This is a genomic window from Companilactobacillus keshanensis (genome assembly GCF_003946205.1).
Lineage (GTDB): Bacteria > Bacillota > Bacilli > Lactobacillales > Lactobacillaceae > Companilactobacillus > Companilactobacillus keshanensis.
In genome coordinates this window covers 1-57,671 of the sequence record NZ_RHOS01000013.1, presented here as the reverse complement: position 1 = coordinate 57,671, position 57,671 = coordinate 1, and the positions used below count along the sequence as shown (strand labels likewise).

At 36.6% G+C, this 57,671-nt stretch carries 46 protein-coding genes (1 of these 46 running past the window's edge); 38 read left to right on the top strand and 8 right to left on the bottom strand.

Annotation, left to right across the window (positions count from 1 at the left end):
• A protein-coding gene (locus EKM64_RS08050) for an MIP/aquaporin family protein (protein WP_125677429.1) crosses the window boundary here: on the bottom strand, positions 1 to 660 show its 5' portion. 60 nt of this gene lie to the left of the window's left edge; 660 of the gene's 720 nt are visible here — the first part of the coding sequence; the start codon lies at positions 658 to 660; its stop codon lies beyond the left edge, outside the window.
• 326 nt (positions 661 to 986) lie between these two features.
• Here EKM64_RS08050 and EKM64_RS08045 point away from each other — a divergent pair, with 326 nt between their 5' ends.
• Both EKM64_RS08045 and EKM64_RS08040 read left to right on the top strand, forming a co-directional pair.
• Positions 987 to 1,931 carry a D-2-hydroxyacid dehydrogenase gene (locus tag EKM64_RS08045; protein WP_125677427.1) on the top strand — a complete coding sequence of 315 codons (945 nt, stop codon included), beginning with the start codon at positions 987 to 989 and terminating at the stop codon, positions 1,929 to 1,931.
• Between the two features lie 377 nt (positions 1,932 to 2,308).
• Positions 2,309 to 2,713 carry a hypothetical protein gene (locus EKM64_RS08040; protein ID WP_125677425.1) on the top strand — a complete coding sequence of 135 codons (405 nt, stop codon included), beginning with the start codon at positions 2,309 to 2,311 and terminating at the stop codon, positions 2,711 to 2,713.
• Positions 2,714 to 2,754: 41 nt separating this feature from the next.
• Here EKM64_RS08040 and EKM64_RS08035 read toward each other — a convergent pair whose 3' ends face one another.
• On the bottom strand, positions 2,755 to 3,009 hold the full coding sequence (locus EKM64_RS08035) for a hypothetical protein (protein WP_125677423.1): 255 nt from the start codon (positions 3,007 to 3,009) through the stop codon (positions 2,755 to 2,757).
• 8 nt (positions 3,010 to 3,017) lie between these two features.
• Positions 3,018 to 3,638: a histidine phosphatase family protein gene (locus EKM64_RS08030; RefSeq protein ID WP_125677420.1), complete on the bottom strand. Its 621-nt coding sequence runs from the start codon at positions 3,636 to 3,638 to the stop codon at positions 3,018 to 3,020.
• A 274-nt stretch (positions 3,639 to 3,912) separates the two neighbouring features.
• On the opposite strand from EKM64_RS08030, the gene serC reads away from it, so the two are divergent.
• From serC to EKM64_RS07995, 7 genes are all read left to right on the top strand, one after another.
• Positions 3,913 to 4,983, top strand: a complete 1,071-nt coding sequence (gene serC / locus EKM64_RS08025) for a 3-phosphoserine/phosphohydroxythreonine transaminase (protein ID WP_125677418.1) — start codon at positions 3,913 to 3,915, stop codon at positions 4,981 to 4,983.
• Positions 4,983 to 6,143, top strand: coding sequence for a 3-phosphoglycerate dehydrogenase family protein (locus EKM64_RS08020; RefSeq protein WP_125677416.1), 1,161 nt, complete (start codon positions 4,983 to 4,985; stop codon positions 6,141 to 6,143). Before serC ends, EKM64_RS08020 begins: the two co-directional genes overlap by 1 nt.
• Before the next feature lie 54 nt (positions 6,144 to 6,197).
• A complete protein-coding gene (locus EKM64_RS08015; RefSeq protein WP_125677414.1) occupies positions 6,198 to 6,479 on the top strand; it encodes a LysR family transcriptional regulator in 282 nt (93 codons plus the stop codon).
• A 201-nt stretch (positions 6,480 to 6,680) separates the two neighbouring features.
• Positions 6,681 to 7,769: a carbamoyl phosphate synthase small subunit gene (locus tag EKM64_RS08010; protein ID WP_125677412.1), complete on the top strand. Its 1,089-nt coding sequence runs from the start codon at positions 6,681 to 6,683 to the stop codon at positions 7,767 to 7,769.
• The gene (gene carB / locus EKM64_RS08005; protein ID WP_125677410.1) at positions 7,762 to 10,914 is read left to right on the top strand and encodes a carbamoyl-phosphate synthase large subunit; all 3,153 of its coding nucleotides are present in this window, start codon (positions 7,762 to 7,764) and stop codon (positions 10,912 to 10,914) included. The genes EKM64_RS08010 and carB overlap by 8 nt, the downstream gene beginning before the upstream one ends.
• Before the next feature lie 607 nt (positions 10,915 to 11,521).
• Complete coding sequence (locus tag EKM64_RS08000) at positions 11,522 to 11,794, top strand: hypothetical protein (protein ID WP_125677408.1); 273 nt, start codon at positions 11,522 to 11,524, stop codon at positions 11,792 to 11,794.
• A gap of 85 nt (positions 11,795 to 11,879) precedes the next feature.
• Complete coding sequence (locus EKM64_RS07995; RefSeq protein WP_125677406.1) at positions 11,880 to 12,632, top strand: alpha/beta fold hydrolase; 753 nt, start codon at positions 11,880 to 11,882, stop codon at positions 12,630 to 12,632.
• 490 nt (positions 12,633 to 13,122) lie between these two features.
• Here EKM64_RS07995 and EKM64_RS07990 read toward each other — a convergent pair whose 3' ends face one another.
• Both EKM64_RS07990 and menB read right to left on the bottom strand, forming a co-directional pair.
• The gene (locus EKM64_RS07990) at positions 13,123 to 14,580 is read right to left on the bottom strand and encodes an o-succinylbenzoate--CoA ligase (RefSeq protein ID WP_125677404.1); all 1,458 of its coding nucleotides are present in this window, start codon (positions 14,578 to 14,580) and stop codon (positions 13,123 to 13,125) included.
• 15 nt (positions 14,581 to 14,595) lie between these two features.
• Complete coding sequence (gene menB, locus EKM64_RS07985) at positions 14,596 to 15,411, bottom strand: 1,4-dihydroxy-2-naphthoyl-CoA synthase (RefSeq protein WP_377769668.1); 816 nt, start codon at positions 15,409 to 15,411, stop codon at positions 14,596 to 14,598.
• 26 nt (positions 15,412 to 15,437) lie between these two features.
• Here menB and EKM64_RS07980 point away from each other — a divergent pair, with 26 nt between their 5' ends.
• Positions 15,438 to 15,812, top strand: coding sequence for a PaaI family thioesterase (locus tag EKM64_RS07980; protein ID WP_125677400.1), 375 nt, complete (start codon positions 15,438 to 15,440; stop codon positions 15,810 to 15,812).
• On the opposite strand, the gene EKM64_RS07975 is transcribed toward EKM64_RS07980, so the two are convergent.
• Entirely contained in the window at positions 15,809 to 16,330 is a 522-nt protein-coding gene (locus EKM64_RS07975; protein WP_125677398.1) for a DUF308 domain-containing protein, read from the bottom strand. The genes EKM64_RS07980 and EKM64_RS07975 overlap by 4 nt on opposite strands.
• Before the next feature lie 259 nt (positions 16,331 to 16,589).
• On the opposite strand from EKM64_RS07975, the gene EKM64_RS07970 reads away from it, so the two are divergent.
• Complete coding sequence (locus tag EKM64_RS07970) at positions 16,590 to 18,053, top strand: APC family permease (protein ID WP_125677396.1); 1,464 nt, start codon at positions 16,590 to 16,592, stop codon at positions 18,051 to 18,053.
• Positions 18,054 to 18,307: 254 nt separating this feature from the next.
• The gene (locus EKM64_RS07965; RefSeq protein ID WP_125677394.1) at positions 18,308 to 18,556 is read left to right on the top strand and encodes a hypothetical protein; all 249 of its coding nucleotides are present in this window, start codon (positions 18,308 to 18,310) and stop codon (positions 18,554 to 18,556) included.
• A gap of 450 nt (positions 18,557 to 19,006) precedes the next feature.
• Here the strand turns inward: EKM64_RS07965 and EKM64_RS07960 are convergent, their stop codons facing one another.
• Positions 19,007 to 19,894: an outer membrane protein assembly factor BamD gene (locus EKM64_RS07960; protein ID WP_125677392.1), complete on the bottom strand. Its 888-nt coding sequence runs from the start codon at positions 19,892 to 19,894 to the stop codon at positions 19,007 to 19,009.
• Positions 19,895 to 20,054: 160 nt separating this feature from the next.
• On the opposite strand from EKM64_RS07960, the gene EKM64_RS07955 reads away from it, so the two are divergent.
• The 26 genes from EKM64_RS07955 (at position 20,055) to EKM64_RS07830 (ending at position 57,499) form a co-directional block, all read left to right on the top strand.
• Positions 20,055 to 20,261 (top strand): hypothetical protein, encoded by a 207-nt coding sequence (locus tag EKM64_RS07955; RefSeq protein ID WP_125677390.1) that lies wholly within the window; start codon positions 20,055 to 20,057, stop codon positions 20,259 to 20,261.
• A gap of 26 nt (positions 20,262 to 20,287) precedes the next feature.
• Positions 20,288 to 20,515 (top strand): DUF2922 domain-containing protein, encoded by a 228-nt coding sequence (locus tag EKM64_RS07950; RefSeq protein WP_125677388.1) that lies wholly within the window; start codon positions 20,288 to 20,290, stop codon positions 20,513 to 20,515.
• Positions 20,516 to 20,812: 297 nt separating this feature from the next.
• Positions 20,813 to 22,378 (top strand): hypothetical protein, encoded by a 1,566-nt coding sequence (locus EKM64_RS07945; protein ID WP_125677386.1) that lies wholly within the window; start codon positions 20,813 to 20,815, stop codon positions 22,376 to 22,378.
• Positions 22,379 to 22,519: 141 nt separating this feature from the next.
• A complete protein-coding gene (locus EKM64_RS07940; protein ID WP_125677384.1) occupies positions 22,520 to 24,790 on the top strand; it encodes a BspA family leucine-rich repeat surface protein in 2,271 nt (756 codons plus the stop codon).
• Positions 24,791 to 25,131: 341 nt separating this feature from the next.
• A complete protein-coding gene (locus tag EKM64_RS07935; protein ID WP_125677382.1) occupies positions 25,132 to 26,550 on the top strand; it encodes a hypothetical protein in 1,419 nt (472 codons plus the stop codon).
• 139 nt (positions 26,551 to 26,689) lie between these two features.
• Positions 26,690 to 28,117 (top strand): hypothetical protein, encoded by a 1,428-nt coding sequence (locus EKM64_RS07930; protein WP_125677380.1) that lies wholly within the window; start codon positions 26,690 to 26,692, stop codon positions 28,115 to 28,117.
• 195 nt (positions 28,118 to 28,312) lie between these two features.
• On the top strand, positions 28,313 to 30,391 hold the full coding sequence (locus EKM64_RS07925) for a hypothetical protein (RefSeq protein WP_125677378.1): 2,079 nt from the start codon (positions 28,313 to 28,315) through the stop codon (positions 30,389 to 30,391).
• A 108-nt stretch (positions 30,392 to 30,499) separates the two neighbouring features.
• A complete protein-coding gene (locus EKM64_RS07920; RefSeq protein ID WP_125677376.1) occupies positions 30,500 to 32,140 on the top strand; it encodes a hypothetical protein in 1,641 nt (546 codons plus the stop codon).
• An 86-nt stretch (positions 32,141 to 32,226) separates the two neighbouring features.
• On the top strand, positions 32,227 to 33,750 hold the full coding sequence (locus EKM64_RS07915) for a hypothetical protein (protein WP_125677374.1): 1,524 nt from the start codon (positions 32,227 to 32,229) through the stop codon (positions 33,748 to 33,750).
• 86 nt (positions 33,751 to 33,836) lie between these two features.
• On the top strand, positions 33,837 to 35,387 hold the full coding sequence (locus EKM64_RS07910) for a hypothetical protein (protein WP_125677372.1): 1,551 nt from the start codon (positions 33,837 to 33,839) through the stop codon (positions 35,385 to 35,387).
• 243 nt (positions 35,388 to 35,630) lie between these two features.
• Complete coding sequence (locus EKM64_RS07905) at positions 35,631 to 36,683, top strand: hypothetical protein (RefSeq protein WP_125677370.1); 1,053 nt, start codon at positions 35,631 to 35,633, stop codon at positions 36,681 to 36,683.
• A 173-nt stretch (positions 36,684 to 36,856) separates the two neighbouring features.
• Entirely contained in the window at positions 36,857 to 38,359 is a 1,503-nt protein-coding gene (locus tag EKM64_RS07900; protein ID WP_125677368.1) for a hypothetical protein, read from the top strand.
• A gap of 193 nt (positions 38,360 to 38,552) precedes the next feature.
• The gene (locus EKM64_RS07895) at positions 38,553 to 39,623 is read left to right on the top strand and encodes an SLAP domain-containing protein (protein ID WP_125677366.1); all 1,071 of its coding nucleotides are present in this window, start codon (positions 38,553 to 38,555) and stop codon (positions 39,621 to 39,623) included.
• A gap of 86 nt (positions 39,624 to 39,709) precedes the next feature.
• Entirely contained in the window at positions 39,710 to 39,949 is a 240-nt protein-coding gene (locus EKM64_RS07890) for a hypothetical protein (protein WP_125677364.1), read from the top strand.
• A gap of 291 nt (positions 39,950 to 40,240) precedes the next feature.
• Positions 40,241 to 42,013 carry a glycoside hydrolase family 73 protein gene (locus tag EKM64_RS07885; RefSeq protein WP_125677362.1) on the top strand — a complete coding sequence of 591 codons (1,773 nt, stop codon included), beginning with the start codon at positions 40,241 to 40,243 and terminating at the stop codon, positions 42,011 to 42,013.
• An 81-nt stretch (positions 42,014 to 42,094) separates the two neighbouring features.
• Entirely contained in the window at positions 42,095 to 42,865 is a 771-nt protein-coding gene (locus tag EKM64_RS07880; RefSeq protein WP_125677360.1) for a hypothetical protein, read from the top strand.
• Positions 42,866 to 43,029: 164 nt separating this feature from the next.
• Entirely contained in the window at positions 43,030 to 43,506 is a 477-nt protein-coding gene (locus EKM64_RS07875) for a sigma-70 RNA polymerase sigma factor region 4 domain-containing protein (RefSeq protein ID WP_125677358.1), read from the top strand.
• Positions 43,507 to 43,608: 102 nt separating this feature from the next.
• Positions 43,609 to 44,589, top strand: coding sequence for a peptidoglycan recognition protein family protein (locus tag EKM64_RS07870; RefSeq protein ID WP_125677357.1), 981 nt, complete (start codon positions 43,609 to 43,611; stop codon positions 44,587 to 44,589).
• Positions 44,590 to 44,690: 101 nt separating this feature from the next.
• Positions 44,691 to 46,106 (top strand): hypothetical protein, encoded by a 1,416-nt coding sequence (locus EKM64_RS07865; RefSeq protein WP_125677354.1) that lies wholly within the window; start codon positions 44,691 to 44,693, stop codon positions 46,104 to 46,106.
• 16 nt (positions 46,107 to 46,122) lie between these two features.
• Positions 46,123 to 46,920 (top strand): YdcF family protein, encoded by a 798-nt coding sequence (locus EKM64_RS07860; RefSeq protein ID WP_164505335.1) that lies wholly within the window; start codon positions 46,123 to 46,125, stop codon positions 46,918 to 46,920.
• Positions 46,921 to 46,930: 10 nt separating this feature from the next.
• A complete protein-coding gene (locus EKM64_RS07855; RefSeq protein ID WP_125677350.1) occupies positions 46,931 to 47,989 on the top strand; it encodes an AI-2E family transporter in 1,059 nt (352 codons plus the stop codon).
• Positions 47,990 to 48,042: 53 nt separating this feature from the next.
• Positions 48,043 to 49,434 (top strand): hypothetical protein, encoded by a 1,392-nt coding sequence (locus EKM64_RS07850; RefSeq protein ID WP_125677348.1) that lies wholly within the window; start codon positions 48,043 to 48,045, stop codon positions 49,432 to 49,434.
• Between the two features lie 269 nt (positions 49,435 to 49,703).
• On the top strand, positions 49,704 to 53,141 hold the full coding sequence (locus EKM64_RS07845; RefSeq protein ID WP_125677345.1) for a coiled-coil domain-containing protein: 3,438 nt from the start codon (positions 49,704 to 49,706) through the stop codon (positions 53,139 to 53,141).
• 121 nt (positions 53,142 to 53,262) lie between these two features.
• Positions 53,263 to 53,952, top strand: coding sequence for a 2,3-diphosphoglycerate-dependent phosphoglycerate mutase (locus tag EKM64_RS07840; RefSeq protein WP_125677343.1), 690 nt, complete (start codon positions 53,263 to 53,265; stop codon positions 53,950 to 53,952).
• Between the two features lie 307 nt (positions 53,953 to 54,259).
• Complete coding sequence (locus EKM64_RS07835) at positions 54,260 to 55,741, top strand: MFS transporter (protein WP_125677342.1); 1,482 nt, start codon at positions 54,260 to 54,262, stop codon at positions 55,739 to 55,741.
• Positions 55,742 to 55,894: 153 nt separating this feature from the next.
• Positions 55,895 to 57,499, top strand: a complete 1,605-nt coding sequence (locus EKM64_RS07830) for a cation:proton antiporter (RefSeq protein WP_125677340.1) — start codon at positions 55,895 to 55,897, stop codon at positions 57,497 to 57,499.
• Between the two features lie 78 nt (positions 57,500 to 57,577).
• Here the strand turns inward: EKM64_RS07830 and EKM64_RS11750 are convergent, their stop codons facing one another.
• Positions 57,578 to 57,661 (bottom strand): hypothetical protein, encoded by an 84-nt coding sequence (locus EKM64_RS11750; RefSeq protein ID WP_225420970.1) that lies wholly within the window; start codon positions 57,659 to 57,661, stop codon positions 57,578 to 57,580.
• Positions 57,662 to 57,671 lie beyond the last annotated feature (10 nt).

Below are 57,671 nucleotides of genomic sequence, written 5' to 3'. Positions count from 1 at the left end.
TGGTACCCAGCTGTATTTCCATTGCGATGATCCTTTATGCTTTAATGGCAAAATTGCATGTAAAATACGTGGTCCAAGATCACGAGCGGGGTTCAAAGCAGGTCCAGTTGGTCCACCAAATGAAACAACCAAACACATGACTAGAAATCCTAATCCAATAAAATCGGCACGTGGATCGAGCTTGTCAGAAGTTAACATAACAGCTCCGAAAACTAAAAGGAAGGTCCCGATAAATTCGTTGATAAATCCATTAATGCGACTATCAGCAGCATCGATCGTTGAGAATGTTCCCAGAACAGATTCGAGATTGTCAGTTCTGTCGTAATATGGTTTGTAGGCGGCAACGATCATAGCCTGACCAAATATTGCACCTAAGAATTGGGCAATAATATAGGGACCGACTTCGGCCCATGGAAATTCATTGTTGAAAGCTAATGCCAATGTCATCGCTGGATTAATTTGTCCGCCAGAGATTGGTCCAAACATCATGGCTGGGATCATAACACCGATACCATACCCGAATCCAATAAGGACCCAGCCACCGTGAAAACCTTTAGTTCCCTTTAATTCAACGTTGGCAACTGAACCATTACCTAAAGCAACCATGATTGCAGTACCAATAAATTCTGCAATTAGACGTGTTAATAATGAATAGTGCATATTTTTAATACCCCAATAAAATTATTTCTCAAAACAACCTTAATTATTCATTAGTTAAAAAAATATATCAGAAATGGGATTAGATAGGATAAATTCGTTAAAACATCTTGTCTTTAGTGATATAACATTACTTATACAATAAAAAATTGCTCCGTTAGGAGCAATCGATTTTAATAACATAACAAATGAAATAAAGCAAATATTTGAGTTACGCATTTTATTGTATCATACACCACCAAATGTTATAGACTGGTTATAGAAATAATCAATAAACACTATCGTGTGTTATTGTATAAAAAAATATTCCTAAGAAGTGGGGAAGCATAATGAAAGTTTTAAGTTTAGTAGATCTAACGGACAAGCAAAAACAAGAATTAGAGGAGATCAAAGGTGTAGACCTCAATGTGGTTTCTGCCAAAAGTGCTACCTCCGAAGACTTAAAAGGAGTAGAAGTTTTATTTGATTGGTCAAAGAGACTTCAAGAAGATATTTTAAATAGTGAAACTCTAAATTGGATCCAAACTATTCGTGCTGGAGTAGACGCACTACCTTTAAGAGCTTTAGATGAAAAAGGAATTATGCTATCAACTGGTTCAGGTGCTAATTCGATCAATATTGCTGAACAGGCTTTGGCTTACATGTTGATGTTTGAACGTAGTATGAATTTATCAACTTGGGATCAGACTAAAAAAGTTTGGCACCGTGAGAAAAAATACGATGAAGTTTATAACAAGACAGTTATGTTAGTTGGGGTTGGTCATATTGGAAGTCAATTGGCTCAGTATGCTAAGGCACTAGGAATGCGTACAATCGGAGTTAGACATTCTGATCAACCACTACCAAATATTGATAAGATGGTATCTATGAATGATATAGACAAACATCTGAAAGAAGCAGACTTTGTCGTAAATTCATTACCAGATACAACAGATACAGAAAAAATGTTTAATAAAGATTTCTTCAAAAAAATGGCTAAGACTTCATACTTTATTAGTATTGGCCGTGGCAAATCAACAAACACTAATGATTTAGTTGAAGCATTACAAACAAAAGAAATTGCCGGAGCTGGATTAGATGTCGTTGATCCAGAACCATTAAAAGAAGACAGTCCATTATGGGACATGAAGAACGTAATTTTGACACCACATAATGCGGGTAGAAGTGTTCATTATGAAGAAAGAGCTTTCAAGATTTTCAAGAAGAATTTGAAATCCTATATCGAAAACGGTGAAGTCGTTGAAAATTTAGTTAGTTATAGTAAAGGTTATTAGAGAGTAGAGAGTGGAGAAAGACGTTTAACTCCTGAGCATTACCTAGGGTAATGAGAATGGCGGTCTATGCCATACTCGTTATCCGTAGTAAGCGCAGGGAGTTGTCTTTCGGAACTCGTTTTAAATATGTGAATTAAAATTTTAAAGGCAGGACTTCAATATTTTGAGAAGTCCTGCCTTTAATTGTTATTTTATGTTTTTAAAATATAAAAAAGCATGAAGTATACAATTTCTTAATATTAAATCTGTATACTAAAAGAGTAGTAATTATATATTAAATGATAGTAACTAACCGTAGGAGCTGTGTAACAGGTGTGTAATAACTTGATTCCGCAGCGGCCATTTTTAGAAACTATAAAATAATCTAAGAGGGAATAATGGATCAAATACTAGTTATTATGACACTTATTTGGCTACTTATAACGGCAGTATTTCTAGGACTTAGCCTGATTCAAAGTGTATTGGAGCTTAAATATAATTTAACATCAGGTAAAGACGGCCGTTCTGATCTAGTGGAATTGAAAGAAAATTTTGTTAATGTTCATCAAATGGCGGGAATAGTCGTTTCAATTTTGATAATGATTATTTTTTCAGTTCAAATAGGACAAACGTGGAATATTTCAGTAACTCAATCTTTGAAGATGCTTCTGACGACAAATTTTACTAGTAAAATAACTTGGATGATTGTTTTTAGCTTGTATAATTTATATGCCATTGTTAGTTCATTTTATTTATTCGTTCAAAATGATCATCTTAATAAAATTCTAAAAAGTAGTAAATAAGCAACACGCTAATTAGTGATTTCACTGATCAGCGTGTTATTTTATTTCACTTCAACAAAAATTGCTCGTTCGTCGTAACCATTAACATTGTCATTTAAAATAATATTAGGGGCGATGCTGACGGCCTTTTTATTCCCAAGGATTGTGATCCTGTTTAGTCGAAAAACATGATAAAGGATCGGTAAATAATCTGCCGCAATATCAACATTAAGAATGATTTTCTCAAGTTCTGGTTTCAAAATAAGTTCTTTTGCATCTTCTAAGGTCGTTGAATTATCGATCTTTATTTCTGACATAATATTTCCTACGCTCTCTGCCGATTATAGTATTTCAAATAATACTTGCGACTCTTTCCCAAAACAATCAGTTTGGTTACGCTGGCATTATCTGGTTCAGGAATCATCATAGGATCATCTGGGTGAAATAAGCCTAACATAGCAGCCTTTATAGAAAATCCATGTGTTACAAGTAATATTTTTTGATCTGGAAATTTCTGGGCCGTTTCGACTAAAAATTCTTTAATACGATCAGCAACTCCGTCAAATGTTTCGCCACGAGTTGCTTTTTGAACATAGTCTGGTAAAACATCCTGGATATATGGATCGAATAGTTCAGGATAGGCGGCCTTTAAGTCGGCATTTTTCAGTCCGTCCCACTGTCCATAGGAAATTTCGATCAGTCTTTTGTCGGTTGAAATGGGTAAATTATAGCCATCATTTAAAATATTGGTTGTTTCTAAAGTTCTAAAAAGCGGACTGCTAATAATTTGATCCAAATTAGAAATGTCGAAAGTTTTGTGTAATTTTTCAACTTGCGTTTTTCCGACTTCAGTTAAATGCGTCATCTCATTATTAATGCTTCCTTGCTTGATACCAGTAGCATTAGCAGTAGTCTGACCATGCCTTACTAGATAAAATTCTGTCATTTAAATTCCTCGTTTTCTGTATACTGATATTGACACTTTAAGCATTCATTGTTAGAATATCTCTAAATTAATTGGAGGATTACTAATTATGTTAGAACAATTTCATTTTATCTTAATAAGCTCCTCCTTGTCTACATGGTTATCCGTGTAGGCTTATTTACGATTAGCCACATGGATTTCAAGCGATTGAAAACTGTGGGGCAATAAATGTACTAACGTAGTCCCCACAGCTGTCTGTGGGGACTTTTTTTATAATTTTGAAAGGGATGAAGATATGTCAGTATATAATTTTGCAGCTGGGCCAGCCATGTTGCCTACAAGTGTTATTAACCAAATCAAACGTGATCTGCCATCATTTAACGATTCAGGAATGAGTGTAATGGAGATTTCTCATCGTTCTGATCTTTTTGAAAACATAATTAATGGGGCCAAAACAAATTTACGAGATCTATTAAATTTAACTGATGATTACGAAATATTATTTCTACAAGGTGGTGCCACGACACAATTTGCGACGATACCATTAAATATTGCAAAAACAAAACACATTGGATTAGTTGATACAGGCCATTGGGCCATTCGTGCACAAGAAGAGGCAAAAAAAGCCGGAATAACGGTCGATACGATTGCTTCATCAAAGGACAACCAATATCACAATATTCCTAAAATCAGTCAACCGCAACAGTCTTTAGATTATATTCATTTGACGACTAATAATACGATCGAAGGTACAGCGTATGACCAATTACCAGACCTTAAACATCTGGTATTAGATGTATCTTCAAATTTCTTGGCGCAAGATTATCGACTTGAAAATGTTGATCTGATCTACGGCGGGGCACAAAAGAATCTTGGTATTGCCGGATTGACTATCGTAATAATTCGAAAGGATCTAATTGTTGATACCGATCTTCCAAGTATGTGGAATTATAAAATTCTTGCTAAAAAGAATTCGATGTTGAACACTCCACCCGTATTTGCGATTTATGCTGCTGATCTAGTTTTAAAGTGGCTCAAGGATCTTGGTGGTGTGCCTGAAATTGAGAATCGTAATCGTCAAAAATCAAGCTTAGTATACGACTTTTTAGACAATTCTAAACTATTCAATAATACAGTTGAAAAAAAATCACGTTCACTGACAAACCTAGTCTTTAGTACTGGTGATCCCAAACTAGATAAAAAGTTCATTGAAAAAGCTCAAGAAAATAATTTAGTTAATTTGAAAGGGCATCGTCTAGTTGGCGGTATGCGTGCCAGTTTATATAATGCGATGCCATACGAGGGGGCCGAGGCCTTAGTAGATTTCTTAGAAAAATTTGAGTCAGAAAACAGGAGGATACGCTAATGTATCAAATTAAAACTTTCAATGCCATTGCCGATAAAGGATTAAACACCTTTACGCCAGAATATACGATCAACCAACCAGATAATCCCGATGCTTATCTGATCCGTTCCGTCAACCTACTTAAAGCACAATTTCCAGCAACTTTAAAAGTTATCGCCCGGGCCGGAGCTGGAGTAAATAATATTCCTATAAAAGACGCGACTAATCATGGTATAGCCGTCTTTAATACTCCTGGAAGTAATGCTAATGCGGTTAAGGAATTGGTTATATCAATGATGATCGCCACAGCCAGAAAAGTATTTGCGGCCTACGATTATTCTCATCAGAATATTAATGCTGATATATCTAAACAAGTTGAATACGACAAAGCTAAATTCAATGGGACCGAATTATTTGGGAAAAACCTCCTTGTGGTAGGACTTGGCAATGTAGGCTCACTAGTCGCGAATGAAGCCGTTAATTTGGGGATGAATGTCAGTGGATACGATCCTTATTTATCGGCTGATTCGGCTTGGAAAATCAATAATCGAGTTCATCGTCTAACTGATCTGAAACAAGCTTTAAAAAATGCCGATTATGTAACGATACATGTACCAAAAAACAAAGAGACGATGGGACTTATTTCAAACGCAGAGATCAAGGCTATGAAAGATCAAGTTGTTTTATTCAATTACGCCCGTGGTGGGATCGTTGATAATAAAGCAGTTGTCGACAACTTAGGTATAAAAATCCAGTTCTACTGTACTGACTTTGGGGATGATATTATTGCTGATAACCCTCGTGTGATCACTACTCCTCATATTGGTGGATCAACTCTGGAGGCCGAAGATAATGGGGCAATCAAAGCGGCCAATACGATCATGAATTTCTTGGAAAATGGCGATACTGTTAACTCGATAAATCTCCCTGGAATGAAGTTACCATTCAATGCCCCTTATAGATTTACCGTGATGCATCAGAATGTTCCAAACATGGTAGGACAGATAACAACTCATTTAGCCCAAGCTCATGTCAATATAAATAATATGGCTAATGCTGCTAAGGCAGAAACGGCCTATACAGTTATAGATGTTGATAATTTAAATTATAAAAATCAGTTATTAAAACAAATTCAAGAAATACCTGAAGTACGTAGAGTCAGATTGATTGCTCATAGGTAAAAAATTATTGTTTTTTCGTTAATTATGGTAGAACAATCTCAAAGAGGCGAGCTTATGTATAAAGTTTTAATCGTGTTACACGAAGGTGACGAATATATTCGTATGAATAAGGTTTACGTAGAAAATATGCCAGTTGCCGGTCAGTATATTATTCATTCTGATGGATTGGCATATTATGTTGAAGAAGTAACGTCCTTTGTGGGCTATGTCAGCAGTAAAGGGGCCACAACGATCCTAGTTGTGCATCCTGCTCCAAAAGATTCTGCGGTAAATCATTTGTACGGTATGGATATTGAGAAAGATCTAGATGATCCTGAGTATAATAAACGTAATTAAATTTTTGTTGTTTAATTAAAAAGACTTTATTGCCTGACAATAAAGCCTTTTTTTATTATAATAAAATTATAAAATTTAATTTTATTATAAAAAAACTGTTTGAATTCTAAGCAAGTAGTTGTACAATCTTAACAATCACGGTTTAAATTAAAAGTGTGATAAATCATTTTAAGGTCAATTTATTCAAGAAAGGGTGAAATAATGAAACGTTACTTGGTATTAGAAGATGGAAATATTTATTCCGGCCAAGCATTTGGTGCCGATGCTAACGCATTTGGCGAATTAGTATTCAGCACGGGGATGTCTGGATATCAAGAATCAATTACAGATCAATCTTATAATGGGGAGATCTTAATGTTTACCTTCCCACTAATTGGAAATTACGGTATCAACCGCGATGACCATGAATCAATAACCCCAACTTGCAAAGGTATAGTAGTACATGAATTGGCCCGACGATCCAGTAATTGGAGAATGGATCTGTCATTAGATGATTATTTGAAACAAAACAATATCCCTGGTATCAGTGGAATCGATACTCGGGCAGTCACACGACACATCCGTTCTAAAGGAGCTTTGAAAGCTGTTTTAGTAGACGAAATAACCGATACAACTGTTAGTGATCTCAAAGAAGCTAGCTTGCCTCGAGATGAAGTCGCTACAAGTACGACCAGCAAAGCATATTCAGTTCCAGCTATTGGTAAAAAAATTGTCCTAGTAGATTTTGGATTAAAACTTTCTATTTTAAGAGAACTTTCTGCTAGAAAATGTAATATCGTTGTCCTACCATCAAATTCCAGTGCCGAAGATGTCTTGAGTCATGACCCTGATGGCGTTATGTTGTCGAATGGACCTGGCGATCCCAAAGATGTTCCAACTGCTTTGGAAATGATCCGTGGCGTTGAAAAGAAAGTGCCACTATTTGGAATTTGTTTAGGGCATCAACTATTTGCTTTAGCTAATGGAGCCAATACATTCAAAATGAAGTTTGGACATCGTGGATTCAACCACCCTGTTCGTGAACTTGCCACTGGTCGAATAGATTTTACTTCCCAAAATCATGGATATGCAGTTGATCGTGAATCACTGAAAGATACTGATCTAGAAGTTACTCACGAAGAAATCAATGATCAAACCGTTGAAGGGATCAAACATAAAATCTACCCGGCCTTTTCTGTACAATATCATCCAGATGCAGCTCCTGGCCCACATGATGCTGACTATTTATTTGATAGATTTATAGAAATAATCGACGAGAATAAGGAAAAGGGGAAAGTTTCGCATGACTAAAAGAACTGATATACACAAAATCATGGTAATTGGCTCCGGTCCGATTATTGTTGGTCAAGCAGCTGAGTTTGATTATTCAGGTACTCAAGCCTGTATGGCTCTGAAGGAACTTGGTTATGAAGTTGTTTTGGTCAACTCCAATCCAGCTACGATCATGACTGATAAAGAAATTGCCGATCAGGTTTATATTGAACCGATTACTTATCAATTCGTTTCGCAGATTTTAAGAAAAGAACTTCCAGATGCAATTTTGCCAACATTAGGTGGTCAACAAGGCCTAAATATGGCGATGGAACTTGCTAAATCAGGTATTTTGGAAGAATTAAAGATCGAATTATTAGGAACAAAACTTGATGCGATCGATCAAGCTGAAGACCGTGAGAAATTTCGGAGTTTAATGAATACTTTGAAAGAACCTGTTCCTGAATCAGCTATCGTTAATGAGATGCAAGAAGCTGTTGAGGCAGGTAACAAAATTGGTTATCCATTGATCGTCCGTCCTGCATTCACTATGGGTGGTACAGGTGGTGGAATTGCTGATAATGAACAGGAATTACGTCAAATTGTTGATCGTGGTCTAGCACTTTCACCGGTTACTCAAGTAATGCTTGAACAAAGTATTGCTGGATTCAAAGAAATTGAATTTGAAGTTATGCGTGACGCCAATGACAATGCGATGGTCGTCTGTGGGATGGAGAACTTTGATCCCGTAGGCATACATACTGGTGATTCTATCGTTTATGCACCGATTCAAACTTTGAGTGATCGTGAATTTCAAATGCTTAGAGATGTAGCTTTGGAAATTATTCGAGCTCTAAAAATCGAAGGTGGTTGTAACGTTCAGTTGGCCCTTGACCCCAAGAGTTTCAAGTATTTTGTGATCGAAGTTAATCCTAGAGTTAGCCGTTCGAGTGCTTTGGCTTCTAAAGCAACTGGTTATCCAATTGCTAAAGTGGCCGCTAAAATTGCTGTTGGTCTGGCTTTGGATGAAATTATCAATCCAGTTACTGGAACAACTTATGCTGAATTTGAGCCGGCACTAGATTATGTTGTCTGTAAGATTCCTAGATGGCCGTTTGATAAATTCACTAAAGCCGACCGTCTATTGGGTACACAAATGAAAGCAACCGGTGAAGTTATGGCTATCGGACGCAATATTGAAGAAGCCACCCTTAAGGCAGTGCGTTCTCTTGAGATCGGGTTGAACTATATTGATGAGCCTAAATTGCATCAGATTTCAGATGAAGACCTGGAGGAAGGTCTCGTTCATGCTAAAGATGATCGACTATTCTATCTTGCTGAAGCAATTCGCCGTGGTATGACGATCGATGAGTTAGCAGATAAAACAAAAATCAATTTATTTTTCCTCGATAAATTACTTCATATCATTGAAATCGAAGACGATTTAAAGAAAAATATTAATGATTCAGAAATTTTATTAACTGCTAAGAAAAATGGCTTTTCTGATAAAACTGTTGCCAAAATGTGGGGTCAATCAGAGGATCAAGTCCGCCAATTTAGAACTGATAATAAATTATTGCCAGTTTACAAGATGGTTGATACTTGTGCAGGTGAGTTTGATTCTGAAACACCATATTTTTATGGAACATATGAAACAGAGAACGAGAGTATCGTCAGCGACAAACCGTCAATTTTAGTTATCGGTTCTGGTCCGATCAGAATTGGTCAAGGTGTTGAATTTGACTATGCGACGGTTCATTCCGTTAAAGCAATTCAAAAGGCCGGATATGAGGCCATCATTATGAATAGTAATCCGGAAACAGTTTCGACTGATTTTTCTGTTTCTGATAAATTGTACTTTGAGCCGTTAACTTTGGAAGATGCCTTGAATGTTATTGATCTAGAAAAGCCAGAAGGTGTTATCTTACAATTTGGTGGTCAAACAGCTATCAATTTAGCTGAGCCACTACTTGCACATGGCGTAAAGGTTCTCGGTACTAGTGTTGAAGATATTAACCGTGCTGAGGATCGTGATGAGTTTGAAAAGGTCATAAATAATGCCAATATTGCTCACCCAAGTGGTGATACGGCGGATAATGCTGAAGATGCTTTAGTGATCGCTGAAAAAGTTGGATATCCAGTTCTAGTCCGTCCTAGTTATGTTTTAGGCGGTCGGGCAATGGAAATCATTCATCACAAAGGGGATCTTGACTACTACATGCACAATGCCGTAAAGGCCTCGCACGACCATCCGGTTTTAGTTGATCACTATCTGATCGGTAAAGAGTGTGAAGTAGATGCGATCTGTGATGGTAACGATGTCTTGATCCCAGGTATCATGGAACATATCGAACGTGCTGGAGTCCATTCAGGAGATTCAATGTCTGTGTATCCGACTCAAAGCTTTTCACAGGATATTTGTGATCAGATCGTTCACTATACAAAGTTATTGGCTAAGGATCTTAACTGTATTGGAATGATGAATATTCAATTCGTCATCCACGAAGAAAAAGTCTACGTTATCGAAGTTAATCCTCGTGCCAGTCGGACAGTGCCATTTTTGAGTAAGGTAACCGATATTCCAATGGCTCAAGTGGCAACCAATGTTATTCTGGGAAAGACTTTACATGAACAAGGATATCAAGATGGATTAAGGCCTGTTGGTGAATTAGTTCACGTGAAAGCACCGGTCTTTTCCTTCTCAAAATTGAATGGTGTAGACCCATTATTAGGACCAGAAATGAAGTCAACTGGTGAAGTTATGGGGACCGATAAGACATTTGAAAAGGCACTTTATAAGGCCTTTGAAGGTGCCAAATTACATGTTCCAGATCATGGTAAAGTTCTGATTACAACTAGGGAATCAGACTTTGTTGAGAGTTATCAAGTTGCAAAACGTTTCCGTGACTTAGGATTCTTAGTGTTGGCTACAGGCAATACCGCTGATTACTTGTCCTCTAAAGGTTTAAAAATTAAAAAACTTGAACCTAAAGAATTGCACCAGATGATGCTAGATAAAAAAATCAACGTTGTTATCAATACAGTGATCGACGATAAGGATCATGGCGAATATGTCAGGACCTTGGCTGTTGCTCATGGAGTAACACTGTTCACTGCTATTGATACAGTCTATGGAATGTTGGATGTTCTTGAATCACAGTCATTTTATACGAAGGCTCTTTAAAGATTAAATTAGTTCAAAATAAAAAGCCCGAAATCATTTCAGATTTTGGACTTTTTTTGCTTTATTTTTTTAAATATTTTTCTAGTAAAATATCTAGACCAATTTTAAAAAGTTCTTTAAACAGCAAGTTCGAATTTTGGTTCAAAATTGATTAATTTATTTTAGAATAAAAAAATAAAGGCCTACCACTAGCCTTTATTGCGAGAGATCCAGAGCCTACCACAAACTCTGTTTACAAGCAGTTGAGAAGGAGTACTACGTGTAACAATAACAAGAAGTTAAGTTCATATTTCCCGCCTATATAAACCATCTTCATTATAAAGCTTTACTTATGATATTTCCACACTTTGTGAAAAAACATTTTAATTCTAGTCAGCAACAGAATATTATAAGCATTAGTAATTGAAGCGCCATCAATATATAATATTATGCCTTTAACGATAAGATTTTTCTGAACGAAAATGCTCTAAATGCCGATATTGTTGGTCTATGTCAATTTTAAACAATCCAATTTTATAATTATGGTTATAAATAGTCGGAATAATGTTAGATAATCATATCAGATAGAAGTTTTAGTTTTGATTATGGATTGAAGGCGGTATGAGTCTTGGAAGAAGTTAAAGGAACGTCTATAAAGAGCGACGAAGTAGTTCGCGAATTAGAAGAATCTGTTGGGACTTTTAACATCAATTCTGAAGAAGTCTTGATTGAACTTGTGATGAGTTATATTTTTAAAATGAATAAGCAAGTCGATTGGCAAATGCCACTCGCAAATTTGCGCAGTGATTTAGTTTATTATTCTCTACAAACTGACGATCTTAATAGACGTGATGTTGAAGAGTTGTTATTCAAAATCAATTATCTTTTGAATTGTCGATAGATTTCGCAATTATTCCCGAGGTACCAGAGTAATATTTGGTGCCTCTTTTTTTGTCCAATGATATAGTAAAAAAGAGGTGAATTTGATGGTTAAGATTTATCAGAGAAATTTTCAAGACGTGCCGGTACTCGAAGTAGTTGAGGAAGAGAATCGTTACAAAGAGGTGCCATTGGTTGTGTTCTATCATGGATGGCGTTCGGAAAAAGAATTGGTTTTGACACAGGCAAGAAAGCTTGCTGCTAAAAATATCCGAGTAGTCATGCCCGATGCAATGCACCACGGTAAAAGATTAGAGGATGTTTCGTCAATTCCTTCATTTACATTTTGGAACAGTATTCAAGGCAATTTGGCCGAATTTGAAATGATAATGAGCTTTTATCGAAAGAGAAATTTGATCAAAGATGGAAAAATTGGTGTTGGAGGATATTCAATGGGTGGAATGACAACAGGGGCCTTATTGGCTCAACACCCAGAGATAACAGCCGGAACGATCATTATGGGGACACCGAATTTGAATGCTTATGCAGAGCTTGTTAGATATCACGCCAAAAATCATGGTATTTACGTACCAAATGATCTAAAAATGCTGACAAGCTGGATCGATAATTATGATTTGAATTTACATCCAGAAAAAATCAATAAACGTCCACTTTTATTTTGGCATGGAACTGAGGATGAGCGCATTCCTTATGAAGAATCTAAGGATTTCTTTGATATGATTCAAGGTCATGATTACGCTGAACAAGTAGCTTTTATTACTGGCTATAAGGCAGGACATTTGGTTGAGCCACCATTGATGGACAAAATCGCTAACTTTTTTGAGTATTATTTAAATTAGGTGGATTCCGCTGAAGATTTTGAGTAATTCCACCTGTTGTGCGAGCGACTCGAGCCAAGGTCTCTCGTCTCGATTATGAGCTTTGCATTCGCAAATCTCGTAATCGTCAGTGGAGTAAAACTCCACTTTCACAACTGGTTCCATTACTCAAAATCTTCAGCTTTTATTGTGTGAGTATAGGATAGTATAAAGGGTAATAAAACAGGAGTTCTATGCCGCCTCTGGAAGCAAGAAAATTTGGTGCTCCCAAAGACTAGTGTATTCGTTGTTTCTAGTATTATTATCGAAATGGAATGATTTTAAAAAGCTAAGATAAATTTTCATTATGAAATTTTACGTCTGATCACTTAAATGTGATTAGGCGTTTTTTGACATAAAAAACCCCTTGCTTGGATTTCTCCAATACAAGGGGTCCTTACATTAAAAATTTATCTTGGCTCTTATTTTTTTAACTAGTTGAATTGAATCGGAAGGGATGATACTTAGATACCTATAGCAACTTATATACCATTCCATGCATCTTACGCCGCAAGATTTTTCCACTGGATGTTTGTGGAAAATGATCGACTTGGCGAAATTCCTTTGGAACTTTGTAATGTGCCATGTGATCACGACCATATTCCAATAGATCTACGCCGGTAAGATAAGCATTTTCATCTAGAATTACGTAGGCAATGGGAATCTGTCCCCAGGTTTCGTCACGTTTTCCTAAAATAGTAATTCCTAGGATACCTTTAATTTTGCTATAAAGGTTTTCGACTTCTTCGGGGTAAATATTTTCTCCACCAGAAATGATCATATCATCTTTTCGACCTTTGACAAATAAAAATCCTTCGTCATCTAAATAACCGATGTCACCGGTTTTGAAGTATTGGTCACTTGTCATTCGTTGCTTAAATAGTTCGGGCATATTCAAATAGCTTTTGGCAACGTTGGGTGCTTTGACCTCGATCTCACCGATCCCATCATTATTTTGCTGTGTGATCCTTAACTGAACGGGAAAGAGTGCCTGTCCTGAAGATCCGACTTTTCTCTCGGCGTCACGATTGGTCAATGCGACTACATTTGAGGCAGTCTCGGTCATACCGTAACTTTGAATGACAGGGATAGCTAACATATTACAACGTAACAAAGTCCAATTGTCGATCGGGCCACCGCCTAATAAAACACAGCGGAAGTTGCTATTGTATTTTTGCTTAGGGGTCAGATTGTTTAGCAATCTTTTTAACATTGTTGGTACTAAAGATATAATCGAAGCACGTTCATTGATCAAAATCTTGTTGATATACGCTTCGTCAAATTTAGGTATCAAATAAACGCCGATACCGTAAATCAAAGAGCGCATTGCAATTGAAAATCCAGAAATATGGAATAGTGGGACGGCAATTATCCAAGAATCACGATAAGAGATCCCGAGATTCAAAGAAGTTCCAATGGCAGAATAGAAGTGATTGCCAAATGTTTGCAAGACTCCTTTAGGGCGTCCAGAAGTTCCAGAAGTATACATGATCGAAGTTATGTCGTCATTATTGAATTCTTCCACAGGTTGATAACTTTTAGCAGAGTGTAATGATAATGTCTCAGAGATCTTAACTTGTGGAAAACTTGTTTGAGTTATCTCTGATAAATCGGCACCGTCATCTAGCAAGCAAAATTTGGCATTTGAATCTCGTAACTGAAAACCTAATTCGTCTTTTGACAATCGAGTGTTTAAAAAAACAATTTCAGCGCCGAGTTGTTGCAAGGCCAAAATGGCAATATAACCGTTGAAACTATTAGTGATAAAAATTGCGATCCGGTCATGTGATTTTACACCATAGGTTGCAAGTTTGCTGGCATATAACTGTACACTCTCGTCTAATTCAGAAAAAGTGAAGTCAGAGTGTTCGAGGATCAAGGCTGTTTTATTGGGATTAAGCTGAGTTTGTTTTTTTAACCAATTTTCCAAAGTTCATCTTCCTTTCTAGGGGAATTTGGGGAACTTGTCGAAATCCGGATCACGTTTCTCTAAAAAGGCGTCGCGACCTTCTTTACCTTCGTCAGTCGTATAGAATAGCATGGTTGAATCTCCAGCCATCTGTTGTAATCCGGCGATTCCATCAGTGTCGGCATTCATAGCGGCTTTAATGAAGCGAATAGCAGTAGGGGACTTTTGCAAGATCTCATTGCACCATTCGATAGTTTCTGTTTCGATATCATCTAAAGGAACAACTTTATTGATCCAGCCCATTTGAAAGGCTTCATCGGCTGAGTAATCTTTGCACAAGAACCAAACTTCTTTAGCACGTTTGTGTCCGATAACTCGAGCAAGATAGGCCGAACCATAACCAGCATCAAAGCTACCGACTTTAGGGCCGGTCTGCATAAATTTAGCATTGTCAGCTGCGATCGTTAAGTCACAGACTAATTGTAAAATATTTCCACCACCGACTGACCAGCCACGTACCATAGCAATAACTGGTTTAGGGATGATACGGATCAAGTGTTGCAAGTCTAAAACGTTTAGTCTTGCAATGTGATCGGGGCCAACATAACCACCATTACCACGAACACTTTGATCACCACCAGAACAAAAGGCCAGATCTCCTTGTCCAGTTAAAATGATAGCACCGATCGAAGCGTCGTCACGGCAGTAATTGAAAGCCTCAATCATTTCCTGTACAGTGACAGGTGTAAAAGCATTACGTTTTTCGGGACGATTGATAGTGATCTTAGCAATCTTGTCCATACGTTCAAAAAGAATTTCTTTATATTCTTTAATTGTTTCCCATTTACTCATTAAAATAACCTCCGAGGTGTTAAGTTATGAATCTTTTAGAAAATCTAGGGATAAAAATAGTCGAACAGAATAAGAAAAAAGTCGTCTTAGAGATGGCAATAGAAGATAAACATTTACAGCCATATAAGATCATGCATGGAGGTCTCAATGCCGTTCTAGCAGAGACCGCAGGCAGCATCGGTGCCAACCTCAATATTAAAGAAGACGGTTTTGCGGCTGTCGGTGTAGATATTATGACACATCAACTCAACAAGATTAAGGATGGAATTGTCATTGCCGAGGCCACACCGGTACGAATTGGCAAAAACATTCAAACGTGGCAAGCTTTTACTCACAAAAAAGGCAGTGCGATCAGTGCCAGTTTGAGTACGATGACTTTGAAAAAGGTTAAGGTAGATTAGTTTCGATAGATCCGTGAATTGATGATTTCAAAGAAAGCTAAGACGATCAAACCGATCCCAAATAATTGATAAAAGAAGATCATTGTTTTGGAAGGGTTGAGAATGAAAATTATCCCCACACCGATCAATAACGCTGAATAGAAATAGTCCAGCCACGGTGTGACGTTGACCTGTCTTTTAGTTTCATTGGAATCTCTAAACTGATTAATTCCGTTGACTAATAGAATTATTCCTAATACTGGTGGTACAAGTTGAATCAATATCTTGGCTACGAACAAAACCAATGCGGCGACAAGTAACGCACCGGCACCAAGTCCGATGGCAATGTTATTTTCGCCGGTTTTTTGTCTAATACTGATACCGTCGATGATCGATAGTACGCCGTAAATTGCAATATAAGTAGAAACTAGGTAGATAATGGCGTTTACGCTTTTGGTCGGTTGTGCCGTTATCAATATTCCAACAACCAACAAAAAGATAAAACGCAGCCAACGATAAAGTTGGAACTGTCTGACCATTTTTTCACTTCCCCCAATTAAGTATAAAACTATGATAACAGAATAATCCAAATAGGTTGTTTTTAAAGGGATTGCCGTCAATTATATTAATTAAAAATATTTTAATTAATAAGTAAGTGTCAACAACGTTTTTTCGTCTCTAACCTCTGCTGACTAATAAAAAAGCTTGCAACTAAATTAGAAAACTATTAGAATGTCATTATTTCTATTATTCAAATTTGAGAATAAGACCAGCAGCAAGTTATGAGGAGGATTTTATATGAGCAGGATATTTAAGCGATTGACCTTAAAGGAAGATCCGAGTATTTATGAAGATAAGGATGCCAATCTGGTAAGAGTTTTAACGGTTAAGGATTTCTTAGCCTTGGGTGTCGGAACAATTGTTTCCACGTCGATTTTTACTTTACCAGGTGTCGTTGCGGCTGATCATGCTGGCCCAGCGGTGGTCTTTTCGTTTTTAATTGCTGCGATCGTTGCGGGGCTAGTAGCATTTGCTTATGCTGAAATGGCAGCAGCGATGCCATTTGCCGGATCTGCGTATTCATGGATCAATGTTATGTTCGGTGAATTCTTTGGCTGGATCGCCGGTTGGGCGTTGTTGGCTGAATATTTTATTGCTTTAGCCTTTGTCGGTTCCGGATTGTCAGCGAATTTTCGAGGGTTATTAGTACCACTGGGAATAAATTTCCCCAAGTCTATCTCGAACACTTTAGGAAATGACGGTGGAATTATTGATATCACGGCCGTCATTGTCCTAGTCGCCGTTGCCTGGTTGTTATCTAAAGGTGTTAACGGTGCGGCCAGAGTTGAAAACGTCTTAGTTGTTTTGAAAGTTCTAGCAATTTTGACATTTATTATTGTTGGTTTAACTGCCATTCACATTGAAAACTACGTACCATTTATTCCTAAATACCACGTTAATCCAGATGGAACTGCTTTTGGTGGTTGGAAAGGTATCTACGCCGGTGTCTCGATGATCTTCTTGTCATATATTGGATTTGATTCGATCGCCGCCAATTCGGCAGAAGCTAAAGATCCAGAGAAAACAATGCCACGTGGGATCCTTGGTTCATTAGTTATCGCCGTTACTTTATTTGTTGCCGTTGCTTTGGTATTGGTCGGGATGTTCAAATATACTAAATATGCCAACAATGCTGAACCTGTTGGTTGGGCTTTACGTCAGGCTGGACATTCAGGGATTGCTAGTGTTATTCAAGCGGTTGCCGTCATTGGTATGTTCACAGCTTTGATCGGAATGATGTTGGCTGGATCGCGTCTGTTGTATTCATTTGGACGTGATGGTATGTTGCCAGCTTGGTTAGGAAAATTGAACAAACGTAACTTGCCTAACCATGCACTATTCGCATTATCAGCTATTGCGGTTGTTGTTGGTTCACTTTGTCCATTCGCATTCTTGGCACAGTTGATCTCCGCTGGTACCTTGATAGCCTTCATGTTCGTTTCTCTAGGAATCTATCCATTGAGAAAAAGAGAAGGTAAGGATCTGCCGGAACCATCATTTAAAATGCCACTTTATCCGGTTTTACCTGCTGTTGCTTTCTTGGGTGCTTTATTTGTATTCTGGGGACTTGATGTTCAGGCTAAGACTTATGCTGGGGTATGGTTTGCTATTGGTTTGGTAATTTACTTTACTTATGGTATTCGTCATTCTTATCTTGGTAAGGGTAATAAAGGCGTTAAAACATCATCAGAAAAGGAATAGTTCAAAAGACCTCTTGTGGGGTCTTTTTTTGACCTGTTTTTTTCGCCAAAGGGCACAAGTAATTCCGCCTGTTGTGTGACCGGTCCGAGCCTTGGTCTCGGGCCTCGATTTCAAGCTTTGCATGCGCAAATCTTGGAATCGTCAGTGGAGTAAAACTCCACTTTCACAACTGGCTCCATTACTTGTGCTCTTTGACTAGATCGTCGCTGGTTTCGTAATTTAGTTTATTGAATAATATATAGATGGAGTTAGTGATGATTGATGAATATTTGATAAGTATGGTGAAATCACCACAATATGAAATGGCCGGAAAGATTATGGGTCTTTCGGTTAAACTAGGTATGGATCAAAGAGAAACAGCGGATTGTTTAGATATGAACTATGAGCACTTGCTTGATATTGAATCATCTGATTTGAATATCGATATTGAAGGATACAACGAGGTATATTCAAAATTACTTGAAATAGGTCGTACTACATTTATGGATAAAAATAGTTTGTAAACTGGTTTTGATCCGCCGAAGAGCACAAGCAATTCCACCTGTTGCGGGACCGTCTTCAGCCAAGGTCTGAAGACTCGATTTTGAGCTTTGCTTTCGCAAATCTCAGAATCGTCCATGGTGTAAGAACGGAAAAACACCGTTCTAACGCCATTGTCGCAACTGGTTCCATTACTTGTACTCCTTGGCTATTTTTTTGAATTAAATGATTCAACAAAAAATACCTTCAAAGTAAACAGATAAAATCTGTATACACTAGAAGGCATTTTTAAATTCATAAATATAGAGCCGGAGATATTGAGTAATGCAACCAGTTGTGCGCGTGGAGTTTTACTCCACGGACGAATTTCAAGATTTGCGGGGCAAAGCTTGAAATCGAGGCCCGAGACCAAGGCTCGGACCGGTCCCCACAACAGGTGGAATTACTCAATACCGTAGGCGGGAAAAACAATACTAGTTAGAAACTTTACCATCTGATTCTTGTACGGTTGTACGGCCAGCTGCATGGGCATTCTTAATGGCACGAATGATCTCACTGTCACTCCAAGCTGGAACATCCTTAACACCAGCATCAGTTAATTGTTGACGGGCTGTAGCAATGTCGGAATTAGTAATTGTACCGCCATCGTATTTTCTACTTTCTTTGTCAAAATCACCGTTAGCGGCTGGATTGTCGCTATCACTTGTGCCTGTAGCTGAATCATTGTTTGTAGTCGTAGAATCTGAACTGTTACTACTATTATTAGTAGAATCACTGTTAGATGTTGTAGCCTTAGCAGAACTCTTTGGCATGTCATCTAAGAGCTTTTTAGCTTGTTTGTAGATATCTGAGTAATATTTACCTTTGATTCCCTTAAAGCCGGTAATTTGTTTCAAGAGAGTAGTTGCTTGATCGATATTATCTGACTTGATCAAACTCTTGGCCGTCTTGATATTTATCTTAAAGTCAGAACGATTTTGCATGATCCTTTTGACTTGTTTCAAAAGTGTCTTGGCGCGATCAGTCATCTTAGAATTGCCATTAGATTGGTTTTTGGCTTTGTTCAATGACTTCTTGGCGTCTGAAAATTCACGCTTGTTCATTTGTTTCTTTGCGTTAACAAGATTCTGGGCCTGTTTCTTATATGCAGAAGACTTAGTAGTACTCTTTTCCTTATCAGCTGATTTGTAATATGTCAAAGCCTTGGAATAATCTTTCTTGTCCACGGCCTTATTACCTTTAGACATTTCTGTCTTATAGTCGTTACTATTATTATTGCTGCTGCTTGATGATGAATTAGAACAACCGACAACTAAAAAAGCTGCAATTGTTGCTACCATAAGCGTTAGTATTTTCTTCATAACTTAATTCCTCCATAGTAATACTGCCAAGATTATAACATGTTAAAAGAAATTGAAAAAAGTATTTCCGTTTTTGGTATCGTCACTCGTTATTATTTATGTAAGTTACTTAAGTCGGCCGACAAAGTTCCTTACCAAAAAAGAAAACGAGGTAGTTTTGATGGACTGGGAAAAAACATCTATTAACGTAACAATGACAAATGATAAGTATGCCAAGGGCAAAGTAGTCAGAAACTTCAATAACATCGTAGCCGATCCAACTAAGACTCAAATTGATCTATTAGTAGAAGGATTGATCATGTTATCTGATGGGGATGCCTTCTTAAAAGCTGAAGTTATCAAGCACGACGCAATGGTCACAGAATAAAATCAAAAAGGTGGAGTAAGCATATAATGAAGAGACTACAATTGAGTTTTAAAACAGCAGCAGGTAAGAAACATGATCTAGTATTGAATTACATCAAGGATGATCTTGATCCACTCGCGGTGAAAAGTGCCATGGACAAAATCACGGCCAGCAAGATTTTTGAAAAAGATACTGTCCAACTTTATTCAGAAGTCCTTAGTGCCAAGTATGTGGAACGCACTGAAACTGAAATTTTCAAAAAGAGCTTGGTTTAGCATTTTACTGAAAATAATTAAAATTTTTGTATGATATTACTTGAGCCTAATCCCGGAATCGTCTATTATGGGATTAGGCTCTTTTGATGGGACGAATGATTTGAGTGACCGACTTAACACATTTTCGGGTTAGAAATATTACAAACGTATTATTTTTAATACAAAAATGTTACAAAAGCCGGTAATTCTTATTTAAGAGTTGATTCAAAAGCCGGAGTTTCATATAATGATTGTCAGTGGGATAACCACTAACAAATTAAAAAAAATAAATTCTTGTAGTCCAGGGGAGGATTCACATTGAAAAAATCAATTAAATACGCTGGCGTGGCCGCAGCTACTTTATTAGCCGTTGCACCCGTTGCAGCACCAGTTTTAAGCTCATCAGTTACAACAGTTCAAGCTGCTGCTGACAAAGATACAACATCAACAGTACAAAATGCTGCATCTAGCTACCTAAATAATTTGAAATCAAGTACTACAGTAGCTGCTGCTGCTGATTTACCTGATTTATCAACATTATTAGCTACTGCTACAAATGGTACTGCTACAGTTCCTTTTAATACTTATTCAGATTCTGATGTTTATAAATTAAACACAGCCAATGCAACAAATGATGCTAACCTAAACTTAACAAACAATGTCTCAAATGTTACACTATCTGGCATTTCAGCCGTGACAACTGCTGGAGCAACTCGTTCAATTAGTAATAAAGCTGACTATGATAAGGCTGTTGCTGAAGGTCTTAAGTCAGTTACATTGACAGTTGGTATTGGTTCATTTGGTACTGAAGCTGGTGATGATGGCGTAACAACAATTACACCATCACCTGCTACAGCAACAGTTACGTATTCAGTTAAAGATGATACAACATCAACAGATACAATCAAGACAGGTGCTGTTTCATATGACAAATCATATGATGTAGACTTCGGTTCAAGCACCGTAGCTCCACAATATTCATCAACAACAAACTTTGCTGCTAAAGATGCTGATGGTAAGACTATCTCAGCTGCAAGTGCAACTCCAGATACAAATTATTACGCAACTAAGTATGATGCTCTTACTGCTTTAAATGGTGGAGCTCATAATGCCGTTACTCTTGATGGAACATTTGATAAGGCTGACACAACTTATTATCAAATAGTTAATGTTGCTGTGACTGGTGACTTAGCAACATTGTTAGATAATTATACGGACAAAACTACTAATGCTAATAATACATACAAAGTTACTGCAAATGATAGTGATTTAAGCTCACTTGTATCAAGTAAAGATGTTAAACTTGACGTAACATCTGCAACAACTGGATCAACAGCAACACCTGCAACAGCCACATTTAGCTATGTTCGTGCTATCAATGTTGGCTCTGAAGAAGCTGCTAACTGGACAGTTAAAGACGAATCAGGCGTTGTTACAACAAAGACTGACAAGACATATTACACAATGAAGAATGATGACAACAACACTATTTCAAACCGTGCTCTTGCTGCTAACACTTCATGGCAATATGATCAAACACGTACAGACAAAGATGGTAATGTTCAATATCGTGTATCAACACACGAATGGGTTCCTGCTGAAAGTGTTACTGTAAATGATAACAACGGTGGCGGAACAACTGATCCAGATGGCGCATTGACAGTTACAAATCTTGACACAAAGAAAGTTCTTAACTTGGCTACACCAGGTATGACATACTTCCTTTACAACAAAGATGGTAAGATGTCAGATACACGTGCTCTTGCTGGTGGTACATCATGGTTAGTTGACAAGACTGCTACTGATGCTGCTGGTAACACTTACTACGGTGTTTCAACAAACGAATTTGTTAAAGCCGGTGAAGGTGTTTCATTAGCTGACTAATTATTAGTCGCTTAAAAAAGACTTGCGTAAGCAGGTCTTTTTTTTTGCTCTGATTTTGTTCGGTAATAAATATATTTAATTATTATTGTTGCTCTTCAATTGGAGTAAGATGAATGTTATAAGCGACGAGAGGGTGATAATTTGAAGATCAAATATAAAACGGATAACTTGGTTTCTATTTCATTAGTAACTTTAAGTGGTTTGGTATTATTAGGTACCCATGAAACGATAGTTCATGCTGATACTACTTCAACGGATTCTGCACCAACTACTGAGTCTGTGGCAACTGATGGATCTGCCACAACTGCCAGTGGTGCCGTCACTTCTGGCGATAATTCTAGTACTCCAACCTCGAGTGATCCAACTAATTCTTCGGAATCAAATGGTAGTTCTAGTAGTTCGAGTGCTCCCATTCAAACTGGCACTGCAAATAATACGGATTCAATAAAGACAACCAATAATAATCCGGTGTCTTACTCATCTTCGGAGAATCCGGTACAAACTAATGCAACGACTAACTATCCTGATACAACGGCGATCCCAACAGATACTGCAGCAGATCATCAAGGTAAATTATCTGGTGATAATGGTAGTTCTTGGTATTTAGATAACGCGGGTACGCTTCACATTGGTGCTGGAACTGTCAGTGACCCAGTCTTTGATACTACAACTACAACGTGGTCCGGTTATAAATATGCTGATGATGTTACGAATGTTAACTTTGAAGATGGGGCGGTAGCTGATACTAATATGTCACGTTACTTTTACGGCATGTCTAATTTAAAAACGGCCGATGTTAGTAAATTAGATGTATCTAATACTACTGATTTTTCTTATATGTTTTCCCAAACCGAAAATCTTGAGAGTTTGGATCTATCAGGTTGGAAAATATCTGATGGTGTTGATTTTCAATCGTTTGTCGGTGGTAGTGGGATCAAGTCGTTGAATCTATCCGGATTAACGCTCAACGGTGCTAATTTGAACGGTGCATTTGGATTCGATTCATCATTAGAAAATATTGATTTAACGAATTTTTCTGCAACCGGTGTTACTGATGCTTACACTCTATTTAATATGGATTCTAGTTTAAAGAGTTTGGATTTAACTGGATTTACTTTAACATCAGCTGCAAATACAACTGGTATGCTGGCTTTATTAAGTGGATTGGCTAGTCTAAAGGTCAATAGTGACACGGTTTTAGCAAATACTGGTTTGAGTAATCCGACAGGATTTAAGGGCTGGACTGATGGGACTAACAGTTATACTTCTGACGATTTGAGTGCAGTATATGGTGCCGGAACGAGTAGTGATAGCGACGCTAGAAAGTCGACTACTTGGACTGTTACTAGTTCATCTAATGTCAACTACGTTATAAATTATTATGATGATGTCACTAATGATTTAGTTGGATCAATCAGCGGTAGTGGTCTAGAAGGTGGATCTGTTAGAATTAGTCCTAATTATCCGGGATATGAAACAACGGTTGATGAGAAAGTTTCATCGATCAATTTGCCTACTGCTGGTTTTGGTTTAACTGTGCCGGATCAGGTATATAAATATAACATTTCGCCGGTGGATTCAAGATGGGTCAAAATCACTGAAAGTGATAAAGGAGCAACCAATTCAACAGACAATCAAAATATTGAATTGGTGTATAACAATGACACTGGTAATTTGGTGAATATAGCTACAGCAAAGAGTAATTTAGAAGCCGATCGAACATTTGATTTAGCCGATAGTACGGTGGAATTTACAGTTAATGGTAATGATTTTAAAGGTAAATTATCTGATAAATCTTTAGCTGGATATACTATCGGACAACTTTTGCAGATGTTTACTACTGGGAAAGCTGATTCTGATGGGGTTCCGTTGGACATTCCGGCCGATACAACTAGAGAACAGTTAATTGATTACATGGTTCAGCTTTATGATAAGTATCTTATTTCAGTATCAGTTGGGTTGGTCTATGAACCTAAAGCTACGACTAATACGGGTGGTGATTCTAATCCATCTAAGACGGTATTAAAGGATCAAAACATTGCTACCACGACTAAGACTGTTAGTTTATATGATGAAAATGGTAAATTGGTCACGAATCGTGGTTTGGATATTAATACTGCCTGGCAAAGTGACGCTGAATATACTCTTGATGGTGTCTTATATTATCGTGTATCTGATAATGAGTATGCTAAAGCTAGCGATGTCTATGTTTATGTTGATTATCCTGGGATTATTCGAGTTTCTAATGGTCAAAAAGGTGATCTGGTCGACTATTTAGGTTGTAAGCTTGATCGTAAACTTGGCAGTTTGACTGATTGGAAGACTGATCGAATCGCTTTGATCAATGGTGGTCGATATTATCGAGTATCTACTGATGAATTTGTCGATGTTGATGAGGCTTATAATATTTAGAGTTTCATAATTGCTGATTATTAGATAATAAAAATAGCTACCTATTAAGTAGACATATTTAATTACTGTCTATTCAGAGGTAGCTATTTATGTATTCATATGACACTTTTGTTTGCAAAGTAGTTTTAACACGTAATGAATAATATTTGAAATATTAAATCCGACTTGTTTCCACTCATAACGTACAAAGGTCTCACAATATTGGCTCGTCTTCTTTAAGAAATTCTTTAGTATTACACATGTCATTGCTTCAAAAAATCATCAACATTACAATGGTAATCAGTGGGAGTAGGCCTATTTTAAAATTCCCAACAATTTCTTATATCTCGGAGGGAGATACTATGAAGAAAACTATTAAATATGCTGGAATTACGGCTGCTACTTTGTTAGCCGTTGCCCCAATTGTTGCTCCAGTTGTGAGTTCTGTAACGACAGTAAAGGCTGACACGGCAATATTGTCAGATGACGATGTTAATTCATATACCGCCATGTTTAAAAAAACGGCTACATATACACCTGCACAGGCGGCTAAATTTAGTGCTGATGATATCGATACAACAATCAAAGCCGGTACATTTTTGAAGAATGACTTTTTTAGTCAATTTTTAACTAGTCCTACATACACAGGAAACGCTAGTGATAGTAATTCTTCTGTAAAAGTTTTTGCTTCAGATGAAAACGATAGAATACTAAATGCTGCTGCGGTTGCTGATGCATTTAAGAATAATAAACCGGTCAAGTTTATTGCTGTTTTTAGCTACGTTGTAACAGGGGGTATACCAGTATCATGGAGTATTCCAATTAGTCTATCATCAGCAAATACGCAATCTTCAAATGTTAGTTCATTAACTGCTAAATTTACAACACCATATTCTGTAAATTATGGTTCAAAAACAGCTGATGCTAAGGCACAAACTTCATCAGATCTTTCATTAACAGATCAAAACGGTAATACTTTATTATCAAGTAATAATTATTCATTAGGTGGATTTTTCAATTCATATGCTGATGCACTAAATGGTAGTAATGCAGCTTCTGTTGGTTCAACCTTTACAACAACAGATGGTTCTTCAACGGAATACTATCAACCAGTCACAGTTACAGTTAGTGCTGATTCGGCTTTGGCTACTTATCTCAAAACTAACTCGAATAGTTCAACTTATACTGTAAATGGTTCATCAAAAACAACAACAGACAATGGTAAAGTTGGAACAGACACTGACGGTAACACAACGATCACATTTGTACGTACAGTAAAAGTTGGCGCACAAAGTGATACCGACTGGACTGTTAAAGATGTTAAAGGAATTGTTAAAACAAACAGTGACAAGGCCTACTACACATTACACAATGATGCTGATGAATTAGTTTCAAACCGTGCCTTGGACAAGAACTCATCATGGCAAACAGATAAAGTTCGTACAAATGCCGCGGGTGCTAAACAATATCGTGTATCAACTCATGAATGGATTCCTGAAGCCGATGTTAATTTTGAGGGCACAGATATTGATACAGGCTCAACATCTGATGGACTAACTATTACTAAGTTAGACAAGAACAAAATCGTCAATGTTTCAAGTTCTGGAATGGTTTACTTCTTATACAATTCTAAGGGTGTTAAGTCAGATACACGTGCTCTTGGTGGTGGCACATCATGGCAAGTAGATAAGACAGCAACCGATGCTGCTGGCAATACTTACTATGGCGTTTCAACTGACGAATTTGTCAAAGTTGGCGAAGGCGTTTCACTAGCTGAATAATATTCATAGATCTCTGTTTAAGAAATTCTTTAGTATTTCAAACTTCGTTGATTCAAAAAATGAGGACCAATATAATGGTAATTGGTGGGATTAGCCCTACTTAAATTCTCAAAATCTTTTTTTATCTCAGGGGGATAATATGAAAAAATCTATTAAATATGCTGGAATCGCAGCTGCCACTTTGTTAGCTGTTGCCCCAGTTGTTGCACCTGTTGTTAGTTCTACAACAACAGTACAGGCTGCAACTGCTACTTCAGCTGATGCAGACGCTTACGTTGCTGCATTCAAGAGTTCAGCAACTTACAATAAGGCTCAAGCTGCTCAATTCAATACTGCTGACTTCGATAAAAAAATCGGTGCAACTACTTTCTTATCAAATGACTTCTTCAAGAATTTCTTAAGTGGTAAAGATGCTGGTAGTCTTACTGATGATAATGCTAGCGTGAAGTTTACTGCTACTGATTCAAATAATAAGGAATTGGATGCTGCTGGTGTTCAAACTGCTTTAAATGGAGCCAAAGCAGTTAACTTTAATGTTGCCTTATCATACTTTACTGAGGGTACAAATACGACAACAAAGAACTTTACGATAGCTTTAACACCAACAAGTGATCAAACTTCAACGATCACTTCATTGGCTGCTAAATTTACAACACCTTATGATGTAAATTATGGTTCAAACACAGCTGACGCTAAGGCACAAAAATCAACTGATCTTTCATTAACAGATCAATCTGAAAAGGCCCTATTATCAGATACTAATGAAGTTAGTGAATACTCATTGGGTGGATTCTTTAACTCATATGCTGATGCATTAAATGGTGGTACTGCTGCTTCTGTTGGTTCAACTTTTACAACAACTGATGGTTCTTCAACTGAATATTACCAACCTATCACAGTTACAGTTAGTGCTGATTCAGCCTTAGGTGTTTATCTTAAAGCCAATTCTAACAGCTCAACTTATACTGTAAATGGTTCATCAAAGACAACAACTGACAATGGTAAAGTTGGAACAGACGCTGACGGTAATACAACACTTACATTTGTACGTACAGTAAATGTTGCTGCCCAAAGTGATTCTGACTGGACTGTTAAAGATGTTAAAGGAATTGTTAAGACAAACAGTGACAAAGCCTTCTATACATTACATAACGATGCCGACGAATTAGTTTCAAACCGTGCCTTGGACAAGAACTCATCATGGCAAACAGATAAAGTTCGTACAAATACTGCTGGTGACAAACAATACCGTGTATCAACACACGAATGGATCCCATCAACAGACGTTACTTTTGATGGTAGTGAAATTGATACAGGTACAACAGATCCAGCTGGCGCATTGACTGTTACTAAATTAGATAAGAACAAGATCATCAACGTTTCTACTTCAGGAATGGTTTACTTCTTGTACAATTCTAAAGGTGTTAAGTCAGATACACGTGCTCTTGGTGGTGGTACTTCATGGCAAGTAGATAAGACAGCAACTGATGCTGCTGGCAATACTTACTATGGCGTTTCAACTGACGAATTCGTTAAAGTTGGCGAAGGTGTTACTTTAGCTAACTAATTATTATTAATAGAGAGTGCCGACAAAACATGGTCAACTTTCGAGTATTAAGGTAAAGAGACAATGTGATCCGATTTTGGATTACATTGTCTCTTTGTTTTAAGCGGAAAAAGTTAGATGTTTGTCGCATGTTTAAGACACAGCTTCTTTTTGTTATTATTAAGATATTAAATATTTTTTACGGGGAGAAAGAATATGAGGAAGTCAATTAAATATGCAGGTATTGCTGCAGCAACGCTGTTGGCGGTTGCACCGATTGCGGCACCTGTTTTTAACTTGGATCCTACAACTGTTAAGGCGGATACCACGCCAAGTGATGATGAGATAAAAACTGCTATAAATGATTTGGCAAGTACATTGCAGAGTAAAGCATATAAAAATGATGCCAGTGATCCGTTTCCTAATTTGACGTATGATAATGCAAATCCTGGGGAACATGTCAGTGGTACATTTTCTGCAGATCCTTCTTTTAGTGGTGGGGCAGGTGCTACGGCAGCAGCATTTATCAATGACACCGCTAGCAACTATTCTAGTTATATTCTCCATGGAATGGACACTAGTTCATTAACATCTGCTGATAAAGATGTATTATCAAATAATAATGTTGCCGGAAATATCAAAGTTGTTACTCAAGTAGAGGATAGTAACGGAAATCTGATAAGTATTCCTAATGGTTCATTATCTCCTGAATTTTTTAATTTCTTAGATACCATAAAAAATATTCGTGATAACGGTGGGGCTCTGAAACTTACTACTACGATCAGTTACAAAGATGTAAATAAAGCTGTTAAATATACGTTAACCAATAAAAAAATAGTATCCGCCAATGTGGATCAAGTTAAGGATGCAGTCAAAGACTTTGAAGGGCAGTTACACGATGTAACTTTAAAAAATGGTAATAATCGCAATTTGGCAGCGGACATGCTTTATAATTATCCCGCCACTTTAACCGGTTTCTCTAGTCAGAGGGTATTTAGAGGCTTTTATAATGATCCAGCAGGTCAAAATGCAAAATTCAGTAGTTATGATTTGTTTAAGTCATTGGCATCACTTGGAGTTTCACTAGGTGATATTTCTGCAACATCACAAAAGGCTTTCTTGGATAATAATATAAATATTGTGGTTACTGCTAAAGATCAAAATGGAAAAGTTATTGATACTACAAAGTCATTAAATGATATAACTACTGATATCAAACAGGGATTCAAGTTAGATTTCAGTTTTCAATATCCTGATACAAACGGAAATATTCAAACTATTGATGATAATAAAGAAGTAACTTTTGCACCAGAACCTGAACTTACCAATGTTAAGGCTACTTATGACGATGCAATTCATGTAAAAGATGGCTCACAAGTTAGTGATGCATCAGATCCCAATTTTACATTTGAGGATTCAAATGGTACTAAGACCCCTATTAGTTCTACACTGTACGAGTCAGCATTTTATGCTAACTCTGATGACGCGTGGAATGAAATAGTTACTAACAGTGGTAATAACCAGATTGATGTTGGTGATAAATTTGATGCCAGTAAAGGAACAGAATATTACCAAATTATGAAGGCAAGTTTCAGTGGCCTTGAATTTAATAGTCCTATAAGAACCTTTATGAATAACTGGGTGGAAGATAGCAATTGGTCAGAGGGGGAGCCTGTTACTTATAAGTTAAATATTAATGGAAAGACAATGCCTCAATTTGAAAATTCTGCTAATCCAAATGACCCGACGCAAACATATGTCAACAGTCAAATGATTCTCTATATTCGTAAAGTTATTGTAGATAAAACTGCTTCTAACAACAGTGGATCAAACAGTGCGGTTCAATCAATTTCCGGTATCGTAACGACACATACTGACAAGGATCATTATGCTTTATACAACGATAAGAACGACAAAGTAGATAATCGCGCATTAATTAATGACTCGTCTTGGCAAGTTGATGGCGTTAGAAACATTAATGGTGTCAAACAATATCGGGTTTCAGCACATGAATGGGTCAATGCTTCTGATGTTGATTTTATTGAGAATGGTGAAGTTGTCGAGGGAATGACTGTTAAGAAACTTAATACTCCTAAAGAAATAAATTTGGCTACAAATCATAAAATTTATAACTTGCAGAATTCCAAACAGAAAGTTTCTAGTGTCCGTGCTTTGGCTGGTGGAACTAGTTGGTTAGTTGATAAGATCGGGACCGACGTGCATGGTGGAATTTATTACGGAGTTTCAACTGATGAATTCGTTAAGGCCAGCGATGGTGTTAATGTAGTTAAATAGTATAAAATTAAAGACTCTAAAATGGGTCTTTTTTTGGTTGCCCTAAATAGTTATGTTTACTATACTTTGTTTATGAATGCATAGCGCTTACATTTTAGGGGGATAAACATGAGAAAATCGGTCAAATATATGGGAGTAGTATCGGCAATTTTATTAACAGCGCCATTAATTGCACCCATTATTCCAAATACAACGGTACAGGCTCAGAGTTCTGATGATCCTAATTATCAAAACATCATTGATAATATAAATGTTTCAAAACTTAATAGTATTGCGAATGAGGTGAAGACTAACCTTAAATCTTATAATATTAGAAATGATTATTATCCAAATTTGCAGGATATATTTTCAGGTAGTCTAGATATTTCTGAAATGTTGGGTGTAGATAAGGGAAGCTTCACTTTGGATTACCAAGGCTTTAGTGATTTATTTGACAGAAAAAAGTTGGTATCAGATTCTAGCAGTAAATATCTGCAAGATAATTTGATATTTTTTGCTATAAAAATCTATGATAGTGATAATAATCAGATTACTGATGAGGCCGGAATCAAAAAGTTACAAGATAATAAAAGTCCCTTTAAACTCAGTATAGATTTAATTTATCTTACTAAATTTGAAGAAAATGGTGATAATGATCCGATTTTAGAAACGGGTGAACCTATTGAAGCGTCACAAAATGTACCTGTCAATGTTTCGGAAGAAAAAGCCTCATCTGCTAATTTTAAATACAAGGATAAAATTACTGTTAAAGAAGGAACTCCACTTAGTGAGTTAAATAATGTGGAATCCATTGATCCGCATATGATAGATACTAGTGCTAATTCACCATTTAACGGATATGATATTAATGCTACGTATGAGTTTAACAAAATTGTTGGGCTTTACTATTATTTATCTAAAAAAACAGCTAGATATTCTTCTGGGAATTTTTCAGATTATTCTAAAACTAATCCGGATTATGATAGTGAGTTTATGGGATCTCCCGAGGCAACTCCTGAAGGCGTGGACATGGGAGATACTATCACTACTAAATATGGGACCAAATATTATAGAATGATTCAATTGGATATTAAAAATTTTACAACCGAACAAGCGGGACAAATAGTTGGCGACAACATATCATACCTATTTGGTAATAAGGATAAACCGGATACAGAACTCTTTGTAAATGGTGTCAATGTTAAGACATTAGATTATAATTTAGAAATAAGTTTAAGTGGCAGAGAAATGGATTTAATGCAGGAGATTGATGTTGTTCCTAATAAGGACTCAAGCAATCAAAATAATAATGATGTTGAAGAAATAACTGGTATCGTAACAACTCATACCGACCAAAAGAGTTACGCCTTGTACAATGACGATAATGTCAAAATAGATAATCGTGCCTTAATGGCAAACTCATCTTGGCAAGTTGATGGCGTTAGAACTGTTAAGGGAATCAAACAATATCGTGTTTCGACACATGAATGGGTCAATGCCTCTGATGTTGACTTCGTTAGTAATGGTGAAGTTACAGAAGGTATGACAGTCACTAAACTAGATGATCCAATGCAGATCAACTTGGCAAGTCACCATGATCGTTATGGATTACAAAATTCAAAACGCGAGAATTCTAAGACCCGTGCTTTGGCTGGTGGAACTAGTTGGTTAGTTGATAAGATCGGGACCGACATGCATGGTGGAATCTATTACGGAGTCTCAACGGATGAATTCGTTAAGGCCGGCGATGGGGTTAATATTGTTAAATAATCGATGAAAGATATTCATGTAAAAATGGATATCTTTTTCATTTATATGAGATTATAATAATCTTCATAAGAGAGCGGGGAATCAATATGAAAAAATCAATTCAGTATGCAGGGATAGCAGCAGCGACACTGTTGGCAGTTTCTCCAATTGGTGTGGTATTGTTAGATCCAATAACTACAGTTCGGGCCGATATTACAGCTCTTGATAGTGCAGATATGCAGAGCTATGCAAAAGAAATGGGCGATACTTTAGAAGGTCAAAAGCTTCAGTATGACTTTAATAAATATGCCAGTGTTCAAAAAACTCTAGACGATGGCTATACATTGGCAACAAGTAAGAATCTAACCGATGGGTCAATTTTACTATCGCCTAGAGCAAGCATGTATAATTTGGGAGGAGCCATACCTTTAAAAAGAAGTACAGTAAATGATATGGTAAATAAATTAGGTGATGGATCAGTTTACTATACCTTGAAAATTTTTGATCCTGATGATAATCAAGTTAAAACTGCAACTGATTTAGATAATGCTATTAAAAATGATAATTCATTAAAAAATTATAAAGTTGATATTGGACTGGCATATGCCAATGATACCTCAGGGACCAACTTTACAGAATTAAGTGGGGCAAAGGGACTAGGTATTATTGATTTGAGTGATATAACATCAGCAAATCTGGAATTGGGTCCAAGTGAGATCACTGTCAAGCAAGGCAGTTCGGTCGATGATATTTATGGAACTAATTTTAGTGCCACTGTTGTCGATAATAATGGTGTTCAAATTGGTAAATCGATTGATAGTATGGCTAATGATTATTATGCAAGTTTTGAAGATGCTAATCATGCTATAGATGCAGTTGGTCGATCTAATGGATCAGTTATCACTCCAGATCCTGTAGATGTAGGGGATACTTTTAAAACTCCAGGAACCTATTATCGAGATGTTAGCATAATAATTGGTGGAGCAGCGGACCAATACATGATTAATTATGTTAGTGAGCAGCCTGGGGCAGGAGACCTGACAGTTAATGGGGTAGCTGCTTCAAAGGACCGAGTTGTAAACTCTGATCAGGATTACTTTTTAGGTAGTGGTGACGGATATGATTATATCCAAAAAGTTATCGTAACGCCTAGCAGTAATACTGGAAGTTCAACTAGTAATAGTATCTCGGGAATAGCCACTACTCATACTGACCAAAAGAGTTACGCCTTGTATAATGACGATAATGTCAAAATAGATAATCGTGCATTAATGACAAACTCGTCTTGGCAAGTTGATGGCGTTAGAACTGTTAAGGGAATCAAACAATATCGTGTTTCGACACATGAATGGGTCAATGCCTCTGATGTTGATTTTATTGAGAATGGCTCAATTAATGAAGAGATGTCCGTTAAGAAACTCGATACCCCTAAAGAAATAAGTTTAGCTACAAATCATAAAATTTATAATCTTCAAAACTCTAAACGTGTGGTTTCCACCACACGTGCTTTGGCCGGAGGGACCAGTTGGTTAGTTGATAAGATTGGGACCGACATGCATGGTGGGATCTATTACGGAGTTTCAACGGATGAGTTTGTTAAGGTTAGTGATGGGGTTAATATTGTTAAATAATCGATGAAAGATATTCATGTAAAAATGGATATCTTTTTCATTTATATGAGATTATAATAATCTTCATAAGAGAGTGGGGAATCAATATGAAAAAATCAATTCAATATGCAGGGATAGCAGCAGCGACACTGTTGGCAGTTTCTCCAATTGGTGTGGTATTGTTAGATCCAATAACTACAGTTCGGGCCGATATTACGGCTCCTGATAGTACAGATATGCAGAGTTATGCAAAAGAAATGGGCGATACTTTAGAAGGTCAAAAACTTCAGTATGACTTTAATAAATATACCGGTATTCAAAAGGGTCTAGATGATGGCTATGCATTGGCAACAAGTAAGAATATAACCGATGGGTCAATTTTAATATCACCTAAGGGTACAACTATGTTTAACTTTTCACGTTTATTGGGAAACGCTACACCTTCAAAAGTTAAGACAAAGGTTGCAATAAAAAACCTAGACGATGGGTCAGTTTACTATACCTTGAAAATTTTTGATCCGGATGGTAATCAAGTTAAAACCGCAACTGATTTAGATAATGCTATTAAAAATGATAATTTATTAAAAAATTATAAGGTTGATATGGGACTGGCATATGCTAATGATACCTCAGGGACCAGCTTTACAGAATTAAGTGGAGCAAAGGGACTAGATATTGTTGATTTTAGTGATATAGCATCAGCAAATCTAGAATTGGGTCCAAGTGAGATCACTGTTAAGCAAGGAAGTTCGGTCGCCGATATTGATGGAACTAATTTTGGTGCCACCGTTGTCGATAATAATGGTGTTCAAATTGGGAAATCGACTGAGAGTACAACGTATAATTATTATGCAAGTTTTGAAGATGCTAATAATGCTATAAATATTGATCTACCTTCTGGAACCGCTATCACTCCAGATCCTGTAGATGTAGGGAATACGTTTAATACTCCAGGGACCTATTACCGAGACGTTGGCATAACAATGAGTGGAGCAGCGGACCAATACATGATTAATTATGTTAATGAGCAGCCAGGTGTAGGAGACCTAACAGTTAATGGTGTAGCCGCTTCAAAGGAGGTCGTAAACCCTGGTCAGGATTACTATTTAGGTGGTAGTAACGGATATGATTATATTCAAAAAGTTATCGTAACACCTAGTGGCAATACTGGAAGTTCAACTAGTAATACTGGAAGTGAAACTAATAATAGTATCTCTGGAATAGCCACTACTCATACTGATCAAAAGAGCTACGCCTTGTACAATGATGATAATGTCAAAATAGATAATCGTGCATTAATGGCAAACTCATCTTGGCAAGTTGATGGCATTAGAACTGTTAAGGGAGTCAAACAATATCGTGTTTCAACACATGAATGGGTCAATGCCTCTGATGTTGATTTTATTGAGAATGGCTCAATTAATGAAGAGATGTCCGTTAAGAAACTTGATACCCCTAAAGAAATAAGTTTGGCTACAAATCATAAAATTTATAATCTTCAAAGCTCTAAACGTGTGGTTTCAACCACACGTGCTTTAGCCGGTGGAACTAGCTGGTTAGTTGATAAGATCGGGACCGACATGCATGGTGGAATCTATTACGGAGTTTCAACTGATGAATTTGTTAAGGCTAGTGATGGTGTTAATGTTGTTAAATAAATTTTATTTAGTTGATCAGTATTCGGACTAGAATTTCTATTTTGAAATTTAGAAAATCTTTACTACGGGATTATGCTTGTAGCCAATTTTAAATGATAAAACACGATAATTCTTAGAAAGGGATATCGTGTTTTTGTTTGAGCAAATAACTTGTAAACCGGTATATAGGTCTGTCTTGTGTAAATAACAAGTAATAAATTACTATTAAATTAAGAACAAAATTCAAATTTGGAGGAAAGACATATGAAAACGACGATGAAATATGCAGGAATCGCCGCAATGACCTTGGTTGCCTTATCCCCCGTAATTTCGGTGGTTACACCGTTTAATATGGTTACTGTTGTGCAGGCGGAGAATGAAGAAATTTTTGATAAAGTAGATATACAGTTCCCTTCAGAAATATATGTTGAAGAGGGGAGCAAAGTAAAAGAAATTTTAAATGTTGATGATTCTAATTTGTACGGCAGAATTGTAGATGTTAATAACCCTCAATATTCAATAGAAGCAAATAAGTTTGGATTGTGGGCTCCATATAATAAAATTTATCTAACTGATTATATAAGTTCTAATGCGTGGAAAGACTTAGGAGTTGATGATACGTTTACTTTAGAATATGGTCCAGTAATTTATAGAATGTATCAAATGTATTTTGAGCCTAACGCTTTATTTAAAAAGTTTTTTAGTTTGGGAAGTCACGATATTACTACAAATGGGATTTCTGGAGGACATTATCATATACGATATGGTGATGGACGCGTAGAGGTAGCTCAGAAAATAGTTATTGGACAAGATCCGGATGAAAAAGAAAATGAAAACAATGAAAATACTACTCCTCCAAAACCAGAGGTAATCTCAGGTACGGTAACAACACATTCCGACAAATCTAAATACAGTATCTATGATGACAACAATTCTGATGCTGAACACAGATCTTTAGGCGCAAATTCATCATGGAGAACGGATAGGGTTAGAACTATTGATGGTATAAAACAGTATCGTGTTTCAACGCATGGTTGGGTAAATGCATCTGATGTAACTTATATTCCCGACGGGGAAATGAATTCGAAGTTAATTGTTACTAAACTAAATACACCAATTGAGATTCATGTGTCAGATGAGCATCCTCATCATTCTCTTCAAAATGTAGACAGAGAATTCATTACACATCGTGCGTTAGATGCTGGAACGAACTGGATGGTTGATAAAATCGGAACGGATACTCATGGTCGTATTTACTACGGCGTATCGACTAATGAGTTTATCCACAACAGTTATGGTGTATCAGTTGTTAAATAAATCAAAAAGATGCCAATAAGGCATCTTTTTTGCTATGGGTATATAATTCATTTGCTATATAATGAGATCATAGAGGGTATTTCAAGATACTCTGGATAATGGATATAATTTCTACAGGCAAGAATTTAACGATGGATTAACAGTAGTGAAATAATTTTAGGGAGAATTACGACATGAAGAAAATAGTTAAGTTAACAGGGATAACTACGGCCGTTTTAATGATCACTGCTCCAATTTTTACAACAATGATTGATCCAATAACAACCGTTAAGGCCGATGATCCTGGACCGGATTATCAAGCAATTATTGATAATATTGATCCTACAAAATTACAAAGCATTGCTGATGAAATTAAAGCAAATATTCAAGAACCAGCATTTAGAAATTTTGACAAAGATTCTGTTGTATTCAACTTATTAGGCTATGGTTTCGATATGGGACCTGTAATTGGTATAACTGATGGTGGTTCAGTTTTACCCTATAGTCAGCTTTCTTCAAATGTTGGAGGACTATTAGATACAGGTATTTTTGAAAATGGACAGCACTTGTCTGAAGCCGATGGTAAGTATTTGGATGATAATATAGTTTTATTTGACATGAAAATATATGATGCCAATGGCACTCAAATAACTACACTTGACAACTTGAATGCACTACAGGATTCTGATTTAAAAGTTGATATTGATATGAAGTATATGACAGGTTATGTTGATAACAAACCAATTTTTGACGGATCTATTCCAGTTATTAAAGATACAAAAGTGTCTTATAATACTTCTAAGGTAGCGACATCTAAGTTAGAATATCAAAAAGATATCACCGTCAAAGCGGGAACGGCAGCGTCTGATATTCGAAGTTCTGATTACGGAAATGCTAAGTTGATTGATACGACCGCTGGATCTGATATGGAAAATACTACTATTGGTAGTACCAGAACTGCTACTTCTGATGGAATGTTTTTCAGTGATGAAGCGTCTGCAGAACAACATTTGAACGGTTCAACAACTGGTCAGGTAGACGCCGGTGATCCTCTTTTGGCAGGTACTTATTACCGTGTAGTTAATGCCAATTTAATTGGTTTGGCAATGGGTGTAATTGTTGATGGTGATGGTTTGACTGTTGATGGTGATGCGGTACAGTATAAGCTTCCTACTTCTAATGCTGGTTCGACATTTGACTTTGTTCAAAAAGTTACAGTTACACCTAAAAATAGTGGTAATACTGATACAACTTCAGGAATAGCTACAACGCACAACGATAAAATTAACTATTCACTCTATAATGATAATAATGAAAAAGTTGATAATAGAGCTTTGGCACCAGTTTCATCTTGGAAAGTCGATAAAGCAAGGACTATTAATGGCGTAAAGCAATATCGAGTTTCAACACATGAATGGGTCAACGCTTCAGATGTTGATTTTGTTTCTGGTGGTTCGATCTCTGATGGTTTGACTATTAAGAAATTAGATACAGCCAAGGAAATAAGTTTGAGTACTGATCACAATATCTACAATCTAGAAAATTCTAAACAAGAAGTTTCAACAACTCGAGCACTAGCTGGAGGAACCAACTGGTTAGTTGACAAAATTGGAACTGATTCCCATGGCGGGATTTATTACGGCGTTTCGACCGACGAGTTTGTTAAAGCTAGCGATGGAGTTAGTGTCGTTAAATAGCATTTGCACTTATTTCAAACGCCGGCTAAATAATAAAGACGTAGCACGACAATCCTTATTGATTGTCGTGTTTTTTTTTGAGCTTTGAACTTGGTATTAGTAAATAATTATCAAAAGTATTAGTATTTTTATTGCATAACTTTCTCCAGTCAGGTAGTATTTAATTAAGGACATAACCAAGGAGGGACCAAGCATGAGAAATAAAATAAAATACGCAGGAATAACTGCGGTAGTTTTACTCACAGCAGCCCCTATGATTACGTCTTCACTTAATTCGACAACAATTAAAGGAAGCTCAGTCGTAGACGCTAATGTAAGTAATGTGAATAATAGTAGAGTAGATGTATCAGAGATTCAATCTGCCGATTTACAATATCCAACTGAAATCACAGTTGAAGAAGGTAGCCTAGTTAGCAATATTGATAATAATTTTTCGGGATATCAATTAGTAAGTAGTGAAGAAGGTAGCAAAGGTACACTAATTGGTACAGCAAAAAATGTAGAAACGGGTACACTATATGATGGTAAGGAATATTATTCTGATCCAGATTTAAAAAATGGGATTGAACTAGGAGATACTTTTACATCGGAACATTCAACTTTATATAGATATGTGGTTATTCAATTTGATGATCTAGCGGGAAATTTTCTAGAAAGGATTAGTAATGGTGGTGCAGGTGGTATATATGAAGGATTGACTGTAAATAATTCTGATCAGGATCTTAGTATATATTTAGTTTCAGACAGTGCCATGGACAAGCAAAAAATCAACGTAGTGCCACCTACACCAGTGACCCCACCTGTAGAAACTCCAAAGGAAATTTCAGGGGTAGCGATAGTAAACCATGATAATTCTTTCTATCACTTATATAATGAAAATAACGAGCAGATCGATCATAGAGCCCTATCTGCTAATTCACATTGGCAAGTTGATCAAGTAAGAACGATCGATGGTGAAAAACAATATCGTGTTTCAACAAATGAGTGGATCAAGGCAGAAAATGTATCTTTCATTGAAAATGCCGAAGTGGCTCATGAGTTAACAATCACACCGTTATCAGAAACACAACAAATTGATTTATCCGATGGAAGTCACCATAAACTATACAATTCTGATTTAGAAGTTTCGGATGTTCGCGCCTTATCAGGTGGAACAAGTTGGATAGTTGATAAAATTGGAAGAGACGCTCACGGTGGAGTTTACTATGGTGTTTCAAATAATGAATTCGTCAAAGCTGGCGATGGTGTAACTTTAATTAAGTAAATAAATGGCAGGTCTAACGCAAGTGGACCTGTTTTTTTTTGTATTTAGGGTATAATTAGATTAAAGCTTAAAAAGGTGGTAATACAATGCTAGAAAACGTAAACGGTATTGTTAAGGTAAACCAAGATGACCGCTACGTGGTCTTCCTATTCGATACATACGAAATGGATCGCAAAATGTTGCAAGACAAGTTTGTTAAAGGTCAATCAGCATGGTATACAGATGCCCGTGGGATCGGTGATGATGGTAAAGCGTTTTATCGTATCGCTCAAGATGGCGAATGGATCGAAGCGGATTACGTTAACTTTATCGACCGTAATGAATAGAATTTTAAATTTTTTCCTCTGCATTTAAGTGGGAATTAATACAATAAAGTATTGCCTCTTGGCTACACCTATTTGATGAAAATTTGTGCAACTGAGGGGTTTTTATTTTTTAGAGTAAATATATACCCCCTTATATTTAGTTCCTAGATTTAGAAATGATTTCAGTTATATTAAGTTTTTTGCTCAAATGTTTAGAATTTATTACGGTTCAGTTGATTTTATTGAACAGAAAACCGTTACATAGTAGGCTAATGTTAGACGAGAAATTTTTAAAAACAGGGGAATTTAGACATGAACAAAAAATGGGTAGCATCAACTGCGCTAGCTAGTGTTCTGGCTGCAGTAGGTATTTCATCAAATACGTCCCACGTAAGGGCATCCGTTTCAGCAGACGATAAGAGTAATGACAACGATTCCGCTACAACGGGTTCAAACGGCAAAGATACAAGTGTTGCTAGTGTGATGGATGAACAGGGAGCACCGGTTTCTGACTCGACTGATACCCCATCTGAAGGATCAGATATTTCGGATGCTAAGGCAGCCAAAAGCAGTTTGCTAAAATCACAGACTTCAGCTTTAACTCAAGCTACAACTACAGCCGGAGCAACGAGCTCACAACAACAGGCCTTTTTATCAATGGCCGTTCCTATGGCTCAAAAGGCTGCGGCAACATATGGTGTTTATACATCTGTAATGTTAGCCCAATCTATTCTAGAAAGTGGTTGGGGAACATCAACTTTGGCCACTGAAGGAAATAATTTATTTGGTATCAAAGGTGACTATAATGGTGCCTACGTAACTATGAAAACTGCTGAATGGAGTGCCGAACAGGGATGGTACTACATTTATGCCAATTTTTGTAAATATCCTAGTTATTTAGAATCATTTGCCGATAATGGTAACAAACTTCGTAATGGTGTATCATGGGATTCTAAATATTATAGTGGTGCTTGGAAAGAAAATGCGGCTACATATAAAGATGCTACGGCAGCCTTGCAAGGAAAATATGCTACAGCACCAACTTACGCATCAACACTTAATAATATGATCGAAACATATAATTTAACAAAATACGACGGTGAATCCGAAACTGATGCTGGATCCGACGGCGATAATAATGGTGGTGCAACTCAACAAGTGAATGGTACTCAAACAAAGATCGATGACATCGCTACTGTAACCAAGAAAGGTGCGGCAGCGCTATATACTGACGCCTATCCTGATCAACAAGTAAGCACTCGTGCTTTAGGTGAAGGAACGCCTTGGAGAGTTATCTCTAAAGTTGTTACTCCAGAAGGCGAGACATATTACCAAGTCTCAACACATGAGTTTGTCAAAGCTTCTGATGTACAGTTGAAATCAGAAGAAGGTTCAACGACTCAACCTCCAGTATCGATCAGTGATACGGCTACAATTTCGAATACTAATGGTGCTGTGGTTTATTCTTCTGGGAATGCAAATGCTACAACAGATCGTACTTTGCCATACAAGTCTTCATGGGTCACAACGGCTTATGTTCTAGGCGATGATGGAGCAAAGTATTATTTGGTGGGAACAGGTTCTTACGTTAAAGATTCTGATATTCAATTGGCTTCAGAAACTACAACAGATGAATCGGACCAAGATGTGATCGTTGATTATCCTGACGTAGTTCACGTAATTGCATCGCCAAGTGCTCGATTATATAACTCTAAGCATCAAGTAAGTACCAATCGTGCCTTGGCCGCTAATACCGACTGGAAGGTTGATAAGAAATCAACTCATTCTGATGGCTCGATCTGGTATCGTGTGTCATCTGACGAATGGGTCAGTGCAAATGATGTTCAAGTAACCGGATCAAACTATGTAACTTCTGTGAATGGTACGGTTAAAATTAACTATATTCCAGGTTATGGTATCAATGTTTACAATAGTCCAGCAGCTACTCATAAGTTTACTGGCACACGTTTAGCTGATGGTACAACTTGGAAAGTAAATTCTAAACAAATCGTTGATGGTACAACTTGGTATCAAGTTCAAGGTGGCTGGATCGATGGGAAATACTGTATCTATACTGCTATTTAAGACGCCGAAAGGTGTCTTTTTTTGTGGGAGCGTTTGCGCGTGTTTGGACCACGAAAAAATTTGATATTGGAGCAGTGAAGAATGGATAATATTTATCAGTTCTCTAATCAAGTGATCGACAAGAAGTGGTTACTAAGTCAGGGGATAAAGCTCCTATATATCAATGATGATTTTGTGGCAGATAGAAATATAGTCGCACTACTAGATATCAAAGATTTAAATATAGTTCATGGAAAATCACTCGTGGTCCATAATACCAAAGGTGTTTTTATTGTTGAAAGAACTACCAAGCAGATAATGAATGAATTTCATCAAACAAATCGAGTAGGTTTCATGATTTCTCGAGTATTATCAAATTATTTTAATTTCAAACATTATTTACCAATGGTTCACGGTAATGTTAGTTACATGCCAATGACCGGTGGAAGCCGAAATAATGCTGACTGGATCGGTTTACATTTCATTGAGGATTTTAGACAGATCGGGAAAGTTGCTCGTTTCAAATCTACGCAAGGGTTCGAGATCGAAATGGATTTTCCTAAGGGTAATTTGAGTTCAAGATTGCATGATGTCAGTGTCATGGCTGAATATTTTGTTTCATCAACTATGATTTATATGGAGTCGATGAATTTGAAAGTTGTTCCTATGAATAACAATAGTATCCTAAATGCCTTTTCAACTTGTCTTTGTCCACGACATGATAAAATGCCTCATAACTATCGAGATATTGGCAAAGGGGTTAATTATTTAACCGATTCAATACTTTTAAAAATGTGTCGGGGTGAACTGGGGTATAGAGAGACAAAAATTATCTATACACAAAGAATAAATAAAATTAAACGTAATTATTAGTTGAGACGCCCAGTTTGGGCGTCTTTTTATATATGCTATAAATTGAAATAACCGTCGAATACGTGATAAATAACAATCATGGCAACTAATATTACAAGCACGTTATCGTTATTATTAGGTCATTCACAGGCCTGTGAGTAAAAAATCTTAGGAGCTTACTCACAATGAATGAACAAGGATTTATCTCGGCAATTAAAAATGAACGTCTGATTCACGGAGTGTTAAAACGTGTTCATATTTATCCGACACGAATTGATTATGAAGATTATTTTCAAGAGGCAGTTATTCTTTATGCTTTAGGATTTGAACAAGCGCAGAAGCAAACTAATCCCAAAGTTTATCTTTATCAAAGATTAGTTTGGAAGCTAACGGATCTGTTACGTAAGGAAAAACAATATAAGGAAGTTCACTCACTGGAGGAATTTGATTTTCAGAGAGTAGAAGCCACAGAAATACTCAATTTAATTCAAGATGTTGATTTAGAAAATTTTGCTAAAATGGAAATTGTTTTGTTGCAAGAACATTTCATAAATCAAGAATCCTTAGTAATATTAGCGAAGCGTTATAACTGTTCAACACGCAACCTCAGACATTGGCGCAGTAAGCTTCGTAGTAAATTACAAATGATGGTAGCGTCATGAAGTTTACTATCTGATTACAGCTTTATTACTTTTGTCAAATTGGCAAAAAAACTTGTTATAATTTAGTGGTTAAGAAATTTAACGGTGGGAAGGATAATTTATATGGTATCGAAAAAGAGATTAATGGCTACTTTAGCAACTTCAGTTGCTCTAGCCGGTGCGGGATATGTAACGGTGAACCAAGTGGTTCCCCAAGTATCAATACAACAAACAGTAAAAGCTTCAGCAATCAATGACTATATTGCGGCAAATAATATTAAACCCGTTTCAATTCAAAATGAAGAGGGTACATTCAGTCAATGGTTTGGCTACGCTAATGGTGTTGGTAAGCCTATTGGTATTGTTATTCACGAAACAGCTACTCCAGGTGCTTCTGCACGTAATGAAGTAACTTATTTCAACCGTGAATGGCAAAATGCTCAAACTTATGTTCATGCGTTCGTTGATGCAAATGAAATTATCAATATTCACAATACTGACTATGGTGTCTGGGGTGCAGGACACACAGCCAATAACAACTATGTTCAAGTTGAACTTTGTGAAGTAAATACAACTGATGAGTTCGCTAGATCAGTTTCTAATGACGCTTATTATGTAGCTTCTAAATTGATTCAATACAACTTGCCATTTACACCAGGCGTTACAGTTGTATCACATGATGATATTTCTAAGATGTACGGCGAAACAAACCATAATGATCCTGTTGGCTACTTTGCTAACTGGGGTTACAGCATGTCTCAATTTGATGAGCTTGTTGGTCAATACTACAACAACCTAAAGAATTCAGGTTCAGTTGATGGAGACGGCAGTTCAACAAATGGTGGCGGTGATGACACAAATAATAATACTGGTAACTCAGATGTTGTTGGTGTAACACAAGTTAATAATCCAAATGGTTCTTATGTTCCTATCTACATGTTTAATGAAGATACAGGACTTCCTGAGAAACAAACTGTGCGTGCTTTAGCTAATAACACACCATGGGCAGTTGCTGAAACAAAGACATTTGATGGTCACGTTTATTATCGTGTATCAGTTAAAGAATGGGTAATGGATACTTATTCACAATATTCAGCATTTTAATCAAAATTTTTATAAGAATCCCGATCGGGATTCTTTTTTTATACTTTCGTTGGAGTGCTACGTTGTATAATATCCTTATATATATGAAAGGTTTTTGAAATATGGGGAAAAAACTTTTAGTAATTTTGAGTGTTTTGGTTTTTTTTAGCGTAATTTTAGGATGTGGCAAAAAAGACAACGCGGTGGTTACTGCTACGAATCACACTTGGTATTTATATCAAGATCAAGGCGAGGACAATGTTGTGTCAGTTAAATTTGCCGATAAAAAGGCCAATGTAACTGATATGTCAGCTATTGGAGATAAGGTTGGTATTCAAAGACTTAATGTGAATAATAACAAGCCGTCTTATACTTTGGATGATAATGGAAAAACTATCACTGTTAATGCCACTAATAAATTAGTATTTACGCTAGGTAAAACATACAAAGAAAATGTTTATGGCCGTCACATGCAGGGTTACTATGTTAAATATCAAGGTGATACTTATAAATTCGCCTATATCACGAAGACTGATAAAAAATCTAAGGCTGTTCAAGTTAATAAAAGTAGAGCTCAAAAAATTAGTTACAGTCAGATGAAGAATCATATCGCCGATATTGAATATGGGGCACAAAAGCCTAAGAATACTAATTTTGTTGGTACTTATGATTTTAGAACGATCATCAATTATCGTCGAACTGATGGCAATTTGACTATCAATGAAGATGGAACCTATCAGATGACTTTGACAGAGCATGCTGCGCAAACTATCGATGATAAAACTGATAATCCCACAGTTATGACAACTTTGGTCACATCTGGTCAAGTGAAGAATCTTTATGGCAAGTATTATTTAGTACCTAAGAATCTTTTGACGATCGAGTATTATTTCCACGGTCAAAACCAGGATCACTTGTTGCCAAAGAGCGTTAACCTAAAAGTTAATTCGAAATCGACTGGTAATCAGATTGATTTGGCCAGAACAAGGATCGAACAAGATTCTGATCAAATATATTTATTCTCGAGTGACTACACGGTTAGGGAACAAGAAGGTCAGACTAATTCTAAGGGTAACTTGTTGACTAAATCTAGTTCTAAACAGACTTCTTTACAGGATGCAATAACTCAGACTAATAATTACTATTTAAGTTATTTATCTGATCCGATCCAATCGAATGCTGATTTCATGCAAATGGTAGCGGCAATTTCTGATAATAATAAACAAAAAGTCGGTAATGTTGAAGTTAATTTTGGTGGTAAATATAGTACTAATCAGAATGTCAGCGATTATAAAGGTGTTGATATTGATGGTAACAGTCAACCTGACATGCAATATATCTTTTTGGTGACGGCCGCTCAAAATGGTGATAACAGTCCAACCGTTACAACAAGTAAAGGTAAGTTTTTAGTTTATGGGATGCTAAACAATAAATTATATCTATTAAGACAGCCAGATAGTGACTCTACAACAATTACGTGGACGCTAGTTAAGGGCGTTTCACTGAAAGTTCCAGCCTTGAAATTTACCGTAAATTAGTTTTATGGAGGGATTCATGTTCTATATTTTAGGGACAGTCATAATTGCAGTTATAGAGTTTTTACTGATTTACCAAGCGCGTGCGATGTACAGCCGCTGGCCGTTTCTATATATGGGTATTGCCGGAATATTTTTGATCGCATTAGGAAGTGTACCATTGTGGGATGCATCTCGATTGTTCAACTTTATCGTAGGGATGATGTTTTTTGTCAATCTAGTCTTCTTTGTCATTATGGCAAACTATATGATCCGGATGAGATTCTGGAAAGATTCTACTATTAAAGATGTCGACTATATTGTTGTCTTAGGAACGAGGATCATGAGTACCCGCATACCTCCTAATCTTAAAAGTCGGTTGGATAAAACTATTGAGACGTATCGTCAACTAAAATGTCGTCCCAAGATCATAGTCAGTGGTGGGTTCAGTTCGACCAACCCCAAATCTGAGGCAGAAATGATGCAAAATTATTTAGTGAAGAATGGGATCGAACCAGAAGTCATTATAGTTGAATCTCGATCGCTAAATACGATGCAGAATTTGGAATACTCATCTATCAGGATCAGAGCCGACTGGGAAAATAACTATTTTCCGCAAATATTGATAATCACCAGCGATTATCACGTACCGAGGGTAAATCAATATGCGAATGATTTGAATCTGCGTTCTAACTTTGTTCAGGCAAAGACCTTTAAACTATTCAAATATCCGGCCATGTTTCGTGAATTTACGGCGTTTGCCTGGTACCGTCGCTACACTCTTTTGACGACATTTCTATTGATGTTTGTTATTCTAGTTAGTACATTAGTAAGTTAGGGAGATTTTTATGTTTTCATATGATAAGTTTGTTGCTAATTTAAGGCTCAGGCGAGTAACTTTATTGATTGCGGTTATGTTAGTTTTTTACTTTTTCCGCAGTATGATGAGTTTGTTTCTCCTGACGTTTATTTTTACATTTTTATCGGTTCAATTTGTTCGTTTTGTACAGAGAAAAATCAATGTTAAGCCGGTTTGGATCATTGTGCCAGTATATTTATTGATCATAGCAATGCTGGTCTTTGCAATAACTAATTATGTTCCGCAATTAGTTAGTCAAACCGTCAAAATGTTTTCTTCTCTGCAAGATTTTTATCAGAGTAAGGAAATGCGTTCCAATCCCTATCTTCAAGTCGTCTATGACTACTTAAAACAGATCAATCTTGATAATCAGATCAAGGTCGCTGTCACACAATTAGTAAATTATATTACTAGTGTCGGAGCAGTCGGATTGAATATTCTTTTGTCATTTTTGCTTAGTTTCTTCTATACTAGTCAAGTAGAGCAAATGAATGACTTTGGACGTCAATTTTTGAATAGCAAGTACGGTTGGGCATTTGAGGATCTTCGTTACTATGGTCAAAAATTCATCAATACTTTTGGTGTTGTTATTGAAGCACAACTTATGATTGCTATTGTTAATACTACTCTGACAACGATCACATTGATTTTCTTGAAGATGCCAGGGATCATCGCATTGGCCGTTATGGTCTTTATCATGTCACTTATTCCGGTAGCTGGTGTGATCATATCGTTAGTTCCATTGAGTTTCGTGGCTTATTCAGTTGGCGGAGTTAAGTATGTTGTTTATATAATCATCATGATTATCGTTATTCATATGATCGAAACATATTTCTTAAATCCACAGTTCATGTCCAGCATGACTCATTTGCCGATCTTCTTTACTTTTGTTGTTCTTTTGGCTTCAGAGGAGTTGATCGGAACTTGGGGATTGATCATTGGAATCCCAATTTTCGTCTTCTTCTTAGATATATTAGGAGTTCATTCGATCGGTGGAAATAAGAAGAGAAATAAAATTAAAATAAAGAATTACCGGAAATCCAAATAGAATATCTTATCGTATATTATAATTAGGTTATTGAGTATAGAGGAGACACGCATATGTCATTTTTTGATAGGAAGAAAAAAGATAGTCCAGATACAGGCAACTATGAGCAAAATAATATGGCGCCTTATCAAGGATCACAATTTCAGCCAGAATTTAATAATGATCCTCAACAATTTCAACAGCAACAGCAGCCACAATCACAGGCCGAATCATATTCTCAAGGTCCGGAGATGCCAGGCTATTATTATGAGGAACAAGAAGTTCCCGAAGCTGATAATGCTGATGATTGGCAATACACTGAGCAAAATTTACAAGATGTGTTAGAGCAAACAGATTCTTTAAAGAGCAAACTGCGTCATGAATTGCTAGCTGAACGTAGTTATAGTAATCATGTTCTGCGTAGTTCTGGAGTAGATGACACTGATATGCGTGACAATGCTGCAGCCAAAATCAAAACGATCAATGATTCATTACGTAAATGGTTTAAGACCGACGAAATGGCTAATGAAATTTTCTTAGATCCAAATCGTAATTACTTCATCTTTACTGACCATTTAACTGATGATCCTGATCATCATGTCGAACAAATGTGGAAACAGATCAATCAAACTTTAGCTGAAAAAAATCTGATCGCTAATGCTATTTCTGTTTCTTATGACGATCATGCCAATCAAACCTGGGTCGATTACCAAAACGATGGTATGGCCAATAATAGTGCCTACTTATTAAATATGTATAATGATCTTCAAGATAGAAATAATAATGTTCCCATCACACCGGCAGAAGTACCATTTGAAGAAGACTATCATGTTGAACATATGGGAGATAATAAGGACCAAATTTTCAATGCTGATAGTGAAATGATCATGGAAGTTTCCAGAGATAATGATCAGAATTTACAGATCATTCGTCATTACAAGAAGAGTAAATTGTTGAGTCGAGATATCTTTGATGTTAACGGGGTTATTTCCGCCACTCAATTTTATGATCATCATGATCCTAATAAAGTAGTCCGTGAAAACTTCTATCGTCAGGATGGAACACTAGTTATGATCAAGAGCTATACCGAAGAGGAACCTTTGATCCAGCTATTTACCTCTGGTAATGTTTTGATCAATACTTTTGAATCAGACGATGAATTAATAGTTTGGTGGTTAAAACACCAAGCATTACGCCAAGTCTCTGCTACTATCTTTGTATCGATCGATTCCAAATATTATAAGGAATTGCTCAATTTGAGAAAGGCCGGTTTTGAGATCATTCCAGTTGTTATGACTCAAGATCAAAATGCTAAATCAATTTCTGAATTATTGAACGGTACTGATAAGATTACTGCCGTCTTTGCCGGTAGTGACAAAGTAAATGGTTATCTTAATAAGAATGCCAAAATTAAAATGGATATCTCAACATTGTCAGATATTGAGACACCAGTTTATAAGCAATAAAAACTTTGATCCAGTTTATTTATTGAAATACCCTAAAAATTAATTCTGTCGCCGCTTTCGACTAATTATTTATATAACTTATGACAAAAAAATAACAGTTGTTCTTCACCCGGAAATATTCCATTGAGTGAAGAACAACTGTTTTTTGATTGATCAATAATGAAAAAGTTCACAAAGTCGTTGCTAATCCTGATATACTTAGCTTACTTAATAAATATTAATTTATATTTTTTAGGGATGAAATTATTAATGATTGGGAGGAAATACTTATGTCAAGTAACGACAAGCATTCACCCCATAATCACAGGGGAATTTCTAAAATTAGTAACAATTTGATTTTTGCATCAGTGGCTACAGTTGGTGTTACTGCCGGTTTGACCATTAATCAAGTAACAGTCTCGGCTGCAAATGAAGATGCAACAATTACAGTTTCACAATCAGAAAATTCGGCTCCAATGGATCCGAATGAAACTGATCAACCACCAAGTAATGAATCAGAGGCTCCAGCTACTTTATCAGATCACTATACAAATGCACAGAATCAGGTTAATGATGCCAATGGGAAAGCAGATACTGTGAATAATAGTTTGATTAAGTTGCAGAGGTTATTGAATAATCCTGATTTAACATCACAAACTGATTGGCAAACAACCTTACAAAATGCCATGAATGAGTATCAAAATAACGCCACAAAATTTAGTAGTACAACAGACAATACTCAAGAATTGATTAATGCATATCAAACAAAAATCAATGAAACGATCAAGGATCAACCAAACGCTGTTAATCAGGTTACGGATACTGAGACGACCGGGACTCATTTATCGGATTATCAACAATTGACCGATAGTTTCAAGAAGAATGTTACTGATCAATTGCAGATAGTTCAAACTAATTTGGATAACTATGCTGTATCAGATCAAGTTAATCAGGCCAGTGCTAGTCTTACTTCGGCAGCTGATGCTTTGAACAATGGTCTCACCGATTCAACTATGACAAGTTCTGACTTAGAGAGTTTGAAAACAACTTATGATGCGGCAGTGACAGAATATAACACGGCGGTAACTGCCTATAATGATAAGTCCGGATCAACTATGGCGACAATTAGTTTGGATGATATTCCTGATATTACACAGATCTTGGCAGATATTAAGGTTAAAGAATCCTATGCTATAGCAGTCGATGCGCACCAGAATGTTCAGGATAAAGTCGATCCATATCAGGATGCTGTGAAATCTTGGCAGGATGCTGTTAAAGCCTATAATGATGCTTTAGCTGGATTGAGAATGCCCGATAGAGCTGACGATACAGATCTGAAAGCAGCACAAAAAGCGGTAGAAGATGCGGCTAATAAGATAACTGAGATGCAGGAAAACTATAATACTGTCATTTTAAATCCGGATAATAAGAAAATCATTTCAGATTATCTGAACGTGTCTGTTAATTATCCCACTGAATTCGAGGATTACACTTCAGCGCAAGATGATTATGATAAAAAGTTGGATGCCTTGAAAAAAGCAGAGGATGCTTTATCAGTGGTGCCAGCTGACAAAGAACTGGCAATAAAATATGCTCAAGAACAGGTAGAGAAGTGCAAAAATGACTTGACCACAGCGGAAGAAACTATGAAGGCCGCAGAGCAAGTAGTTACTAATATTTCAGCACCATATAAGTTGAAATATGACGATCTTTTGCAAGCAGAGCAGGATGTTATCCAACCATATAACAGTGCCCTAGTCGACTTACAAGATAAATTGGCAACTTGGCAGGCTGCTTATGGAGAATATAATAAAAAAGTGATTTCAGCAAGTAATTCTGAACAGACATTACCAGATTTTGATAAATTGCAAGAATCTGTTGATACTGCTCAAACAGAAGTAGAAAAAACTCTCGGAGAAATTGGTAGTAGTCAGTCTGAATATAAACTAGCGTTAGATTCCTATCAGACAGCATTAGATAATGATAATCTGGATATTAAATCGATCGATGGGACCTTACCAGACTTGTCCGCTTTACAAAAGGAATTGACGGAAAAATTTACTCAAAATACAGACGTTATGAATGCCACACCTAAATTACTTGCATTTATCAATGCAGAGTTTCAGTTACAACAACGAATCGTTCAAATAAATAATATTGTTTTGGCAATTAACAGTGATCAAGAAATGTTAAAAACAATTTATAATGCAGCTTATCAAGGAGACTCTTGGTCGGTTTTGACAAGCAAATTTAAGTCCATTGGAAATGATTTAGCAGAAAAGACGATAAATTATGAAACGGCAGTTAATGGTGAAGGTCTTAGCTATGCTGATTTGGTGAAAAATTTGGAAGATGCCAGGGCTGACTATGATACTAGTGATATCACCTATACGTATCCTAACGTAGCGGATGTGAACGAACAGTATGAAACATTTAACACCCATTTTACAAACTTTAAAACTAGTTATAATAGCTTGTTGGAATTTTTAGCTAAAAGTGCACCTAATGAAGAATATAATGCGGCCGCTGTCGAGAATATGAAGGATGGGACTAAATTATCGACTGATGGTGTTTCGACAAATATTGAAGATATTGAAGACGGTACTTCAAATATAAATATAAATACATATTTAGGTAAAGACTTAGATTACTTTGTTGGTAGAAGTAATATCGATTTATATAGCGATAAATTTGGTGATTATGGATATAATAGTGTGCTCAAAATTGAACAAGAAGATAAAATATCAGCAGAAAGTGCTGCGGGTACTAAATATTATAGTGTTAGTCCAGATAGATTGGCCGAACTGAGTGTTATTTTGCACGGGATGATTGTGTCGTCTTTTGAAAAGGACGGAATTACTTATCACTTGACGGGATTAAAGGTCCCAGGAACAGGAACAGGCTCAGAAGGTATCACTGATTTAAAAGTTAATAATTTGAGTGAAATTTATTCTTTTACAAGTCTTGATCCAATCAAGGAAATTATGAGTATGTTTACCGGTATTAATGTAAACGTTAATGCAAATACCATGTTTCTTTTCTTTTATACTGCGTCACCTCAAAAGGGTTCAGAAGATACTACAAATCTAACTGATGAAGATACATTACCAAAATTGAAGAGCTTTTCGACTGAAATACTAGATTCCTCTGGTGATTGGAATAGTGGTTCATTAATATCTGGAAGTGAAATAACCAATCCTACTCCAAACAAGTCTCCTGATAGTAGTGGAACAGTTACGGGAACATATTCTGGTGGTGAGACGATCGATAATAGTTTTGATGTTTTGACTATTAAACAGGCCCCAACAATTACCCTTAATGAGGTTAAGGGAACACCAGATCCAGGTAATCCGGGAACGACTGACCCAAGTGATCCGGGAACGCCAGATCCAGGTAACCCAGGAACGACTGACCCAAGTGATCCAGGGACATCAAACCCGGGTAATCCAGATACAACAAATACTAATGATCCAGGTCCTGATGGTACTGTTCAAGTTCCATCAAATAATAATGGAGCCGGCTATAATGATATTGTTTATGTTCCAAAAACAGGTCAGTTCTATGATTCAACGGATAAGATTTCACACAATGATCAGAATAATTTGAATAAAACAGCTAAGACACTTCCACAAATGGGTCAAAAAAGTAAGGGAATCTGGGCGCTATTAGGTAGTTTGCTATTAGCAATTTCTGGTTTATCATTGATTAATTTTAAAAAGAAAGAATAGATAAATATTTGAAAACGTTTTTATAATAAAGTTGTGTTCCTTTTAAGGAACATAACTTTTTTTTGTTACCTTTTTCGTGTAAAATGTGGAGTTGTATAAGAAATGAAAAGAGGATTTTTAAATGTCAAAATTAGTTTTCATTCGTCACGGACAAAGTGAATGGAATTTATCAAATCAATTTACTGGCTGGGTTGACGTTGACCTTAGTGAAGAAGGCGTTAAGCAAGCACAAAATGCTGGTAAACTTCTTGAAAAAGAAGGAATCGAATTCGATCAAGCATATACATCAGTATTGACACGTGCTATCAAGACATTGCACTATGCTCTTGAAGGCTGCGACCAATTATGGATCCCTGAAACAAAAACATGGAGACTTAACGAACGTCACTATGGTGCTTTGCAAGGATTAAACAAGGCCGAAACAGCTGAAAAATATGGTGATGAACAAGTTCATATCTGGAGACGTTCATACGATACTTTGCCACCATTATTGAAAGCTACAGATGAAGGCTCAGCAGCTAAGGATCGTCGTTATGCTAACCTTGATCCAAAGATCGTTCCAGGTGGTGAAAACCTTAAAGTTACTTTGGAACGTGTAATTCCATTCTGGGAAGATGAAATCGCTCCTAAATTGCTTGATGGCAAGAACGTTATCATCGCTGCCCACGGTAACTCATTACGTGCCCTAACAAAATACATCGAAAACATTAGTGATGCTGACATCATGGATGTTGAAATGGCTACTGGTGAACCAGTTGTTTATGACTTGGATGACAAGTTGAATGTTGTAAGTAAGAAGAAGCTTAATTAGTAACTCTTAGCGACTACATCGCATAGAGTTACTAATGGGGTCGCCTCCGTGCGACCGTATACCATTAATCTAGTTGAATATAAAATACGACCTGCACAAGAGTGTGAGGTCGTATTTTTTTGCATTACTCAAATTATTAATTTATTCATTAATTGTATGAAATTTATAAAAAGTCTATACTTATAAGAAGAAATAAAGCACTATACAATTTTTTAGTTGTTATAAATAAAGATGTAACTAAATAAATAAGACATTGCACTGTGTGTGAGTCTTATTTTTTGTTGGAATAATAGGAAGAAGTAGGGGTATGAGTAGAAATCGTAAAATTTTGGTGACGTTTGCGCTGGTTCTGTCTAATATGATGGCGGGTTTGGATGCAACTATCATTAACACCGCATTACCGGCTATCATCAGTGATTTGCATGGGATCCAGTATATGGGTTGGATCGTTGCTATTTTTCTTTTGGGTATGGCAGTTTCCACTCCATTGTGGAGTAAGTTTGGAGAAAAGAAAGGGAACAAGGTTGCTTATATCACGGCGACAATTGTTTTTATGCTGGGGGCATTATTTCAAGGACTAGCACCTAATATTATTTGGTTTATTACGGCCAGAAGTGTTATGGGGATCGGCGCTGGTGGGATGAATACCATTCCGTTTATTATTTATTCGCAAATTTTCAAGAATATTAAACGTCGGTCACAAGTTATTGGGATCGCTTCGGCCGGGTTTAGTGGAACTTCGATTGTAGGACCTTTGATCGGTGGCTGGATCGTTGATACTTTCAGTTGGCATTGGGTATTCTATATTAATTTGCCATTGGCTTTATTATCGATTGTTATTGTTTCATTGTTCTTTAATATAAAAGAAAAACTAAACGAAGAAAAGGTCGATTACTATGGTGCTGTCTTGATGGTCCTTGGCCTAACATCAATTTTAATTGGTATTCAATTATTAGGAGTTTCATCAATATTTGTTACAATCGGTTTTATTGTTTTGGGAGCAGGGTTAATTTATTGGATGTCACGAGTTGAGGCCAAAGTGGCTGATCCTATTGTCCCTAACCGTCTGTTTAAGAATGAAAAGTTGGTCATTGATTTGATCCTATTTGCTTTGTTATGGGGATCGTTTGTAGCATTTAATATTTATATTCCAATGTGGGCTCAAGGTATTATGGGCTTGAGTGCTTTGATCGGGGGAATGACTCAGATACCTGGTGCAATTGCTAACTTTATTGGTTCCGAATTGGAACCATTTATGCAACGGAAAATGAGTCGTTATTCAATCATTGCAATTGGAACGTTTGCCTTTCTAATTTCCTTTGCTGGTTTGTATTTAGTCAAGCAAAATGCGAGTTATACTTTCTTGCTGGTAATGGGAGTTTTTGAAGGATTTGGTGTCGGAATTTGCTTTAACGCTCTATTGATTGCGGTTCAATTTGATGTGGAGACAAGGGATGTACCAGTTTCAACTTCTTTTGCGTACCTAGTACGAATTTTGAGTCAAACTTTTATGTCTTCAATTTATGGAGTGATTTTGAATTTGGCCTTGATCAAAGGTGTTCGCGAAAGTCATGGTCATATTACAATTTCAATGTTGAATAAATTGAGTAATGCCGCAATAGCTAAAGAATTGCCACAAGCTTATGTACCACAGATGAAACGGATCTTCTTCTCGGGAATTCATAACATCATGTTAACTGCCTTGATTTTGATAATTATTGTTATTTTGATTTTAGGTTATTTGTTTAAACGTGAAGCTGTAAAAAAACGTGCTCTACGAGCAAATTAAAGGATAGATCCGACTCTTTTTAGTTGAATCTATTCTTTTTTGATTTTTTAAAATAATTTGTACAATTAATGTGTAATATAATAATTAGAAGGTTATTTTGTACGAATTTGAATAATAATTAATATTTGATAGTTTAATAAATGAGGTGTTCAAATGGGGTTACTTATTTCAACTGCTGTATTGACTGTTTCGGCGATGCTAAGTATTATCATTAATCGTCGTTGGTTGCCAAGGTTATCTGTAAATTACGTTAGTATGTTGATTGGTGCGGTGATCGCAATCGTCCCGTTATTAAATGGATTGATCGACAAATTTGATTCAGAGATTTTTATTGGTTTGATCGTTGCACCACTGCTATATTTTGAGGGACAGAATACACGGTTGAATTTAGTTGGTCATCATGTTGGTGAAATCGTTAGTCTGACAGTGGGAATGGTGACACTCTGTGCGATCGTGGCGGGATTTAGTAGTCATTTATTAACAGGCGTAGGATTACCATTGGCTTTTATTTTGGCGGCGATCAGTACACCAACTGATGCTACAGCTACTGAGTCCGTGACAATGGGGCGGGTTTTACCTCATCGTGAACAAATCAGTCTAAAGTTAGAGTCATTATTTAATGATGCTTCAGGAATTATCTTATTGAATATGGCAATTTTATGGTATATCAATGGTTATGTTAATTATCCACAAACACTGTGGGATTTCATTTATTCAGCGGGTGGCGGTATTGTTTTTGGTGGAGTAGTTAGTGCCTTGATCGTTTATATTCGACAGATCATGCTACGTTCTAAATTGAACTTTATTAATAACACTTACAATAACGGAACACCACTAAAAATTATTTATTTAATGACGCCATTTGTTTTGTACTTTGGCGCTGAGGGTCTAGGTGTTTCGGGTATTATTGCAGTTGTCTTTGCTGGTTTAGTACACAATGCTGAAGGAGAACGAAGTTCATTGGCCAATCCACAATTAGCTAGTGATATTGGTCAATTAGTTAGTTTATTAAGTGATGTTTTGAATAGTATTGTCTTTATAGTTCTAGGAATCATGTTAGTACGTATAACTATGGATCAATCGGTGAACTATAATGGTTCATTATTGTGGATCGTTATGGGAATTATCCTATATCTTGCAAATTTGTTGATCCGTTATGTATATGTCAGATTCTTGCACAAAGTATCTAACAAAGAGGCTTGGATTTTTGCTCTAGGTGGGATTCATGGTGCCGTGACATTTGCTTTAGCATTCACGGTTGCAGAAACGCAGGTGAAAACGGCTGACTTTAATTTGGTCTTGATGTCAGAAAGTTTATTGATCATTTTGAGTTTGTTAGTTCCGACAATTATTTTTCACTGGTTGTTGCCGAAAGTAAAATTGGATGCCTGTACAGACGCTAAGATGAAAATTATTCGACAAAAGATGATCGATGCTGGGATTCAATCTTTATGGTCAATGACGATATCACAAGAATTTAAAGAGGCAGTAACCTTTGATTTAAGATCGCAAAATGGTCATACTACCGTCCGTCAGTTTTTCAGTGAGTGGCAAAGAATGGTCAGACATGCCGAATATACTCCAGAGCAAATACGTGAACTTATGTCTATTTATCGCCAAGTTTTCCAGACTGAACGGACTTATCTTTTGAAACAATACGAAGTGAATCATGAAATCAGTGAAGATTTATTTAATAATCTTTATCGTGAGATCACAATGGCCGAAATGGTTGTATTGAAATATGGAGCCGACAGGTAATAAACATATATTAATTAAAAAAAACCTCACGATGGCACTGCAACTATTTTTTGAGACATTAAAATAAAAGCACTTCTTTTATTGGGCTATTAAGCTCCGGTATTCTACCGGCGACTGATAGCCCAGTTTTTCGAATATTCGTTCTTCATTCCAAAATTTGATGTATTCTTCT

What these genes read in the sequence shown, in the direction of transcription:
- EKM64_RS08045 (WP_125677427.1), top strand. Translation starts at nt 987, where the DNA reads ATGAAAGTTTTAAGTTTAGTAGATCTAACGGACAAGCAAAAACAAGAA.
- EKM64_RS08040 (WP_125677425.1), top strand. Translation starts at nt 2,309, where the DNA reads ATGGATCAAATACTAGTTATTATGACACTTATTTGGCTACTTATAACG.
- EKM64_RS08035 (WP_125677423.1), bottom strand. Translation starts at nt 3,009, where the DNA reads ATGTCAGAAATAAAGATCGATAATTCAACGACCTTAGAAGATGCAAAA.
- EKM64_RS08030 (WP_125677420.1), bottom strand. Translation starts at nt 3,638, where the DNA reads ATGACAGAATTTTATCTAGTAAGGCATGGTCAGACTACTGCTAATGCT.
- serC (WP_125677418.1), top strand. Translation starts at nt 3,913, where the DNA reads ATGTCAGTATATAATTTTGCAGCTGGGCCAGCCATGTTGCCTACAAGT.
- EKM64_RS08020 (WP_125677416.1), top strand. Translation starts at nt 4,983, where the DNA reads ATGTATCAAATTAAAACTTTCAATGCCATTGCCGATAAAGGATTAAAC.
- EKM64_RS08015 (WP_125677414.1), top strand. Translation starts at nt 6,198, where the DNA reads ATGTATAAAGTTTTAATCGTGTTACACGAAGGTGACGAATATATTCGT.
- EKM64_RS08010 (WP_125677412.1), top strand. Translation starts at nt 6,681, where the DNA reads ATGAAACGTTACTTGGTATTAGAAGATGGAAATATTTATTCCGGCCAA.
- carB (WP_125677410.1), top strand. Translation starts at nt 7,762, where the DNA reads ATGACTAAAAGAACTGATATACACAAAATCATGGTAATTGGCTCCGGT.
- EKM64_RS07995 (WP_125677406.1), top strand. Translation starts at nt 11,880, where the DNA reads ATGGTTAAGATTTATCAGAGAAATTTTCAAGACGTGCCGGTACTCGAA.
- menB (WP_377769668.1), bottom strand. Translation starts at nt 15,411, where the DNA reads ATGAGTAAATGGGAAACAATTAAAGAATATAAAGAAATTCTTTTTGAA.
- EKM64_RS07980 (WP_125677400.1), top strand. Translation starts at nt 15,438, where the DNA reads ATGAATCTTTTAGAAAATCTAGGGATAAAAATAGTCGAACAGAATAAG.
- EKM64_RS07975 (WP_125677398.1), bottom strand. Translation starts at nt 16,330, where the DNA reads ATGGTCAGACAGTTCCAACTTTATCGTTGGCTGCGTTTTATCTTTTTG.
- EKM64_RS07970 (WP_125677396.1), top strand. Translation starts at nt 16,590, where the DNA reads ATGAGCAGGATATTTAAGCGATTGACCTTAAAGGAAGATCCGAGTATT.
- EKM64_RS07965 (WP_125677394.1), top strand. Translation starts at nt 18,308, where the DNA reads ATGATTGATGAATATTTGATAAGTATGGTGAAATCACCACAATATGAA.
- EKM64_RS07960 (WP_125677392.1), bottom strand. Translation starts at nt 19,894, where the DNA reads ATGAAGAAAATACTAACGCTTATGGTAGCAACAATTGCAGCTTTTTTA.
- EKM64_RS07955 (WP_125677390.1), top strand. Translation starts at nt 20,055, where the DNA reads ATGGACTGGGAAAAAACATCTATTAACGTAACAATGACAAATGATAAG.
- EKM64_RS07950 (WP_125677388.1), top strand. Translation starts at nt 20,288, where the DNA reads ATGAAGAGACTACAATTGAGTTTTAAAACAGCAGCAGGTAAGAAACAT.
- EKM64_RS07935 (WP_125677382.1), top strand. Translation starts at nt 25,132, where the DNA reads ATGAAGAAAACTATTAAATATGCTGGAATTACGGCTGCTACTTTGTTA.
- EKM64_RS07930 (WP_125677380.1), top strand. Translation starts at nt 26,690, where the DNA reads ATGAAAAAATCTATTAAATATGCTGGAATCGCAGCTGCCACTTTGTTA.
- EKM64_RS07925 (WP_125677378.1), top strand. Translation starts at nt 28,313, where the DNA reads ATGAGGAAGTCAATTAAATATGCAGGTATTGCTGCAGCAACGCTGTTG.
- EKM64_RS07920 (WP_125677376.1), top strand. Translation starts at nt 30,500, where the DNA reads ATGAGAAAATCGGTCAAATATATGGGAGTAGTATCGGCAATTTTATTA.
- EKM64_RS07915 (WP_125677374.1), top strand. Translation starts at nt 32,227, where the DNA reads ATGAAAAAATCAATTCAGTATGCAGGGATAGCAGCAGCGACACTGTTG.
- EKM64_RS07910 (WP_125677372.1), top strand. Translation starts at nt 33,837, where the DNA reads ATGAAAAAATCAATTCAATATGCAGGGATAGCAGCAGCGACACTGTTG.
- EKM64_RS07905 (WP_125677370.1), top strand. Translation starts at nt 35,631, where the DNA reads ATGAAAACGACGATGAAATATGCAGGAATCGCCGCAATGACCTTGGTT.
- EKM64_RS07900 (WP_125677368.1), top strand. Translation starts at nt 36,857, where the DNA reads ATGAAGAAAATAGTTAAGTTAACAGGGATAACTACGGCCGTTTTAATG.
- EKM64_RS07895 (WP_125677366.1), top strand. Translation starts at nt 38,553, where the DNA reads ATGAGAAATAAAATAAAATACGCAGGAATAACTGCGGTAGTTTTACTC.
- EKM64_RS07890 (WP_125677364.1), top strand. Translation starts at nt 39,710, where the DNA reads ATGCTAGAAAACGTAAACGGTATTGTTAAGGTAAACCAAGATGACCGC.
- EKM64_RS07885 (WP_125677362.1), top strand. Translation starts at nt 40,241, where the DNA reads ATGAACAAAAAATGGGTAGCATCAACTGCGCTAGCTAGTGTTCTGGCT.
- EKM64_RS07880 (WP_125677360.1), top strand. Translation starts at nt 42,095, where the DNA reads ATGGATAATATTTATCAGTTCTCTAATCAAGTGATCGACAAGAAGTGG.
- EKM64_RS07875 (WP_125677358.1), top strand. Translation starts at nt 43,030, where the DNA reads ATGAATGAACAAGGATTTATCTCGGCAATTAAAAATGAACGTCTGATT.
- EKM64_RS07870 (WP_125677357.1), top strand. Translation starts at nt 43,609, where the DNA reads ATGGTATCGAAAAAGAGATTAATGGCTACTTTAGCAACTTCAGTTGCT.
- EKM64_RS07865 (WP_125677354.1), top strand. Translation starts at nt 44,691, where the DNA reads ATGGGGAAAAAACTTTTAGTAATTTTGAGTGTTTTGGTTTTTTTTAGC.
- EKM64_RS07860 (WP_164505335.1), top strand. Translation starts at nt 46,123, where the DNA reads ATGTTCTATATTTTAGGGACAGTCATAATTGCAGTTATAGAGTTTTTA.
- EKM64_RS07855 (WP_125677350.1), top strand. Translation starts at nt 46,931, where the DNA reads ATGTTTTCATATGATAAGTTTGTTGCTAATTTAAGGCTCAGGCGAGTA.
- EKM64_RS07850 (WP_125677348.1), top strand. Translation starts at nt 48,043, where the DNA reads ATGTCATTTTTTGATAGGAAGAAAAAAGATAGTCCAGATACAGGCAAC.
- EKM64_RS07845 (WP_125677345.1), top strand. Translation starts at nt 49,704, where the DNA reads ATGTCAAGTAACGACAAGCATTCACCCCATAATCACAGGGGAATTTCT.
- EKM64_RS07840 (WP_125677343.1), top strand. Translation starts at nt 53,263, where the DNA reads ATGTCAAAATTAGTTTTCATTCGTCACGGACAAAGTGAATGGAATTTA.
- EKM64_RS07835 (WP_125677342.1), top strand. Translation starts at nt 54,260, where the DNA reads ATGAGTAGAAATCGTAAAATTTTGGTGACGTTTGCGCTGGTTCTGTCT.
- EKM64_RS07830 (WP_125677340.1), top strand. Translation starts at nt 55,895, where the DNA reads ATGGGGTTACTTATTTCAACTGCTGTATTGACTGTTTCGGCGATGCTA.